This window comes from Pseudomonas sp. MD195_PC81_125 (assembly GCF_014060985.1).
Classification (GTDB): domain Bacteria; phylum Pseudomonadota; class Gammaproteobacteria; order Pseudomonadales; family Pseudomonadaceae; genus Aquipseudomonas; species Aquipseudomonas parakoreensis.
This window is the reverse complement of record NZ_JABULD010000001.1, coordinates 1-54232: the sequence shown is the minus strand read 5'-3', so window position 1 is coordinate 54232 and position 54232 is coordinate 1. Positions and strand designations below refer to the sequence as shown.

Sequence of the window (54232 nt, the reverse complement as noted above, 5' to 3'; positions counted from 1 at the left end):
GAGCATTCGATAACGCACCACGTCTGCACCCCGCTCCACCGTCAGCCATGACTTGGCAGCCAGGCGTTCAATCACCGATCGCAGATGCCCACCGTCGATGACCCGCAGCGCAGCCTCTTCGGTGAAGGCCATCTTGAATACCGACAGGCGCTGCAAGACCCGGCGTTCGCAGGGCCGCAGATCCTGATAGCTCCAGTCCAACGCTGCGCTCATGGATTGATGTCTTGGCTTCGCGGTGCGGCGGCCATGCCTGAGCAGGTGCAGGGCGTTGTCCAGTTGCGCTTGCAGCCCTACCAACGCCAGCGCATCGATCTGCGCGGCCGCCAGCTCAATGGCCAATGGCAAACCGTCGAGACGGCGACAGAGACTGCACACGGTTTGCAGATCCTGCTCGCGCAAGCTGAAATCGTGCTGCCGGGCACGCGCGCGACTGACCAGCAATTGCACCGCCGAATAGCCCATGAGCTCATCGACACTGGCCGGTGTCGAGGCCTTGGGAAAGGTCAATGGCGCAATCGGTTGCAGGGTTTCCAGATTGGCCTGCAACGGTTCGCGACTGGTGACCAGCAGCGCCAGCCGCGGAGCCGCCATTTGCAGTCGCTCCACCAATGCCCGGCATGAGTCACGACACCGCTCGCTGTTATCCAGCAGCAGCAAGGCATGACGCGACGCTAACGCATCGAACGAAAGGTCGAGGGTGCGCAACAGATGTTCAAGCAGTGACGGCGCATCACCGAGCATGGACAGGTCGATATACCAGACGCCGTCGCGGTAATGCTGCAACAGCAATTCGGCCACCCGCAGCGCCACCGTGGATTTGCCGATGCCGGCCGGCCCGGTCAGTGTCATCAAGCGGCACAGGGGCATTTGCCGGACCAGACGGCCCACCAGCGAATCGCGGCCGATGACCGGAGTCAAGCGGGCGGGCAGATTCTGTTGCGGCGTCTGCAAGCTGTCGAACACGATCTGCGCGACGCTGTCGCCGTGCACCGGCGCGATAAAGCTGTAACCACATTGCGGCACGTTGACGATGTAGCGCTGGCCCTTCTCGCCATCGCCCAGCGCCCGGCGCAACGCGGCGATGTGCACCCGCAGGTTGATCTCTTCGACCACACTGTCCGGCCACACGCGGGCGATCAACTGTTCCTTGCGGACGACGCGACCGGCGTGCTCGACCAGCACCTGCAAAATATCGAGGGCGCGGCCGCCCATGCGCAATGGTCGATCCCCGTCGAGGATCAGCCGTTGGCGCAGATGAAAGGCGTATGGCCCGAAATACAACACCGATGCAGCGGGTAAGTCTTTGTGGCTGTTCATGCCGTTTTCCAGCGCCAGCGCGCGCGGGCAGCATGCCCTCGGCGCTCAGCGCGTCTCCCTTCCAAGCGTTACCGTTTATCTTGGCAGGCGCAGGTGACGGTACAACCTCCATACAGGGCGCAACACGGACATCCGGATGCACCGGACGGACACAACCGCTCTAGCTGAACTGTTCGCGGTATTGCGCCGGGGTCAGGCCGAGCTTTTCAGCAAACAGAAAACGCATATGGCGCACACTGCCGAAACCACTTTTGTAGGCCACGGTCTTCAAGGGCAGCTCAGTGGTTTCCAGCAGATTACGCGCGCAATCGATCCGGGCGTTTTGCAAAAACTCCATCGGCGTCATGTTCACATCCCGCGCAAACAGCCGCGCAAAATGCCGGGTACTCATGTTCGCCAGCCCCGCCATGCGCTCGACGGTAAAGGCTTCGTCGAGATGCTCCAGCACATGGTTCTGCACGCGGGTGATCGCGGTTTCCTGTGGCGCCACTGCGGCCATCAACGGACTGAACTGCGCTTGCCCGCCCTGACGTTTCATCACCACCAGCAGCACCTTGGCCACGTCCTGAGCGAGCTTTTTCCCGTGATCCCGGGCGACTACGGCCAATGCCAGATCGATGCCGGCGGTCACGCCTCCCGAAGTAATCAGATTGCGGTCTTCGGTGTAAATCTGGTCGGTTTCCACCTGCGCCTTGGGGAACGCCTTGATCAGACGTTCGGTGTAGTTCCAGTGAGTGGTCACGCGATAACCGTCGAGCAGACCGGCATGCCCGAGCACAAACGCCCCTGTGCAGATCGAACCGTAGCAACCGGACTGCCCCACCGAGCCTTGCAACCACGCAAGCAGCGCCGGGTGTTTTTCGTTATAGGCACCCGGTCCACCCGGTACCAGCAGCAGGTCGAAGGCCTGGGCCGGGTCGTCAATATGGCGGTCGGTCTGCACCTGCACACCATTGGAAGCTCGCAGCATCCCGTGCTCAGTGCCCAGGGTGATCAATTGGTAGTGATCTTCGGGTTTCAAGTAGCGATTGGCGACCGAAAACACCTCCATGGGGCCGGCCATGTCGAGCAGGAGAAAGTCGGGGAACAGCACCATTGCCACGGTTTTCATGGGTGAACATCACTGAAATCAAGGGAAGGAACAGACCCGCATTATCGCCAAGTGCGTGACATCCGGCGAAAAGAATGCGTGATCGACTCCACAAAACTGTCAACCTGAGCAGGACAGTATTTCAATTTCGATCTACTTATTGCCTCAGCCGATTAACAGTAACCTTCTCCTCACTCGGACGAATCAACGTCCTGCAAGGAGAATTCATCATGCTGACCCTTCGCAAAGCTTCCGAACGCGGCCTCGCCAATCATGGCTGGTTGAAGTCCTTCCACACCTTTTCCTTCGCCAGCTACCGCGACCCGCGCGAACAGGGTTTTTCCGACCTGCTGGTGATCAACGATGACCGCGTGGCGGCTGGCAAGGGTTTCGGCCAGCACCCGCACCGCGACATGGAGATCTTTTCCTACGTGCTTGAAGGTGCGCTGGAGCATAAGGACACCTTGGGCACCGGCTCGGTGATCCGCCCCGGTGACGTGCAACTGATGAGCGCAGGCAGTGGCGTGGCCCACAGCGAATTCAACCATTCGGCCACCCGTCCAGTGCACTTTCTGCAGATCTGGATCGTGCCGGAAATGGCGGGTGCCAAGCCGCGCTACCAGCAGGAGCACTTCAGCGCGCAGAAAAAAACGCGGTCGCCTGCAACTGATTATCTCGCCGGACGGTAGCGATGGTTCGCTGACAGTGCGCCAGGATGCGCGGGTTTACGCCGGGTTGTTCGATGGCAAGGAAAGCGCGACGCTGGAACTGCCCGCCAACCGTTACGCCTACGTGCATGTGGCGCGTGGCAGCGTTGAACTCAACGGCCAGTCGTTGCAGGAAGGTGACGGCGTGCGGGTTCGCGAGGAACAGGCGCTGACCCTGAGCAATGGCGTGAATGCCGAAGTACTGGTGTTTGACTTGCGTCCGCAAGAGCTGCCGCAAATGCCATGAGGCAGGGGTTTTCAATGGCAACAAAAACGGCCTTCGATTGAAGGCCGTTTTTATTTTGGCGACACCGATGATGGCAGCTCGGCTGGCTTCGCTGCACCGACATCCTTGCCCGCCTGAACCGCCGCCAACGTTGTTTGTACCGCTACATAAAGGTTGGCCTGGCTGGCGAAATACCCACCCACGACAATGCTGACCACGCCAAACAAATACACAGCCGTTGCCATCCAGACATTGGCATTGACGGTGCCGGCCTTTTTGAGCGCCTCTCTGGATTCAATGGCAATGCCTTGAATCATTGACTCGTACCGTTTATCCCGCTCGAACTGGATGCGCTCAATAGCCTTGTCTCGCTCTGTCTGAGAGCCAAGGAACTCTCGGATATCTGCGTGCACTCGCTCTACGCGAGCATCCATTCTTGCCTCGATGGTCTCGATCCTCGCGTTGAATTCTTCACGGCTGATTGCGTTCATGGCTGGTGTGTTACGACCTCTGCTCAATGTGTCAGTGCTTTGATATTGCTCGAATTCCCTGGCTTTCAATCCGATCCCTTCCCTGGGTTACCGATACCTGTTCTGGCGCATCACTCACACCGATTTCCTGGCGCTGCAAGTTGCATCAACAGTAGGGCTGGCGCTTCAAGCCCACAAGCCGGCAGATTCTGCTGTGGGTGTAGGGCGTTTCGTCAGACGATGTAGCTTCTCCAAAGCGCTTTGAGCCGTCACTCATTCTCCAGTGCAAACGCCTCGACAATCTGCTCAATCACCGCCCTGACCCGTGCGGTGTGGCGCAAGTCCGCGTGGGTCACCAGCCAGACCTCATACGGTTGCGGGCGATTGCGCTCCGGCCAAAGCCTGATCAGGCCATCGCGCTCGCCCATGTACACCGGAATTTCTCCTAAGCCCAGGCCAGCCGCAATCGAGCGCCGTACCAGCAGACTGGAGCTCAGGCTGGCGACGATACGCCCGCGCTGCAGCGGTTCGCACACCAGTGTCATGTCCTTGTGCGTCTGCAAATACGGTTGGTAGACCACGAGGTCATGGCCTTCGAACGCCGTACCCTGCGGCGGGATGCCATGAGCGTCGATATACGTCTGTGATGCGAACAATCCCACGGGCCAGCGCGCAATCCGCCGCGCGATCAGATCGGGATTGTCAGGCCGGGTATTGCGCACGGCGATGTCGGCCTCGCGCTTGGCCAGGCTGAGGATCTGCGTGGAGGCGTCCAGTTGCACACGCACGTCCGGGTGCTGCGCGTGCAGGCGGCTAATGGCCGGGATCAGGAAGTCGATGGCCAGCGAGTCGGTGGTGCTGACGCGTACGGTGCCGGTCAGACGATCATCCAGGCCCTGAATCTGCCGCTCAAGTTCCAGCGCCGACTGCTCCATTTTTTCCACGCTTTTGAGCGCGGCTTCGCCGACTGCGGTCAGTGCGTAGCCGTCGGAGGTGCGCAGGAACAAGGTGGCGCTCAGGGATTTTTCCAGCGCCGTGATCCGTCGCCCGACAGTCGCCTGATCCACCCCCAGAACCCGCGCTGCGCCGCGTAAGGTCGACTCTCTGCATACCGCGAGAAATACCCGCGCATCATCCCAGTTCATGCTGTCCCGCCCGATGCAAATTTGCATCACTATAAAGCCAATTCGCTGCATTACCGCAGCAAAGATAGCCGATATTCTGAGTGCCTTAGAACTTCCTCAGGATGGCTGTCATGCGTACATCGACCTCAGCGTTACCGATTTTCTCGGGACTCTGCGCCAGCCTGGTCGGCATTGGTCTGGCGCGTTTTGCCTATACACCGCTTATTCCCTCGCTGATTCAGGCGCAGTGGTTTTCTGCCAACGACGTGGTCTACCTTGGCGCAGCCAATCTGGTCGGCTATCTGATCGGCGCCCTGCTCGGCCGGCCGCTAGCGCGGCAACTGGGCAATAAAAACGCCCTGCGACTGATGATGCTCCTGGTCACCGCAGCGTTTTTTGCCTGTGCATTTCCGTTGTCGGTGAGCTGGTTCTTTGGCTGGCGGTTGCTGTCGGGGATTACCGGCGGTGCAATTATGGTGCTGGTGGCGGCGACTGTACTGCCCCATGTGCCGGCATCCCGCAAAGGACTGGCCAGCGGTGCGATTTTTCTCGGTATCGGCCTGGGGATTGCCGCCTCCGGGACCATCGTCCCGCCCTTGTTGAATATGGGCCTGCACGCCACCTGGTTGGGACTGGGCGGATTGTCGTTGTTGCTGACCGTAACAAGCTGGTTTGGCTGGCCTGCTGATCTACCACACCCGACCGCCATTCACGCAGGCGCGACGGTTGAGCCAACCCCCTCCGCCGTCTATTTACTGTTCGGACAATACGCATTCATGGCCGCAGGACTGGTGCCGGCCATGGTGTTTCTGGTGGATTACGTCGCTCGTGGGCTCGGTGCCGGGGCGCAAATTGGCGCACTGGTTTGGGTGATGTATGGCCTGGGCGCAATTGTCGGCCCGGTAAGTTATGGCTTTCTCGCGGATCGGCTTGGCGCGCGGATGGGGATTCGGCTGGTATTGCTGGTACAGGCGATTGCACTGGGACTGCTGGCGGTTTCCCAGTCCTTCATGGCGTTGGCCGTGCTGGCAGTGATCATCGGCTCATTCCCGCCCGGGATCGTCCCGCTGGCCCTGGCTCGCGTGCATGAACTGGTGCCTGATCACCATCGCCAGCAAATCGCCTGGAGCCGCGCCACCGTATCGTTTGCCACGTTTCAGGCGCTGGCCGGATTCGCCTATTCGGCACTGTTCAATGCCACGGGCGGTCATCACGCAATGCTCTTCGTGATCGCCGCAGGGGCGATTGCCGTGGCGATCTTGTTGGAGCATGCCCTGAAATGGCTGCCCTCAGCGACTGAACCACGCGTCTGTGAAAATTGAAGGGAATCATTGCCTGCGGGCTGTGCTCCCATCTTCAGAACCTCAAGCAACAGGAATCGACATGACCTTGCCCAGCGAAATGACCCGTATCGAAATCACTCAACCTGGTGGCCCCGAAGTGTTGCAAGCCAAGCGTGTGCCCCTGCCCGTCGCCGCAGCCGGCGAAGTGCTGATTCGCGTGCATGCCGCCGGGATCAACCGCCCCGACGCCCTGCAACGGGCAGGCAAGTACCCGATGAAGCCGGGCATGAATCCGATTCCCGGTCTGGAAGTGGCCGGCGAAGTGGTGGCGCTGGGTGCGGGGGTCAGTCAGTTTGCCGTGGGGGACAAGGTTTGCGCGCTGACCAACGGCGGCGGTTACGCTGAATACTGCACGGTGCCGGCCGGGCAAACCTTGCCGATCCCCGAAGGTCTGGACTGGGTGCAGGCCGCCGCGATTCCCGAAACGTTCTTTACCGTATGGGCCAACCTGTTCGGTCTCGGCAACGCCCAACGTGGTCAGCGCGTGCTGGTCCACGGTGGCACCAGCGGCATCGGTACCACCGCACTGATGCTGTGCCGTGAATTCGGCATCGAAGCCTTCGCCACCGCCGGCAGTGCCGATAAATGCGCGGCAATCAGCAAACTGGGTGGGCAACCGATCAATTATCGCGAGCAGGATTTCGCCACGGTCATCGCCGAAAAAACTGCAGGCCAAGGGGTGAACGCGATTCTCGACATCATGGGCGCCTCGTACCTCAACGGTAATGTCAGCGCACTGGCGATGGATGGCCGATTGGTGATGCTCGGCTTTCTCGGCGGCGGCAAGGCCAACGACATCGACCTGCTGGCGATCATGGCCAAACGGGCAGTGATCACCGGTTCGCTGCTGCGTGCGCGAACCACAGAGGAAAAGGCCGAGATTGCCGGGCAACTGCGCGAACATGTTTGGCCAGCGCTGGCCGCCGGGCGCTGCCTGCCGATCATCGACAAGGTCTACTCGCTGCACGAGGCGGCCCAGGCGCATACACGCATGGAAGGTGGCGACCATATCGGCAAAATCGTCCTGCGGGTGGACTGAGCTGCAGCATCTTGTAATTGTTGCGAGGAGACGGTGGTCGAAAAACTCACGCGCAGATCAAGGCATCTGGTAAAAAGCCTTCTTTGTCTGCGCCGTGGTGAACCGTTTAATGTTTCTGTCCTTCATGACGCGTTTGCGTCGTCGCCGTCTGGCGTTCGCCTGCATGGCTGCGCTGATCATTGGCGTACCGACGAGTTGTGCGGTGCTCGAGCACACCGAGCGCAAGCTGCTGTTTCGGCATCGAACCGGGCACGGCCGGCTGGTATCACGGCTTGCCGGGCAGCGTGCAGGAACTCGACCTGCAGCCCAGGAGCTTCAAGGCCGGGGAGAATATTCATGCCTGGTGGTGGCCGGCGGAAAAAGCCAATGCACCGGCCATTCTTTATCTGCATGGCGTGCGCTGGAACCTCACCGGGCAGCTGTTCCGCATCGAACAATTGCGCGCGGCCGGCTACTCGGTACTGGCCATCGACTACCGCGGTTTCGGTCAGAGCAAGGGCGATCTGCCTTCGGAAAGCAGCGTGTACGAAGACGCCCGTGTGGCGTGGGAGCGCTTCAAACTGCTGCAGCCCGACCCGAGCAAGCGCCTGATCTACGGTCACTCGCTAGGCGGTGCCGTGGCCATTGATCTGGCGGCAGAGCTCGGCCAGGACGCCGCGCGGGACCATGCACCGCTACCGGTCAAGGGTCTGGTGATCGAGTCGACCTTCACCTCCCTCGCCGATGTGGCCGCCGCCGTGGCCAACACCTCGCTACCGGTGCGCTGGCTGCTGTCGCAGAAATTCGACTCCATCGACAAGATCGCCGAGATTCACATGCCGCTGTTGGTAGTGCACGGCATGGCCGACGCGTTCGTGCCGCCACGCTTCAGCGAGCAACTGTTCAACGCCGCCCGACAACCGAAACGACTGCTGCTGGTGCCAGGCGCGACCCACAACAACAGCATGGCACTGGGCGGACAGAATTATCGCAAGGCGATCGATGCGCTGATGCAATCAAAACCCGCGCCGCGCGTGGCCGGCCCGGCAATGGCCCGCAACGCACAGGACTCCTAACGATAGCCGCGAGCCTGCAGATCGAACAATTTGGCGTAGCGTCCATTGGCGGCAATCAGGCTGTCGTGACCGCCCTGCTCCAGTATCCGTCCGGCCTCCAGCACAATGATCTGATCGGCGTTGCGCACACTGGAAAAAGCGATGGGAAATCAGCAGGGTCATGCGACCTTCGGTGTGCTGGCTGAAATGCTCGAACACTGCCGCTTCCGCTGCCGGATCCAGGGCCGAGGTCGGCTCGTCGAGAATCAGGATATCGGCATCGCGGCGCATGTAGGCCCGGGACAAGGCAATCTTCTGCCATTGCCCACCCGACAACTCCTGACCACCAGCAAACCAGCGGCCCAACTGTGTGGCGTAGCCGCGGTCGAGCCCTTCAATGAACGGCGCGGCCATGCCTTCGGTAGCCGCAGACTTCCAGCGTGATTCTTCATTGAACGCCAGAGTATCGCCAACGCCAATGTTTTCACCCACGGTGAACTGATAGCGGATGTAGTCCTGGAAAATCACGCCGATGCGTCGGCGCAAAGTGGTTTCTTCCCAATCCTGCAAGTCACTGCCATCAAGCAGGATGCGCCCTTGATCCGGCCGATACAGGCGGGTCAGCAGTTTGATCAGGGTGGTCTTGCCTGAACCGTTCTCCCCCACCAGCGCCACGCTCCTGCCCGGCACCAGGTGCAGGTCAATGCCTTCCAGTGCCGCGCGAATGGCGCCTGGATAGCGAAAACCGACGTTTTCAAAGCGCAGGCCATCGCCCGGATGCGCGCCGACGGTGAGATGACCGGAATCGGCCAGCACCGGTTCAGCCAGGTATTCGTAAAGGTTCGACAGGTACAAACCGTCTTCATACAAGCCGCTGATTGCGCTCAGACTGCTACTGACCGCGCTTTGCCCCTGCTTGAATAACACCAGGTACATGGTCATTTGGCCGAGACTGATATTGCCGTGCACGGCATCGATCACCACCCACGCATAGGCCAGGTAGAACGCCCCGGTGCCGAGCAAGCCGAGACCAAAACCCCAGCCATCGCGACGCAAGGTCAGGCGCCGATCCTCGGCATAGAGCTTGGCGAACGTGTCCCGATAACGCTGCAGCAGCAACGGTGCAAAGCCGAACAACTTGACCTCTTTGATATAGGCCTCGTGGGACAGCAAGGTTTCGATGTAATTTTGCTGCCGACTTTCCGGGGCCCGGCGGGTAAACAAGCGGAAAGCATCGCCGGAAAAATGTGCCTCGGCAAAGAATACCGGCAACGCGCCGATCACCAGCAACAGCAGTGCCCACGGCGAAAAGTGCACCAGCAGCACACCAAAGCTGATCAGCATGATCAGGTTCTGGATCAGCCCCAGCGACTTCATCACCAACGCCAGCGGTCGAGTCGAGGCTTCGCGGCGCACGCGCACCAGCTTGTCGTAGAACTCGGAGTTCTCGAACTGCACCAGCGACAGGGTCTGGGCCTTTTCCAGAATCAGCGTGTTGACCTTCTGCCCCAGTTGCACCCGCAGCAGCGACTGCTGGACCGACAATGCCCGTTGCGTGCCGGACAACAACGCCAACACCCCCGCCTCCAGCAGGACATAACGCAACACCGGCCACAGCGGGGCAGCGCCCTGCTGCGCGTGCAACTGCATCGCCGTCACCACCGCATCGACAATACGCTGCCCCAGCCACGCGGCCAGCGCCGGCAGCACGCCGGCAATCAGGGTCGCCAGCACCAGCCCCAGAAACAATCCGCGTGATGTCGCCCAAACCAATAGCAAGGCGCGCCGGGCCTGATCGAACAGGGCGTTGAAGCGGGAAATCAAAGGCATGGCAGATCAAGCTCGACAGGTCGTACAGGGTGTCATGGTACTCCGCAGGGTTTGTCCGTGCTGAAACCCGGTGTTTTCAGAAGAAAAACATCTGGAAAAACTCCGGCCGTTGCGACGTCCAATGCTCTGCTATGTTTTTAACCGCCTTTCGCGGAACCTGGCGAAAATCGCCTCTCTCCGCGCCTACTGCCAGGAGCGCAACCATGCGAATCAATCCCTATCTGATCTTCAACGGCAACTGCCGCGAAGCCTTCACTTTTTACGAACAAGCCTTGCAGGGCAAACTCGAAGCGATGATGACTTTCGGCGAAACACCCGCTGCCGAACACGTACCGAAAGAGCACCACAACCTGGTCATCCATACCTGCCTGAAAGTCGGCGATCAGATGATCATGGCCTCCGACACCACGCCCGACCGGCCAACCGGCGGCATGAGCGGTTGCTCGATCTCCCTCAACGTCGACAGCATTGCCGAAGCCGAGCGAGTGTTTAATGCGCTGGCCAAGGACGGTCGTGTCGACATGCCGCTGGAGGCGACGTTCTGGGCCGCCCGGTTCGGCATGCTGGTCGATCGCTTTGGAGTCTCCTGGATGGTCAATTGCGAGAGCGACAAGTGACGCCGACGTTTCGTCAGGCATGAAAAAGCCCAACCGTTTCAGGTTGGGCTTTTGGGTTTATCGCTGGGCCAGTTCATGCCGCACACATTGTTCGTAATAAGTCTGCTTGACTGCCGCCGGCTTGAGCTTCGAGGTGCTGTTGTAGGTCTGCTCGGTAATGCCCATCGCCGTCATGCGCATCCACGGTTGCTGGAACTTGCGCACCTGCAACTGCTTGCGTGCGCCATACAACGAGATCCCCGACAGCTTCGACTGCTGCGCCCCGGCGGCGATGTCCGAGCCCCAGGTACAGGCAAACCGATGACTCTTGCTCAACTCCCTCGCTTCAATGGCCGAAGCAAAGGCAGCCAGGGAAAGCGTTGCAACGGTTATGACAATCGTCCGCATATAGCCAACCTAACCTTTTGAAAAAAGGCGATTTTGCCGAGGAAGCTCAGACCTGGGGGCCAGCAAATTGCCGCATGGCGCGCAAAGCCAGCCGTTCGTCCAATGAGCAGCACCTTGGCGAGCCTGGTGCCTCCAATGCGGTACACCCCCCAACAAGGCCGCAAAAATGGACAACAAGATTGCAACCCTGATGCTTGCAAGCCTGATGCTGGCTGGCTCTGCCTTGACGCTGGCAACCGAGAAAGCAGGATCAGCCGCACCGCCCACGGCCATCCCAGGCGTCAATCAATCCAGCAACACATCTGAATCAAACGAAGAAAAAGCCAACAAGAAAGGTGAAGAAGCCTCAGGCTCGAACTCGGGCGCAGAATCGAAAGAAAACCGAGAAAGACGCGGCAACCTCCAGCGACTCGGAAGATATTCAGCGCAAGCCAAAGCAGTAACCACTGGATTGACCGACAGCGAACGCCGATCATGCTGGGCATCGCCAATCCCCTGCAGATGAATGAAAGTATGCCTAGCAAAGAAGCGCAAACCCGGGCACCCGCGACCGCCGCTGACATCGAACGCTCGATCCAGGCCCTGAACAAAATGGCGGAACGTTTATGGGGCGATGGCCGAGAGTCAGAAGCAAAGGCACTTCTGGATGCACTGGATGCATTGAACCGGGCGCTGGACCGGATCAGGATTGGTGAGAGCCGTAGGGTTCTGCATTGAGGCGTGGCTTTTTGGCTGCGCACAGCATAGTCGTCCCGCAAAACTCACGCGCATGAAAAAGGCCAATGTCATTAACATTGGCCTAAGTCATTGAAATATATGGTCGGGACGGAGTGATTCGAACACTCGACCCCTAGCACCCCATGCTGGGGCCTGAAGAACCATAACATATTGATTTTAAAAGGATATACCTTATTAAACTGGTTGCAAAACATCCAGTTTTTTGTGCTTATGCAAACGGAAACACGCGGCCTCCAGAGGAGGTTTTGCGCACCATCTCCACGGCGTTCTGCCGTAAGAATAATTACCCCTGCTACGCTGGTTTCGTCTACGGAGGAAACCAAAATGCCAAATTCCGATCTGCTCCCTTCCCTGCTCTTCAAGATCAACGAAAACCAGCTCGCCCTCGAAGCCGCCATCATGGAACTGTCCAACTGGGTCGAGCAGCGCGGGTCGGCAGATGTCGCCGAGAATGTCCGCGGCGCACTCTGGACGATCGACAAGAACGAGGAGTTCATCAAGATGACCCTGGCGGTTTTGATGGCGCCCGACTGACAGCTCGTCGCCTCACCCTCGCCCGTCCGCAGCGCCTCGATTACTGTATATCCAAACAGTAAATAGCAAGGCGCCTCCCGTGGAACTCTCCGATATCGAAAACACCGACGACTGGCTCGGCTGCCCCACGCCGCTCGAAACCTGCCGGCATCAGCTCGCACTCTACGAAAATGAGTTTCAGGAACTGAACCTGCAATTGCGCCAAGCCAGGGAACGGATATTCAAGCTGGTCGAGATGCACGCTGAGATCAGCAAGGAGTGCGACACCCTACGGTCACAGCTGACCGCAGCCAAGGCTGAAGCCGCGGAAGCGAACAGTCGTGCCAGCGACATCGAAACTCGCAGCAACTGGGAACTGATGGCGAAGAATAGGCACATCAGCGAACTGAACGCGGAGGTCTTGGCTTTACAGGGTAAGAGCGTATTTCAAAAATCACCTGCCCCAATACCGCGTGACTGAGCGCGTTTATTCGACACGCGGCAGAGTTAACGTCCGGATATAGGCTTGGCACGCCTGCAGCGCGATCAGCCCCCGGTCGCCGGTATCGGTGATGGCGATAATTCGTTGAGCATGCGCTGGGTCAAGTCGGGCTCGTACGGCTGCATGATCCACGCCGCCGGCGCCGGCGGTGGCTTGCACACCGCAGCCTTTGGCAGCATCGGTTGCGTCGAGGAGGACTGACAGCCGCAGATCAGAAGTGGCAAGGCGATCGCGCAGGCGATCTTGGTCACGTTGGGCATCGGTCATTTTCCTGAAGTGGGTTTGCTCGCTGGCCGCCAGCCGCTGCTCGAGCGCCAGACGCTTGTCCTGCTCGGCCTGCTGTGCAGTGGCCGCGGCCTGGGTCAGTTGATTGAGGGTTTCGGCGTGCTGCTGGGACTGCTCGGCCAACTGGTTGCCGTAGCGCCAGTCCTGAAACTGCCAGGCGCTGCCGGCGCCGAGCAGCACCAGCGCCACCACGCCCACCGTTTTCCACGGAACGACCATCACGGCACATCCTTGAAGAAGACGTGTCCGCCCAACTTGAGCGTCTGCTTGGCCTTCGCCGCCCAGGCCGGGGCCTTGATGCTGGTGGCGTAGTAATGCGTGGCCCCTCCGGTAGGATCAGGCACCTTCCCGTCGATCACCTGGTCTGCCGCAATCCGACATTGCGCCAGTTCGCGGAACGGGATTTCCTTCACGCCGATCAGGAACTGATAGTTCGGGTCGGTCTTGTTCCAACAGCTGAACTGGTACGCTTCTGGCAGACGCCGGCGTAGCCCTCGCCCCACCACGAATTGGTCTTGCCGTCGAACACGCGGTTGCGGATCGTCCACGCCACGGCGATCTGGCCGGCGGTTCCCTCGCCGCGGGCTTCGCCCCACAGCGTGCGGGCGAGGATGTCGCGGTCTTTCTCAGTTACAGGCATCAGTTTTCTCCAGACAAAAAAATACCCGCTCGATGGCGGGCTCTTCGGGGTGACTACCTAAAACGGCTCGGTCTAAGCGCGAGCGACCGTTGTTTCATCGTTATAGAGCGCCGGCTGTTCTGGCCAAGTCGGCGCCGTCGGCCAGATCGGTTGACCGGTCACGCGGCCGAGAAACACCCGGTACTTTTTCCACTCGGCCAGCATTGCCACTCGATGGGGCTTCTCTTCAACCTCCTCCGGCAAAGCGTAATCGCCGTCAATGGCGTCGTTGATTGCATCGACTCGACCCTGCAGGGCAGTGACCTGGGCAGTCGCAAGGCGTGTCCGCGCATTGAGATCGGCCGTCGTTTCGCGCAGCAGATCTTGAGCGGCAATTGCGGCTATCAACGACTGGGGAATTTCCTCGACAAGGCTTTCACCTTCAGCCAAGTCGGCATCAGTAAACCCCTCTCCGACCGCGCGCCAGCCGTAGCTTGTGATTGCGTAAGGCATCATCTGTCCATCCCATAGCCGGTAATATCGATTGAAAGCGATCCGCCGGTACCAGAGTTGAAGTACCAGAGGTTCCCCGAGTCGTCCAGGGTTGTGTCACAGGACACTTTCCCACCCGGCTCCGCCCCAACCATGGTTACGTTGAAGTTTCCGGGCGCGAGGTTCGCCACGGGGGTGCCGTTGTTGTTCATGCTCAAGCGGACGCTTTTTGTAACGTTGATTGGAACGATGGCCGAGGTAACAACTATGGTTGGAGCAGTTGCCGCTCCATTGGAAAGAACCCGGTACGGCGCTGCGATCAGGTTGTCTCGATAGTTGATCATCCCGTCGTTGCCAGCAGTAAATCCAAGAACCCCGCCATTGGTGCTCGAACGAAAAGCCCCGATGAAGCGGCGGGTTGTATCTCCCGCTTTCGTTCTGGCGGAGCCCATATACGGCGCCGCCGGAGCGGTCGTGACCAGTTCAATAGCAGCAGCGCCAGAGTTCTCATACAGATACGCGTAATACCAAACCGATGCAGGAAGTGCCAATCCGCTCAGGGTGATATCTGCGGAAACCGTAACTCGTCGGCCGAGGCCCGGGATGTAGGCGGTACCGCTGGAGAAGGTGAGAGAGGTCGGGGCCGGCCTTGAGGGAATCAATCCAGCGATCAACGCGGTGAGGCTCGACGTATCTTCTTTGGAGGCCTGCAATTTACCGAGGGCCGCCAGCACGCTGTCGGTCGCGACAACCGGTGTCCTCACTGTCAAATCAAGTCCGGTCAGCGTTGTTCCGCGAACACCTGCAGCGGTCATGTATTTGTTGGTCAGCCCCTCTGGCAGTCCGTCGGTATTGGTCAGATTCAGCGAGTTGCGCACGCCAGCCTGCGTAGGAATTTCTCCCAGTACAGCCATCACCCCGCCGAATTGATTGACCAGCGCCCGCAGTGCATCTGCCGAGTCTTTGACATAGCCCTGCATCGGAGCCAAAGCATAAGCGCCGGATGAATTGGTTGCCCCCAGATAGTTTGGCGAGATAGCGAGCGAGGTCTCGCTCGGGATGTTGATGACTTCGTACCAACCGCCATCAGGCCCGCGGAAGGCGTCACCGACCCGGCCGTTAGAAAAGAACGCCGTATTGGTACCGGTCACGACGTTGGAGTTTTGGACGACAGAAACCGTCCCGGCTTTGTACCAGGGCATTGAATTTCTCCAGAAGAAGTTGAGGCTCAGGCCAGCAATTTGGCGCAGAGAAATGGGCGATGGCCCTGATCGGTCCAGGCTGTAAAGGCGAGGCTGTACATCATGATGCGGCCGCCAGCGTAATCGACTCCAAGAGCGCAACCGCCACCGGTACCGTCGTTGTGGCAGTTCATCGTGAAAGGATTGAGGGATACGTACTCACCTACCCCGAGGCTCTTGTTGATACCCCATAAATACCGGCGCCCCACACTGAGCTGCTCGGTTCCGAGATAGGTCCAGTTGCCGGCGGCGAATGTCACAACCACCGCCGGAGCGCCACTGTCGTAAACGAGCGCGCCAGCGCCATCCCACAGCCGCATCCCGTACGCAGCGGTGCCCATCGAAGCCCAAGCCGCCACGAAGTACTGCCCGCTGAGGGTTTCATTCACCCGAGAGGCGTTCATGGCAAAACCCGTCCAGTTTCCTGGCCCTCCCGTGAACCATACCGAAATGGGAACCTGAATCGCGCCGCCCTGATCGGGACGAATGAACACCATTGGCGGGTCTTGGCTGGTCACCGCCCTAGCAAACGTTCCTGATGCGGTTGCAACGCCGGAATAGGTGCCTTTGGTGAGAAGACAAAGCCTTGGTGCCTCCGAATCAATTTGAACAAACGAGTTGTCATTGATGCTCTGAAAGCCGTAACTCATGTCCCGTACCTGATTGCGTAGCCTTTGGCGACGATCCTCGTCTGAATTGTTGAAGCGCCGGCTGAAGGGTTTTTGGGCCGTACCACTACTTGCCCCACCGCCGTCGTGACGTATGGATAGGACTTTGCGTTGCCTGACCCATCTGTTTCAGATGACTGCACATCCTGCGCCCTCGTCGGGATGATCATGAACACGCAATTGGCAGGGTTGAAACCGGGAATGTTCAGCGTGTAGCTGGGCGTGGTACCGCTGAAATCAATCACGCCCTGCCACAGCACCTGATAGGTGAAGCTGTTGGTGTCCATGGCGAGCTGACCGCTCTCGTCAAACACACGAAGGCCAAATAGAGCCATTGATCACCCCAAATAGCCGAGACGAACGCGCAGCACGTTGTTGGCGTCATAAACCGAGACGTTCAGTGAATTGATCACCAGTCGCCCCTGTCCCGGGACAATGCCATTGATCTCAAGCGTTCCGTCTTTATTGAGAATCCAGCCTTGCTGGCCGGCGATGTAGTTGGTTGAGCTGATATAACTGCCGATCTTGGCGTTGGTGATCGTTCCGTCGGCGATAAACGCCGAGTTCATGAACACCTGGCCGCCCTGCACTGCAAAAGGCACCGAGATTGCGCCACCGGCAATCGTGTTGACGATGGCGAACCGGTCAGCACTCACCAGGAACTGGCTTTGCAGGCCGGCCCCCGTGTTTTCGATGCCAAGGCCAATACCCGCCGCGACATACTTGCCGTCCTGTGTGACCTGCATCTTCACCGACCACATCGTCGACAGCTTGCCACTGGTATCCGCGTACGCGGTCGAGGTTTCCTGAATGGCAGCAGTGTTCTCGCCGACCTTCACGTTCACCTGTGTAATCGCCTGCGCAGTGGCTTCCTTGTCAGTGGCAACCGTTTTCCGGAGATCAATGACACTGGCTTCGTTCTCGCCAACCTTGGAATCAAGAGTGGTGAGCTTTTGTGCGCTGGCCAGGTTCTCCGATGCCCTCACCCGTTCTTCGGTTGCAATGGATGCGGTACTGCTCCAGCCCTTCAACGCATCAGCCAGTTCGCCCTCACCATTATCATCACGAAAAGATGCGCGCAGCGCCTGAAAGGCAGTCGCCTGTGCCGTAACAACGCCGTCGAGTTCGGTGATTTCGGCAGTATTGGTCGCGACCTGCTGGGCAAGTCCGTTGGCGGTTTCCACGGTTTGACCCACGTCGAGCCAGTAGAGCGGATTCGGTGGCGGCATATTGACTGGTACCGGGCCGGTGGCCTGATAGATGCGTTTGCCCTGCACCACCAGGTCGTACTCTTCGTAGGTATCGTCGGGGTTGTAACCCTTCAGCCCGTCGAGTGCGTCGATCTGAGCCTGTAGCCCGGGAATCTTGTCGATTTCGTCGAGTAGATCCTGGCCCAGTTCCGTGCGGCCGATCTCGCCGGCGATCATCTCCAAAATTGCCGCCGCGTCCGCGCTCGACTGCCCCTGCACACCCATGCCGATCGGGTACCACGGCCCGATGTTGCCAATTTTGTCGACGATCCGGCCCCAGAAGTAGAACGTCACGCCAGCGCGTAGGCCGAGCATGGAGAAGTCACTCTGCGGATAAGCCAGGTCTGTCAGCTTCGTGGCCGCATCAAGCTGCGTCGTGGGTCCATACCAGATCTCTGTCCGCTGGCTGTCCTCAGCGCCAGCAGGGAAGCCCCATTTCAGATAGATGCCGAACAGTAGCGGCGTGGCCGTCAGATAACTCAGTGCCGGCGGCAGTCCCTGCTTACCCTTCAGGTTGGTCAGGATCGAGTTGCGCCATTGAGACGAAATATCGAACGCACTCACCGCGCGGACCCGCGCCACGTAGGCACCGGCGTAGATGCCGACCACGTCAATGTTGGTCATGCCGGTTCGCTGCAGCTTGATCCAGTTGCCGCTGTCCTTGCGCCACTCCACGTCATAGCCGACGGCGCCGTCCACAGCAGGCCAACTGATGGTCATGGTGGCCACGGCCAAACCCTGCACCACCGACGACGTCGACGTGAGGGAAACGCTTGCCGGCGCCGGAACCACGGTGATCGGGATCACGCTGATCGGCCGTTCTTCCAGACGAGCGCCCGTGTCGATGTGCGCGAACTTGCTCGGCTCGAACTGCAGCGCACTGATTTCGAAGTCGCCCTCGGTGGTGCGCTTGGTGCGCAGCACGCGATACAGCGGGATCGCCAGATCATCGGCGTCGAGCGCCCATTGCAGTTGCGCGACTGGTGGCTCGCTGTAAGCGACAGTCACCGTTACCGCGCGGCCGTTGACGCTCTGCACGGTGCGGCCCTCGGCGCGGCCGCCCGGCAGGTTGATGATCAACCGGTCGCCGGCCTTGGCCTGGGTATCGCGATCGAGCGTGACGACGCGGCCAGTAGCTGACGAGATCCGGCCGCCGACTTCGCGGCCCGCGAGCAAAGAATCAGCCACCGGGATGATGTGCCCCGGCAGCGGAATCACGCCCTCCATGCCGGTTTTGAACGACACGGTGCGGTCTTGGTTGTTGCTCAAGATCGCCCATTTGCCGCGGCGCTGGGCCTCGGAGGCGCGGGTACAGCCAATGGCACTCAGCTCGGTCGGCCGGTCGCCGTAGCGGCGCTGAAGGTCCAGGTCAGCGAACGGAATGACGTCGGTGTCGTAGTTGTTCGCCGGGTTGTCGTAGCTGACCAGCGCCCGCGTGTACCGGGTTTTCGCCGAGGCGCTACCGTACGAGAATTTGCCGTCGATGACGTTGGCCCGGGTGAAGACGTAGTCGAAATCCTGCGCGCGCGGCATGTCAGCCTGCATCACCAGCTGGCCCTGCGCCCAGTACGTCATGCCCCGGTAAATCGCCGAGATATCGCGCAGCAGCGACCAGGCGTCAGCCTTGCCCTGCAGGTTCATGTCGCAGAGGAACCGCGGTTCCTGACCGCCGAGGCCGTTCGGCACCAACTGGTCGCAATACTGAGCGATTCGGTACAGCTCCCACTTGTCGACCATGAACGGTTTGATGCGCTTGCCCAGGCCGAAACGGTCTTCGGTGCAGACGCCGTAGGTGATCCAAACCGGGTTATTGGTCCAGGCCGATTTCATCGAGCGTCCCACGTCCCGGTGTAGGTGCGCAGAATCGGGTCGTAGTTGCTCGGCACCATCCAGCGCCGGGCCTTGCACTTCACGGTCACCGCCGGAATGTTGGTGAACTGCTCGGCGTCGAACTCGATGTACAGCAGCGCGGTGTTTGGGTACCGCAACTTGGCGTCGATCACTTCGGTGTAACCGGCCACCAGCATGGTGTCGGCGACCTTGTTGCTGTTCTGGTTCGGCGTCAGGCGGCGCACGCGGATCTGCCAGCCCGTGGTGGCGGTCGGCAAATCGATGCGGCGCGAGCGCTCGTAGCGTGTGGTGGTCTTGCCGTCGACAGCGTCCACCAGCACCTGCTGATACGCGCCGCCGTCGGGTGGCCACATCGATGGCGTACTCGATCCGGTAACCGCCGACATTGCTTTCATCGTCCGACCGTTGCAGTGCCGGCCAAGCCAGGCGCATGCGCACCGCCGACAACTGGGTATTGCTGATCGAGCGAACCCACGGTGCCTCGCTGCGCAGCTCAATGTTCAGCGAGGTCTCGTTCTCCACGGACGGGATGCCGGGGATATAGGTCTGGTCCACCGAGCCAGGGCGCCAGTCCCACTTTACGTTAGGGAAGTTGTAGTTGCCGCTGGCATCGCGGATCGGCGTGTTGTCCAAGTAGATGTCGTAGTCGGTCGGGATGCTGTCGAACTCCCCCTCGCCCACAGCGATCAGCAGTTTCGCCAGGTTGGTCGAGCGCAGGCTGTCGCTGGCTTCTACCGGCGATTTCGGCTTACTGCTGCCGCCCTTCTCGCCGTGGATCTCGATCTGTTGCGCTGCGCCCATGCTTTCCTCCAGGCATAAAAAAACCGCCTCATGGGCGGTCGGTCTGTTGCTGTCCTGCTTAGACTTTGTCTTCAGCCAGGATCGAGGCCGAGATGATCATTCCACCCCACCGGCGCTCGCCGATGCAGATCGGTACCGGGTTGCCGCTGGCCGTGGTGTTCTTGGCGCTGCCGAAGGCGTAGGACGGGGAGTTTTCTGGGGATGCGCTTTGCTTCAGGCCTGAGGCTTGGGGGCTGAGCATTTGGATGACGCCGCCGATCGCCATCGACGCGCCGGCCGCATACAAAAACGGCGATGCGGCTGCAAACGGAGTAAACGACAGTACGTAGGCAGCGGCGATCATCACCGTGCCGATGATGGTCTGCAGTCCACCGGCGCGCTTGCTCCCAGCAATCACCGGAACAATGCGAATTTCGCGTGTACCGCCGAGATCGAATCCATCCATCCCGATGTTTGCGCGATTTCGAAAGATCGCAAACTTCAGCCCAAGGCGCTCCAGCCGTTTAATTTCTTCAGCGAAACCGTCGATGGTTGCATTGAGCGCGCGGAACACTTCCACGGCGGATCCGCCGTCGAGAAGGAATTGCTTGCTTCGAAAAAACTTCTTGGCGAGCGAACCGGACAGCATCACTTTCGTCATCGGCGTGTAGGTAATTGCTGAGCACATGCCATTCTCCAGGCAATAAAAAACCGCCCGGAGGCGGTCTGTTCAGAGGGTCGTGGGCAGCATGTCGATCTGCCCATCGCCCCCGGTGAAAACTCGGTATTTCTTGACCGCTCCGTTTTTCACGATCGCTTCCCGCTCCACTCGCGCAGCCCCCATCGAGCAGATGCCAGAGCCGGTGTAAGCCGCGCCGACTGAAACCGAATCCGGCGGCAGGTAGAACGATGCTTTCTGACCCGGCTCGAGCTTGGCGGCCTGTTTGCCGTCGATAAAAACCGCCATCGCGCAAAGGCTCCCGGTCTGCCCAGAGTCACGGATCACTTGCAGTGTCCCATATGCCCCTGTTGGCTTGGCCTGGTATGCCGAAAGCTGACTAGCCGGCGCCTGCTTGGCCTCACTGGAAGGCGTTGGCGAAGTCGCACATCCCGCCAACAGCGCTAACGCCAGCGCTCCTACGATCAATTTCATGAAGGTCACTCCTATTTAAAGCTGGCTGGGATGGTTGGCACTTCGACAACCTTACCGTCGACCATTCTGAATGAGATCACACGACTCGCCCCGGTCATGCCGTTCGCATGACTCCAGACCCACATTTGACCATCGGCCCGAGAAACCACGGAGTACGGTGGCCCCATAATCTGAGTTACCTCTTCCTCGGTCATTCCGACCTTCACTTTTCTGGCTTCGTCGTACGAAAAATTCGTCCCGGCGCAGCCTGAAATCGAAAACGCCAATACAGCAGCGGCGGCGAACTTGATCATCCTCATGGCTCGTCCTCATCCTGAAAGCACGGACTTTAACACCGGATCCAGGCTGTACGAATCCCCAGTAACGCCCCGCCGACCTCCGATAGTAGCCTCTTGCCCCCACGCAACGGATTCCCCAGTCCTTTGCCTGCAAGCCCAAGGACTGGGATTGCGCCAATTTCGGCGCGTTTATGACCTGGAGGTCAGTGTGACAAACGAACAAAGACTCATCGACGTAATCAATTCTCATGGTGGCGATATAACGACGATCAGCTGCATTTTGGCCGGTTTAATCAGCCAGCTTCGAGCAGCTCAGGGGCCAGAAGGTATTGAAGCGGCACGCGTATTCGCGCTGGAAGTCGCGAAAACGATGCCGAGCACTGGGCCATCTCGTCCCGATACAAACCGAATTTCCGCAGTTTTTAATCAGCACAAATAGGGTCAAGGCTAAGCTGTTTTTCCAATCGAGCAAGCCGGCGCTCCAGCAGGTCGGCTTTCTCTTGCGCCTTTCCCGCAAAATCAGCCGGTAAAGAAATTCCGGCGGCAGAGACAATCATCTGACCTTTCAAGACTTCCGTTTCGTTAATGTAAGTTCGCCCTTCTTCATCGAATGCAAACGGCTGACTCATAAATCCCTCCTGCGGCTGCGCCGCGTTATGTGGTTGGTTGTGCATCTCTGTGCCTGAGAATCAGGCTTGTCCGGTCGAGCCAAGGCCCGCCGAAGACGATGACTTCGGATGGCCTTCCGTACAGGTGGTGCAGCAGAAACGGGCCAGGGCCGAACGTTGCCGCGTCTTCACCGGGTAGTGCCGGATCGGCGCCTAGGAAAATTCCGGCATGGTTTGGGTAAACCGTCCGCCCCACTTCCATCACGACCATGTCGCCGCGCTGCGGCTGGTCGACCCGATAGAAGCCGGCGGCCTCGTAGTTCGCCTCGTACAAGCTGGTGTTGTCCTTGCTTTCCCACCAGCCGTCAGCGCGCTTGAACGCTTCGAACTCAAGCCCCCACTCGCGCTTGTACCAGTCGGCACAGACCTGCCAGCAATCCCAGGCACCGTGGACGAATGGGCGCTTGAGCAGTGGTACTTCGCCGGATGGCATGACCGTTCTCAAATCCCCTTCCGGCCAGCTGATGATGTGCCATGGCATGGCTGTTGCCTCGCACATGGCCAGGTCACGCGGTGACGGCCGGCTGGTGGCGTCCGGATGCGAGTGCACCACGCCGATTACTTCACCGATGTCCTCAGCCTGGGCGTATTCCTCTGGATCGATCCGGAACTCTTCGCTCGGCTCGGTCGAAACGTTGCGGCACGGGTAGTACTGCTGCTTGCGACCGAAGCCCAGCAGCAGCCCGCAGCACTCTTTCGGATACTCGGCCGCCGCGTGTGCCTGGATCGCGTTGAGAATGTGTTTGCGCATATCAGCTCCGTGCAATCAGCGAAACAGCCGGGAAGCCACCGAACGGCAGTGGGTTGCCCTCGCCGAAGCGCGGGATGCAGCCCTTGCCCAGGGTGGCGTCGCACTCGTCCAGCTCAGGGTTGTCGGTGACGACGCCGTCCTTGGTCACGTACGGGCCGGTGTAGCCGCAGTTCGGTCCTCGGTAGCCGCCGGTAAGGCACCAGTGGCACAGGGTCGTGGCCTGCCGGCCGATGGACTCGTTACCGACGTCGCCCGGGCTGGCCAACTCCCAACTGACATTCTCCCCGTCCTCGTTCGTTTTCTGGTCGATGTACCAGACCTCGATCGTCTCCTGGGTCGGATCTGCCGATGGGTTGCCGGCCGGGAAATTCGCCGCGTCCAGGTACGTGCCCAGCGTGTGGCGCATCGTCAGCTTGAACTCGAGCAGATCTTCGAACGCCAGACAGAGCGCAGTGATTCGACCGTTGACGTTACCGACCGACAGCGTGGGCCGAACCGCCGTGCCGTCACCGTTCGCCTCGATGCCGTCGATCTGCATCGGCCAAGCGCTGTACTCGTTGCCTTGCCAGTAGATCGCCTTCGCCGGCAGCTGGTCCGCGTTGTCGCCAGCGGCGATCAACTCTGCCGGCGTATGCGGTATCGCGTGCCCATGGAAGCGCAGAACATCCGCTCCGTAGTCCGTGCCGTCCAATTCAAAGAGCAGCACTTCGCTGCCAGGTTCAAGCACCTGGATGTCACTGATCAGCGGCATGATTGCCCCTTATGGTTGGAATGCCCGCTCGAAAGTGGCAGTGAGTTTGAAGACCCCGCCGCCCATTGGTGTGGGAGCGGGATTTTTGCAGGTGAACAGCCCGAGCTCGCCGAGCGGTGTTGTCCAGAGAAACGCTTTCGCACCGGCGTGCCGGTCGAGAAACGCCATGATTTCCAAGACCTTGGCCTTCTGGCCGGCAAAAGTGATCGGGTAGGAGTCCTCCTTGTTGTTCGGGCCGTCGCCGACGTTCTGTGCATAGCCATTGCCGAACTTCGAGGTACGAACCCGATAGTTGATATCGGGTGTTTCCCCGCGCTCGGTTGGCCAGGTGAATCTTTCGATGGCCATCAGCCCCTCCCATTTGTAAGGCGCCAGATAGAACCGCCCGGCTGCAGCGCTCTGGCAATAGCAGTTTCAGCCTCGGTTTTCGCAGCCTGCTGGATGCTCTTGCCAAGCTGGTTGGTTGTCTCTTGCGAAACACCCGCCCCGTCGCTCCCGGATGTCTGCACCGAGACCGCTACCGGAAAGTTGTACGTGTTGCCGCCACCGCCGGACATTGCGGCCAGAGCAGGCCCGCCGCCGGTGGTCAACGGCGTGACGCTACCGCCGTTGGCACCAGTCATCAGAAACGACCGGCCGCCCTCGTTGTAGAGCTCCGGCCCCAGTTCGTTGACTTCGTACAGAGAGTTCGGCGCAACAGGCCCGCCAGCAGCCCGATATCCGGAGAGATCAAACCCTGTGTAGCCGGCCTGCGATGCTCCGAGATCTGAAGACACGGCACCGGCAGAACCAGCGGCCAATCCATTCCCGCCGCCGCCGAAGTAGGAGCCAGCTGCTGATGCAGCAATACCGAACAGAGCGCTGAGTCCTTGAGAAGTAGCCTGTCGAGTGGCGATCTTCGCCATATCCGCCAACACCGATTTGGTGAAGTCAGAAAACGAGAATTTGCCGTTGATGGCGAAACTGGCTACTGCGTCCTCTGCCGAGCTGAATGCATTAGTGAGCAGGCTTTTCGTCTGCCCCGCCGCATTCTGTGCGGACTCCAGATAGTTCTGCCATGCCGACGAGGCTCCGGCACTCCAGTCGCTCTGGGCTGCCGTCATCTCGTCGTAGTTGGCTTGAACCGTGTCGTGCAGGTCCTGCTGGGTTGCCCTCAGCGCCGCCAGCTTCTGCGTGTACTCGTCAAGGCTCATGCCGCGCGAGCCATCGCCGTACTGGTTCGCCAGATCCAGCTTCTGCTGATTGAAGCGATCGTCGATGCCGTTCTGCTGGCTCATCAGATCGCGCTGGCGATCTCCCAGGCCGATGCCCGCCGCCGCACGCTGTCCCTGCTCACGCAGAGTTTTGACTTGTTGCTGCAGCGCGCCGCTGTAGGTATTGACGGCCTCGGTCTGCTTCTTCAGCCGGCCTTCTTCGTTCTTCGCCAGCACGCTCAGTTCGGTGTCAGCGTCCTGCTGTACCTTGACCATGGCGGCCCGGGCGTCGGCTATTTTCTGGTCAAGCTGAATGCGCTGCGCAGCTGATGTACCTGCCTTGCCCTTCGCCGCTTCAAGCGCGGCGATCTCAGCCTCATATGCAGCAGTGACCTCATCACGCTCGTTGCCGATCATGGCCTCGCGCGCTTGCAGATAATCTGCCTGCGAGATCAGCCCGGCCTTCTGCGAAGCCTCCAAATCCTTTTGCGCATTTTTGTACTCGGCGAGCACGGCATTGAGCGCGTTTTTCGAATCGTTGAACCCGGATAGATTGACGCTGCCAGCGCCCGCCTTGGCATCTTTGTTTTGGTCGTCGATTGCCTTGCGCAACTGGTCGTAGGCGCCACCGGAAAACTTCTTCCCGTCAAACTGAACGCCATCCAGCAGCGCTGACTTCTGACCTGTCTTTTCCGCGTTCTGATAGAGCTTGGTGAACTGGTCGTCGAGCTTCTTGTACGCGTCCCGACGCTTCGCGAGCGGATTCAGGTTGTCCATCTGCTTATCCAGTTCCTTCTGGACAGCGATCAATTCCTTGTTCGCCCGCGTCTCCTCGCCGGTCGCGGCAGCATTGCTTTCGCTCGCCGATAGACGAGCCTTCAGCCCCGCAAGCTTGGCCTCCAGCGCCGGCGTCGAGTCGTCGTTCTCACCGTCGTTCAACCCCAGAAAGGAATTGAGCGAGCTCAGCCCGTTTGATATTGCACCTGTGACCCCGCCCCCTTTCCGGGTATCCAGCACGCGCTGGGTGATCTCAATTTGCTTTGCCAGATCAGGGAAAATCTCTGACCTGACTTCAGCATAGGCGCCCTTGATGGCCACCTTCACCCGATCCCAATCGCGTTCGATATCGGACAGGGATTCGCGGTAATGCTTCAAGCGCTCCTGGGCCGACTGATTGAGATTTTCACTCAGTGTGTCCAGCGCTCGCTGATGGTCTCCCTGATCATCAATCGCCTTGATCGTCTGGTACTGCTCGTAGGTGAGCAGCCCATACTGGTCGCTGATTTTCTCTGCGGCTTCTGTAGCGGTGTCACCGGCATTCGCGAGCGACTTGGCGATGTCTCCAGCGCCCTTCCCTGTCACCTCACCAATTGCTGCGGCGGCCTGAGCCAGGTTCTGCATTTGGACGCCGCTGGTGGCAGCGCCGGAAGCCAGTGCAATCACAGCCTCGCGAGCGCCCGCAAAGTTCTCAGTGATCGCCCCGGCGGTATCGGCCATAACCTTGAGGCTGGCAATGCTCTGACCGGCATCGTTCGATCCGCCGTTGATGGCGACGTTGAACTCGCGGGCCTGCTTCTGTGCGTCGATGTAAGCATAACCCAGCGCGCCGAGGACACCGGCCAGCAAGCCGGCGGGAATCAGTGCCGCGGCCAGGCTCTTGGCAGACGCGCCCGCACCGGCGCCCAACTGAGCAACAGCCCGCGCACCACTCCCCCAATCCCCGGACTGCAGGGCATTGGTCAGCTGCATCACGTTTTCTTGCGCCTGGCGGGTGCCGAGCTTCAGCTTGTCGAATGCAGTTTCTGTCGCGGTCAGGCCGTCACGGTCTTTGCCGATCTTCGCCAGCGCCTCACCGTAACGAGTCGCGTCGATCTGGCCGGCCTTGTACAGCTCGTTGAGCGCTTTCTCCTGCGCCTCCAGCTTTGCCAACTTCGCAGTGACCGGGTCGATGCCGTTGACCGTGCGCTTCAACGCTTCGATCTGACGGTTTTCAGCGTCGATCAGCCGCTGCTTCTGCGCCATCTCCTTGGCTTCGGCTTTCTCGATCCGCTCATACGCCTTGCCAAGCCGATCCTGATAGGACTCCTGCTGCTCGATGGTGACGAGACCAACCTTCCTGGCTCGCTCCAGCAAACCTTCAGCCTGGATCAGTTGCTCCATGCTGCCGATGTTGCCGGACATCGCCTTGTCGAGCTGGCTGATGATCGCGATTTCACTGGCCGCACTGGCGCCTGCTTTGCGGCTGGCATCGACCTGGCGCTCTTTGGCGCCCGTGGCCTTGTCGATGCCCTGAGCAGCCTCATTCTCGGCCTGACTGATCTTCTTGCCAGTGTTGGCCAGGCCTTCGCCCGACTTGCCGAGATCATCAATCGCTTTTTCAGCATCGCCCGCCGAATCAACCAGCTTGTCGAGATCGGCAGCGGCCTTGGATGCCGACGAGGAGTTCACCTCGATACCGAGGGACGCGAAGGTGGTGCTCATTTACTGTCCCTCTGTTCCGCCATCACCCGCAGGGCTTCGGCTTCCATGACGCGGATGTCTGGAAAGACGCCGGCGACCTCCGACCGGGTAAGCCCGAGGAAGCCGGCGACATGGCGAATTGACGTGTAATCGAGTCCGGTAGCGCCGCACGCGCCTGTACGCCACTGGGTGCCCATGGCCTCGAAGACCTTGAAGGCCTGCCAGACATCAGGCCAGACCTCACAGATCTCATCGGGTATGTCACGAAGAGAAAGGCCGAAGGCCGCCAGCGATTCGGCTGACGGCCCCGGCTCGTACAGCTTGCGGGAGACGCTTAGGAGTTTCCCAGGCGCGCCTTGCTGAACGCATCGGAATAAGCGGCCAGCACCGCGCCCGGCGTGGCGGCGATGGATTTGACCAGGATGCGCAGGTTTTCGTCGGTGAACTCTTCAGCGATGTCCCAGCCGGCGACAATCGCCTTCAGCTGCTCGACCTGCAGATCAATCAGCAAAGCCGTGAACTGCTCAATGCCGGCCTCTTCCGCTTTCTCCTTGAGCGCCTTGTGACGCTCACCCCACTCCGCGTAGAGCCCGGCCAGTTCGGTGCGATCGCGATATTTGAATTCGAACTCAACGCTGACCGGGTCACCACCAACCGTTGGCAGCATGACGACGTGGTTGAAGGTTGGATTCCGGGCGAGTGTGAACTTTGCCATGTGCGTTCCTTACGCCGAGGCGCTATAGCGGGTTGGACGGCCGGTCAGCGCGATGCTGATAACGCGGGTCATCAGGTTGTTGCGCGACATGGTCGGGGTCGAAGTGATCGAGACGTAGCCGTTGTAGATGATGCGGCTACCGCCCGGCAGGTTCAGGCGCAGAACGCGGGCCTGTTTGTCGTCGTCCGCGGCCTCGCAGACATCGACATAGGGCTGCGACGGATCGTCGGCGACCGTGATGGTCAGGGTGATCGGATTCTTGGTGGTCGGCATCTGGCGGTCATCATCGTCAGCCAGGAAGCCGAACGTCAGAAACTGCTGGTCGCCGCCGCTCGACCCGAGCTCGGTGATTTTCGAGATCTCGGTGAAGGTCGTTACCTCGCGGGCGGCACCGACGCCCGAGCCGGCCGGATACTGCTGAATGTTCGTGGTATTCACGCCATCGAGCGCAAAGGTGCCGCTGGCAATCTCGCCGACTTGCACGGCGCGGCCGTCCAGGCGGGTCCAGCCAGAGCTGAGGGCGATGATGTCGCCCTCGGCCAGGCCGTGCGCTGCGGCGGTGGCCACTGCCGGGTTGGCATTGGTCAGGGCGGTGAATGGGATTGCAGTGCCATAGGCGGAAGCAATTTCGAACGTTGCGCCGTTGGGCATTTGAATGCCGGCCATGAGGTTTTCCTCTCTTCAGAAATGACAAAACCCGCTCAATAGCGGGTTCTGGTTTTGCCCAATGGGCGGATTAGTTGGTGTCGGCGCGGTACGAGAACGAAACCGGAACGGTGTAGGTCGTGTCGTCGGGAATTCCAGGCCCCTGGTCAACCGGTGTCATGGTCACCACGGTCAACAAATTCTTCGTGTTGCGCTCGTACAGCGGAAACAGCGCGGCGATCTGGTCAGCCAGCGCGCCGGCCCCGCCGCGATACTTGCCCGCCGGCGTCACGATGCTGACTTGAAACACACCAGTGAACAGCTTGTGATCACCGCCGAGCGTGCCGCTTGCGGTGTCGCCCGGCAGAGTGAAAGCTCGCAGATAGGTGACGCCATTAGCGGGTTCATAGACCTCATTCTCGACGACGACCTTGATGGGTGTCGGCAAAGCCTTCGCCCAAGCGATCAGCCGGGCTTCGTAGATCGAAGCGATGATGTTATGGCTCATACCTGATTGTTCCTGATGGCTTCGTCGACGATCTGCTGGAATCGCGCGAGCGTGATACGCACCATGCCGCCCGGTGCCTGTTTGGAATGGCCGTACTCGAGCGGTACCGCGTATGGCAGGTTGTTGACGATGTACGCCGTCTGCCCGATGGTCAGTTGCTCGACCTGAAGCCTGAGCTTCGCCAGCGTGACGCCGCCGGCCGGATCGACCTGATCAAGTTCACCTTCAGCCGGCGTACCAATCGAGAATTGCCAGTTACCGCGGAATCGGCCGCCGACGTAATCCTTGCCAGCAACCAGTCCATTCACGCTGAAGTTCTGGTCGCGCTCGGTCTTTGTCAGCGGCTTGGCGTACTTCACGCCGCGCTTCAGCTTCCCGGCCTTGGTGAAATTGCTCTCATCGAGATTGATGAGTGTGTTGCGCACGGCGACTTTGAAATCGTAGTCATCGGCAGCGCGGGTGTTGGTCGCGCGATGCGCCACGTTCGCGGCCCAGATCTCGGGGTTGCCCACCGGTGACATGCGGATGACGCTGCTGCCGATCTCGATCACGATTTCGCGGAAGGTGGCGTCGAACCCGGCCTGGGCCTGCTCGGCGAACTGGCGAATGTTCTCGGCGAAACTGCCGTTGAGGCCAGAGTATTTGCTCACGACCGCACCTGCAGCTCATAAAGGATCGGTATTCCGGCGGGATTCACCTCTTTCAGCGGCGGCACGATGGACCAAGTACGCCCCTGAATGATCACCTTGTTCAGCAGGTCCGGTACCCAATCCAGCCCCTGCGCGGCGATTTTCAGTTTCTTGTCGCCCTGCTTGATGAGGCTGTTGCTCTGGAATTCCTGACCGGTGAAGTCAAGCAGGATGCCTTGGGCGGTCTGCTCGATGGTAGCGCCTAGCGATTCGCCGCCCGTCTCCGGGTCATACTCGCCCGGCTCCGTCTTGCTGATGGTCACGGGCTGGCCAAACTCTGTGATCATATCCAGAGCCATCACGGCCATTTCGTCGTAGAAGGCCATGTGGGCTCCGTTTCAGCTATGCGCGCACCGCGAACAGTCCGCGCTTCTGTAGGTAGTCAGCAAACTGCGTGGCACTTGGCCGATCCGGCGCCGCCGGCAACAGTCGGCCACTGGTGTTCGGGATCGCCGCGTACTCGCGTGTGACAGCGCCTTCGACACGCTCCAGCGTTACCGCGCCTTTGCGCTTCTCGATCGGGTCGACGTCGTCAGTGTGGATCTCGGCGGCCAAAGCCATCTGGCCGTACTGGATCCGCGCCGGCAGATAGTTGTCGGGCTTGATCTCGCGATCCAACTCAACACCGCGGCGTGGCCAGGATAGTGCCTGCTCGCTGTTGGACTTTCGCCCTTTCCACGTCATGCCGTCCATTGCCAGCGCGGCCCGGCGCAGCAGCGCTTCCTGCGCTGGCACCTCCGCCGGAATGGTCACGCCGAACTTCACGGCGTACATAGCCAGGTCTTCGGCGGATGCATAGCTTTCGGCGTCAGGTTTGCCAGTACCGTCCTCGATGATGAGAGTCATGAATCAGCTCGCTGTGGGGTTCTGGATCGAGTGCCACGTTACCGGGCACCCGGTTATTACGCCTGCTGCAGGTCAGCAACTGCTTTTTCCAGCGATTCTACCGAAGCATTCGCCCGATACGTCACGTTGGCGGCGTCGAGTTGCGCTTTGAGGTTCGCAATCTTCTCGGCATTGTCGACCGGCTCGGCTGCTGCCTTGAGGCGTGCGACTTCAGCGCGGAGTGATTCAACCTCACCCGCCAAGTTGTCACGTTCACCAGAGAGGGTTTCGAAACCCTCGTGAATCGCTTTCAGCGCACCGAACAAGCGGATTGGCAGTTCGCCGGCGCCCGGGTGTTCCAATTCAGTCAGACCTTCGGCGGCGTCGATCAGCGGCTCGATGCCATCGCGCTCCGCATTCAACTTATCGATCAGCTCCTGCAGCGCAGCGTGATCACCACTATCGGCGATAAGCAACACCGGTGCCGGCTCAACCTGCCGTACCGTAACCTCCGGCACATCATCAGCCTCACCCTCGCGACTTTCGGTGATGCTCGCGTCGATGATGCGCAGGCCGTGTTCCTTCGCTAGCGTCTTCACGTCTTCCCGGTACTGGTGAAACGGTCCGGGCAGATACCAGATTTTGTTGCTCATGATTGCATCTCCGCCAAGCCGGGCACACGTCCCGGCTTGGACATCGCTGTGTTATTTGGAGGCGTCACCGATCAGAGCCACACCGGCGGTGTGCTTGATGCTGGTGGCGGTCTTGTCCCAGTTGGTACCGGTCGCCAGCTCAGCGTCGGTTGGCGATTTGCCGCCGGTGGTGGTATCCCAGGTGTAGCCCTTCAGGCCCAAGCCGAAGGTGTAATCGGTTTGCAGCGTGGTCTCGATGCGCTCCTTGCCGTTGGTGGTCTGGACGTTGCTGATGATGTCGCGGCCGTCGTGGACCAGTGCAGCGCCCTGCACCAAGGACAGAATGATTTCCTTGTTCGGGGTGCCGGTCTGCATCAGCGCAGGGGCATCCGTCACAACGGAGATCTTGCCGAGGATGTCCACCACGCGAACGTTGCCTGCCTGGAACAGCTGCTGCTGGTTCGCCAGGTTCTGGCCGACCAACTTGTGGTAGCTGGTTCCCTGCATCACTTGGGTGACCAAGTTCTGACTGGCGTCGCCGAATTTCGCATGCGCGTTGTTCAGGCCGGCGTAGCTGATACCTGCGGTAGCCGACACATCGTTGACTGCTGCCGCTTGGGCGGTGATCGCTGCAACCAATGCCGCAATCGCAGTGTTCAACTGGTCCTTCAGCAGGATTTCAGCGAACGCGCGGCTCGCGACTTCGATACCTTGTGCGGTTGGGCGCTCCAGCCAGGTCATTTGCGATGGCTCATAGCGGATCGGACCAAAGCCGCCGGCGACCTTCACCGAAGTGTTCTTCAGTTCGGTCAGGTCGGTTGCAGCAACGGCGGCGTTGGCGCTGTAGCGGTCCACGCGGCGCTGAGCAGCAGCCAGGGTCTGGAAGAACGACTCTTGGAGGAAGTCGCCAGTGAAGCCGTCTGGTGACAGCACGATAGCGCCGCGGCTCGCAGCGTTGAAAGCGGCCAGGTACTGATCCAGCGTCTCGAGAGTCGCAGGCATGATGTACTGGTTGAAGACCTGCATTTGCGACAGGGACATGAGTTATTTCCTTACGATTGAGGGAGATCTGGGAACCGGCTTGCGATCGCAGCCGTGCGTTCCTCTTTGGTACCGCCGATTTTTCCTTTCGGGGCCCCGCCCCCACCACCTGCACCGCCGGCCCCGCCGCCCCGATGCTTTACTGCCCGCGATCAGCGGCGCGAACGCCGCGTCATTCGCGATTTCTGCTTTCAGCTCGTCCAGCGTTGCCGCCGAGAGCTTGCCTTGTGCGTCGAGGACGACCACAACAGGCTTCCCGTCGCGCTGCTCGACGCTCAGACGACGTTCGATGTGCGGCAACAGGGCTTTGGCGCTGCCTTGAACAGCCAGGGCAGACGCGATATCAGTAGCGGTACGGCCGACAGTCAGATCCCGGATCTGACCGCTCAGCGTTGCCCGCTCCTGTTCCAGCGTGCCGGTCAGCTCAGCTTCGCGGCGAGTGAATTTCTCTGTCCAGGAACGCTCGAGTTCTTCGACGTTGCCGGACTTGCGAGCGAGTTCTTCCCGCTCCAGACGTGCAGCCTCTTCGGCTTCGCGCACCTTCTTCTCGGCGGCTTTCTTCTCGCCGAGCAGCTCATCAACCTTGGCCTTCAGGCCGGATACATCTTCTTGCTGCGGCAGACCTTCAATGCCGAGTACGAACTTGCCGTCCTTCTCGGTGTAAAGAGCGCGCACGGCTTCATCTACCCCTTCTAGGGTATCCAGTTGGAATTTCAGCATTGGTTGTCTCCCAGAGACGTAGGTGCAGGCCCTGCCTGCGGGCATAAAAAAACCCCGGCGATTCCCTCCGGGGTTTGATGTAGTTTTGGCGCCTTTAGCGTTCGCTATTACTCTTCGAGTTCTGCACGACTAAAGCCCATATCATGATTTGATAGAGACACCGAAGTGGATAGACCATCAGTCAGCTGAGCAGCCTTCCCAAGCTTGACCACTTCATCCTCTGTGACAGGAGTTGGCTCCTCCTTTTCATCCTGTCCGAAAACGTTTCCGGTTCGAGCTATCGGAGCCCCCTCTTCGTGAAGAATCATAATTTCTTGACCGGAATCAGACTTGAGCAAAAATCGCTGATCCGCACCGAAACTACGATCTGTACCCTTAATATCGATCAGTTCATAACCTTTGATACTAGAAAGCTTCTCTAGTAGATCGATTTCAGTTTCTGCTTCGAAAGTAGCATTTCGCATGAAGTCTTCTTTTTGAAACTTAGTCACAAGCATTCCCTCCTTAGATGAGGGCGCATTTATACAGCGTGCTTGACACTGCAACAATACGACTAAATTCCGGCCTTCTCGAATGCCAATGGTTCAAGAGCCTTCATCTGGACGAGGGTCAGAGGTGAAAAATTTCGATCAAGCTGCAGCTCGGCGAAACGCTCGACACTCAGGCCTCCTTCGCGGAACAGCTTCGCCCGCATCGGGCCAATGGCCTTGTCCTGAAATGCTGCCGGCTGCTGCTTGAGCCAGTCGTAATAGCTGAGGTCTGCCCTCACTTGCTGCGGGCCATCGTCACCGACGGATGCCCGCGTGGCGCCCTCCGCGAACAAATCACTGAAGCGCGTCACCGCCACCACCGTCGACCGGCAGTTGATGTGGATCGGCGGCCTTGGCCCTTCGGCCAGCTTGAACCGGCGCTTATCGAGCGTCCGGCACTGACTGGTCGTCTTCGAATCCAGCGTGCTGACCCACTCCACCGACTGCACGACATCAGAGTTCGCTTTCAGCGTCTCCATGCGCGCCTGGGTAGCGACGTGCTGCACCGCCGTCCGCACGATCGAACCGGCATTCCGGTTGGTCGTGGCCAGGATGCCGTCGTTGTACTTCAGCGCCTTGGTGCCGCGAATGTTCTTGATGATCTGGAAGTTGGTTTGGCCTTCGAAGAAGCCCTGCCGGATCGCACCTGTGAGGCGTTGTCGCTCGGTGGCGGTGAAGCCATCAATGAACGACTTGAGCAGCTTGCCGCCGTCCGCGCCGCGCACGCTGAGCGGGTTGGTGAGGATTGCCGCTCTGACTGCCGCCGCACCTGGCACCGCTGCATCGAACGAAACACCAACCGGCGCCGCCCGAGTGAGGCTGGTTGCTTCAAACTCGGCCTCGTAGTTGGCGATATCCACTAGATCAAGGTTCAGCTTCTCGCTGTACCGGTCGAAGATGCCCAGCAGCAGGCTGTCGACCTCGCTGAGCAGCCGCTCCAGACGTGCAACGGTGTAATCCGTCAGATCCGCCCGGGTCAGCCGCTCGCGAATCGAGCGATCAATCTCCTTGAGGAATGGTGCGAACTTCGCCACCTCTCCCGACTTCAGTTGCTCGAGGAAGACGGCGTGCCGGATCGTGGCATCAAGGATTGCTTGGTTTTCCGCCATTCGGTATCACCTCGTCATCATCCAGGTCGGGGCCGGTTCCTTGCGCCTCCAGCTCATCCCGGATTTCGTCATCCGTCTTCTCTGGGTTGATCACGCCGCGATCGCGCAGGTACTGCCAGAAGTCGCCCTCAGGCAGCTTGCCGCCCTGCACCGCATTGAACAGTGCAGTCAGGATCGTCGCGTCCAGAGTGATCTGGCTGAAGTCTTGGTTAAGCTTGTAGACCACCTCGCCGTCGGCATTCACGAACTCAGCCATCCACGCCAGGCACTGGCTGTATGCCTCGCTGACGTTGCTGACCACCAGCGACAGGACGCTGTGTTCGGCGGCGCTGTCGTTGTCGGCCTGGGTTGCCGTCTTCACCGCGCTACCACGTTCAATCAACCGGGCGCCGAGCGAAACCATGTCCTGTTTCTTGGCGTCCATGGCCTCCTTGGCAACCGTGTTGGGCTGGGCCTGCCAGACGCCGCAAGTACCGCTGACAGGAAGCAGCCAAGGCGCGCGGGACCCAAGGAAAATTCCGTTCGCCTCCATATGATCGCGCCACTGCTCGTCGAGACCCGCCATCCACGGCTGAGGCTGCCCCACCAGGTAGGCGGCTTCCTCATAGTCCGCGCTGTTCCGGTAATGACCGATGTTCACTTCGGCCATGTCGTACAGCGGAGCGTCGTCGATGGTAGTGTCGTTGTTTTCGCTTCCAACAAACTGGAACGGAATCACCTGCCATGGTCGACCAACCCCATTCAGCGGAGTAAACGGGGCGACAACCTGCGAAGTCTTGCTCGATCCCTCCTCCCACACCTCCTGCGTGTACATCCCGGTCGAATCCAGACGCAATACGCGGTACTGAACAACCTGCTCACTGCCGAAGCCGTCATCAGTATCGACATCAACCGCCTCGCGCAACACAACAAGGCTCAGCAGGTGCTGACCGCCGACCTGGCGAGTCTTCCAGTTGATGATCGATTCGGCTGTGTAGCTGGCAATGCTCGCCCTCGCCCGACCAGAAATCTCGTCAGCCCTGCTGACCGTGCCTGCCTCGACTGCAGCGTAATCCACCAGCAGTCCGTGGCGGCCCACTTCGAGCAGGTGCCCGATCACCGACTGGGACTGTTGGTAGACACTCACGCCCTGTCCGTCGACGTCCTTGGCCACGTAATCAAGCGCGCCGGGAACGGTCAGCGTGGGCCAGGTGCGGAACACCGCTCCGACAAGGCTGTGCTTCGTTCGGCCAGTGGCGTTGTAGAACACGGATCGCTTCTTGTACGCCTCGTAGCGCTGCTTGTTGTCTTCGCTGGTGTCGGCTGCATTCGGCCTTGGCAGGTAACGGTCGCCGGCAGCCTTGATGGTCTCGGAGCCTTTGCAGACGTCGCGCACCAAGCGCCAGCGGTACTGCGCCGCCGTGTACTCGGGACGAGTAAATGTGACGTCCGTCATCGGGCGACTCCCATTTTCATTGAGGTGACCGGTTTAACGATCGGGTACTCGCGGTGAATGAAGTAACCGCCGCCGTCGTTGGCGTGGTCGTTTCCTTGACTCTTGTCTGGCTCGCCGTTTGGCGCCCAGATCTGTTGCTCCAGGCCGTCAGCGTATGTCGGGCAGGTAAACGGGTTGACCAGGTAACGCCGCTCGCCCTGCGCGTTGCAGAACATGGCGTTCATGGCGTTGATCCGATCCTTAACCGGTGGGTTGGCCGCCGGCGCGATGACTGTGAAGCCTGCCTGCTTGAGCATGGCGATATCGGTGAGGCTGGCGTTGACCGACTTGCGTGAATCACCGGAGGCATCCGGGTAGATACGGATCTCGCAGGTCTTCCTGAAGTCGTTGCCGGTGTGTTCCCAGTAGCGTTCCTTGATGCGGCGGATCATATCCGGCGTATCGTAGCCATCCATCAACTCATCCACGGCGCGAGGCAGCCCCTGATCACGCTTGACGTGTGTGATCGCCGCCATCTTGCCGACGTTAAAGTCCATACCGATGAACAGCGGCTCGCCAGGCTGCACAGTGTCGAAGCACTGGTTCAGCTTGCGGTCGTAGGCGTGGTAGATCGAGCCAGAGGTCAGGTTGACGAATTGGCCATTCAGGTAGGCCCGGATCAGTTGCTCCGGATACGACTCCATCAGCGATGGGATGTAGTCGTCCGGCAGGTTCAGCTCGTTGTCGAAGGTACTTGCCTGGACCAGCCCGTACATCTCGGCCAGCGCTGGCTTCTCGCGGATTTGCTTCACGAACTGCTGGAAGACGAACTTGAACCCTTCAGGGGTCGTGGTCACGTCTACGCCGTTCTTCAGCCCGGGCACGTTGTAGCGCATCCGGGCAATGATCTTGCGCCAGGCGTGCTGCGCCTTCAGCGAGGGCAGCACGTCAAGCTCATCCACCAGTGCGTGGCCAATCTTAAAGCCGACAATGGTCTGCGGCTTCTCCATCGAGCGGCAGATCGTGGTGCTGCGGTACTGCCGGCCGCTGTAGAAGTCGACCTCTTTGTCGCTCTCCTTCGTCTTGACCTTCAGGCCCCAGTCGTAGGCAACTTCCTCGATGGTCGGGAAGAAGATGTCGCGAATCTGCGGGTATGTCGGAGCGAAGTAGCCGGAGTTGATCCCCGGCCATTCCCACACGTGTTTGCACAGCGCCGCGCAGCCGACCCAGGTCTTGCCCGAACCGAACCCGGCAACGAAACCTCGGAATTTGTGTGGAAGCTGGAGGAAATCAGCCTGCGGAACATTCAGGCTCGGCATCCGGCTTCCTCGCGTTGATCACTTGAACCGTCACCGACGTCGGCACGGCTGGTTCACTCTCGTCGTCGACCTTCTTCTGCCGGTTGACGTAGACGTCTCCGACTTCCTTCGCGGCCTGCTCGAGGATCTGCATAGCCAAGCTGATGTTCTTCATCGTCTCGGCCTTCTCGACGAACCGGTTCATGGCTCGCAGTCGATAGGCGCGGTTAGCGATCGGGATTTCTGCCGTCTCTTCGCGGAAACGCTGGCGGGTGTCGTTGAATAGGGTTTGCCACTTCACCGCCAGCCCCTTGCTACAAGCCTTGGTCGGGTCATGACTTTCCACTTGTTGGCGGGTCAGTACCACGCCGAATTCGTTCTTGACGGCCTCAGCTACCTGAGATGGTGTGTCAAAGCACGCCAAGGCCTGAACGATGAAGCTCTTCACCTCATTTTTCAGGGCTGCCATAAATTCGTTATCCGTCTAGGGCCTGTCTAGAATCAGGCCGACTTGAGCAGACAGGTTCCGCAGGCCCTCGCAATGTTCATTTTTCCTACCTCAGCAGGCTTGTTTGCAGCATCCACCAACGCTTGCACGTCAGGGCTTGCACCGTATCGACGGACCACTCCGACGAACTCCTCGACGTCATGGCCTTGGAGTTTCAGTTTGGGGGCGCCTGTCTTGGTGAAGGCTGGCTGGCCGTATCGGTCGTACGCCTGAGCCAGGTGATAAAGTTCGTGTTCAACCAGAGCGCAGAAGTCGATATCGCTGCATCGTGAGCAGTAATCGGCCGCCAGAGTGATGATGAAGTCCGGAACTTCGCCGAACCAATCGCACATCTGCTGCTCCATCCGAGCCTTCTGCCAACCACCAGCGCGGAACGCTACCTGCTCGGCCTGGCCCAGGACTGTTCTGCCTTGTTTCTCGAAGCTCGAAGACGCCCACATCACTCGAATGTCCGCATCGATCAGATGGGCATGTTCTTCGTTGTGGATGCTGCCGGTGTCAGCGAGGATTTCGGCTTGGAGCCACTCCCAGACCTCAGGCGCCGGGCTCAGGCGGATGCCGAAGTCGGATAGATCGGACAGCTCAAGCAGTGACGCCGGGGGCATTGGTCTTTGCATCAGCCATCCCCTCATTGATGATCAGTGTGCGGATCGTGCCACCGGTGTAGATGTCACGCTTCATGGCGGCACGCACTGCATCTTCTGCACTTGCGCCCATATCCATCGCCGCCAGTGCGTAGGCCGAACCGCTGCCAATGGCGTCAGGGTTGGCAGGGTCGAGCTCCTGCTTCCAGATACCCGTCTTGTCGTCGTGGCCGACCATCAGCAGCTTGCCGCCATCAACGACATAGCCCGAGCATTCCACTGGGACTGGCGAGGGAGTTCCGAAGTAGGCAGCGATCAGGGCCTTCTCGTCACACACAGCACCCGCCAGCAAGAAGCTGACCCCATCAACGACCGCACACTTCGAGCAATCATCTGAAACGATTGCCCCTGACCTGGTCTGTCGTGAGTCATAGGCGATAACGCCATCCTTGTAAGCAATGGTCGTCATGCGCTACCTCAGAGAGCGATACGCTCGGCCAGGATTTCGGAAAGCTCACCCATGGCGCCGGCTTGAGTCGTCAGCAACTCTTGCGACTTTGCGCTCAGCTCGCGGAAGCCAGGGGTTTTGATGAAGGCGGTCAGCTTGGCCAAGCGATCATCGTTCTGCGCCTTTTCACCGATCATCCGCTGGACGTGCGGCGGAAGCTGCTTAACTTGGCCGATTCCGATGTAGGCCTTCTCGAAGACATCCTTCGGGCTCCAACTGGTATAGCCGTTCTCATACTGGACTTTGTAGCCCTCACGCCCATCTTGATGCTGGAATGGGAAAGCCGTTACTTGCTTGGTGCCAACATATTCCTGGGACATAGCCTCTCCTCGTCGCGTGTCGCGACACAATTTGCTGATTCGCGAAACGTGTCGCGACTTATGATTGCCCGACACGCTGGCCGGATATCACTTCGCCGAGACTCAACCCGTGGCGACTCCGGTGCGATTCAATGCCTGCCGCAAGATCCTTGGCGACCATCGCATCGGCGACAGTGTCGGCCTGCTGAGCATTGCTGAACTCACCGACGGCGATAGACGAGGCGCCACCCCCACCCCCAGCACTCGGCGCCTCCTGCGTGTAACAAGTGACGATGTAACGGGTCACAGGGCGAACTTGGTATTCGGTCTTCATACTGCCTCCGGCCTGCGCACAGGCTGATTCTGAGCGAAACGATTTGGTCATTTACCCCGACGCTCGATACCGCCCGGCGCCTTGTCACAGCGCAGGCAATGCTCACAGTTCAGCGTCCGACACAGCCAGGCCTTCACTCGCTGCCACCAGATGACCATGAAGATGTAGCGCATTCCGGCCAGGGCCAGCGAGACGTGCAATGTGATCCCAGCGGTGGTCGGACCCATCATGAAGATGGTCTGCTCCCGGCTCATCACCACAAACCCGCTGATGGCGATCGCCGAATAGATCAGCTTGCCGATGACTCCGTCACGAACTTTCCCGCTCAGAACGCACCAGGTCGCCCACCAGGCAATCAAGCCGCAGGCAATGGAGTTCGTCAGTTCGATGTTCATGGTGGGTTGCCTCCCCCGAACCTCTGGCGAATGAGCGCCCAGAGATCAGCGGCTTTGATGGCTCGGTTAATGGCTGCGAGCAGCGATCCGCCGAAGGTGCCGAGCAGAAAGCCGACACCGGTAGCGATATTCGGCTCGGTCACGCCGAGGTATGCGCTGACCATGCCGGTCAGGTACACGGAACAGGCCAGGCCTGTGGTGAGGAAAATCAGCCAGGCGCGCCAATCGGTCAGATCGTCTTTATGCCACCAACTGGCCACGATGACGCCGAACAGGCCGGCGATCAGAAGATCCAATCTGTCGAGCAGGCGGTGCAAAGAATCCATGCGCTCGACTCCGTGGGCATGAAGAAACGAAAAGGCCCCTGCGAATGCAGAGGCCCTGAATAGGTGCGCTCGTCTTTCCGAGCTGTCTGCCAAAGGCCTTCTCAACGTCGACGCCCCTTTGCATCGATCTCGCTGATCCAGTCTCGCGCCACCCCGAAAGCAAGTTGAGGTCAGGGTGCGTGGGCTGCCGGTGTTGTTTCCGTGCGTCGCACTATCCGGCTATCGACGTCCAGGCTATCCCGAAGGCTGTCCTGGCTACAGGTATATTCGAGGCGAAAAAAAGCCCAGCGCGATGGCTGGGCTCATGCTAGGACGACTATGCAACTCGTTTGCGCTTGCGCAACGCCCGCAGGTGCATCCACCCAGATCGAGTGACGTCATGCCTTAGAGAGTGCGAAAGCGAGCATGTAAAGGCTTTGAGAAGTCCGCGCTGAACCAAATCGCTCAAGCAAGATTTCAGCCTATGCCAGTGCGCTTTATCTTTTGGTGCAGGGTTACGCTCAATAGCAATGCCCACAGGGCCATGCTCAGTAGAACGACTGATCGCCAAGAGCAATTGGTTTTCGTAATCTGCAGCGGTCTCCATAGACAACTCCATGCGTTTTCTGTGTCAGGTTCGACCTAGCGGACATTAGCACCGTTTGACGTTGAGATCTTCTGCCAAAATGCACGAATTATCTAGTGAAGGTCGCCTTCAAGTTATCATGGCTGCCTTGAAGCTCTATCTCCCACTCTGGGTATTTGGCGCTCAAATCAAATAGCACTGCTTCAAACGCTTTATAGGAGACTTCGGCACTGACCTCGGCCTGGACCGATGCTTTGAGTTCAAAATGACGGAATCCGCCACCGACTAGCGGCCTGGACGGCAACTGCCTGATGATCTGATGCTTCAATTCGGCGGCTAGAGTAGATGCGGTGTATTCCACGAGCTGAATCCTTTCGAGCAAGAAGAATGCCCGACAGTCGGGCTGCGCCTGTTGTGTCGCGCTTGATAAGCTGAACACCGTGCCATGAAAACAGGTGTTTATCCGCGTGGAAAGCTTTTTCTCTCACGACACCGGCGGACGATAATTGGGATGCCCCTCGGTGCGTTCTCCGCGCGCAGCAGCCCAAAAGAACTTCGCATGGTGCTTGTAGACGCTAGAGGCATCCGAGAAGTCTAAGCCCATACCTTGAACCAAGCTCAAAACCAAGCTCACGATTTCCAAGCTGTCTTGATAGAGCGTCTCGACCTCGTCATCTGTAGCCCAAACAGACGGTTCGCCGCTCTCCACTTCTGGTGCGTTTGGAATTTGTCGGTGCGCCAAATGCTCGTCACGCAAAGTCTTTAGTTTCTCCCGAACTTTAGAAGCTTTGCCACCTTCGCTGTATTTATCAATCAAGTTCAAAATTTGAACCCGTTTTTCCGTGAGCGCCTTGCTTAAGGCCGCGGGCGCAAACTTGGAGCCATGGCGAAAGCGCTGGGCCCTGGACTGGACTAGAGCGTCAAAAAGTTTCGGGTCACGCAGATTTGCCGCGATAAGACTCATCCTCGCAGCAGCTGGGTTTTTGTCCCATAGTCGGGACAGCGCCAATAACATTTCACGACGAAGCGAAAACCGAATGATCTGAAAGGCATGAGCAGCAAATGAAGTGCCGATACGGTCATGAAGGTCAACGTCATACGCTGTAGGGCGCCACGTCTCATGGACCATAACTGCCAGCTCGCATTCCTGTAAGAGCGCGTCGACCGTGCGGTTCAGTTTTCCGAGCTTTTTTTGGATATCGTCCATCTACATCATCCCCTGACCATATTTTTGATTATACCGACCGGGTTCAACGGAAAGCGGTCAGTGGAATGCGATTGATACGCCCAAGCGGCGCAACTGTCTTCAATCGCACTCCTCCAGGTTCTATGCAGCCTTGCGAATTATCTCCAGCGCGCAGTCAACCCATGCCACGCCGGCTTTGATCACCTCCCGGGCTTTGGCCTCGCCGATGCCCGCCGCCCGAGCAATTCGCAGGGCGGGCCACTTGGCGCCGAAGTACAACCAGATGAAGTCCCCCATCTGCGTGTCACGGCTGATCAGCCTGGATACCGCGCCATCGATTACAAGCGCCAGGTCGTCAGTGAGGCTGTATTCCTTCACCCCACCAACGCATGGCGTGTTATCGCGGATCAGCGCGTAAAGAGGCGACACGTAGCTCGGCACACCCATTCCATCCATGCGCCAGAAGCCCCACTGCTCCAGCAACCACTCGGTATCCCCTAGAACCTTGCCAACGTAAGTTCGTTTCTTCATGCCGCCTTCCTCGGGTCTGGATCACGCAGGCCGAACAGGTTTCGCAGCAACCGGTCAGCAGGTTTGTTTTTGGCATTCCCCTCGATCAACCACCGCTGCCCAAAGTCATGGAAGCCGATTTGTGCTCGGTTGCCATGCCAACTGGCGACCATGTCCAGCAGATACGCGAGCGCGGTCGGCCCTCCTATCTTGATCTTGGCCAGCTCTTCGCCGGCGACCTTTAGAAACTGCCGCTCCAAATCACTCATACTCTTGCGCGGAGGCATCGCAGCAACTTGACCACTCATTGACCACTCCCCCTGTACTTGCTAGCGAATGGGCGATTCATCTCGACCTCTTCGTCCGATGGTTCCCTACTCCCAGCGAAGTTGACGAATCGAGCGTACTCGCCCTGCTGCTGGACAAGGCAGGAGCCGACCCGAGCGTGCCTGCACTTGGGCATGATCAGTTCGGTGACGCCGTTCTGGCCTTCCTCCGAGTCGTTATCCCGGTGAACGAGAATGATGCAGTGGGCATCCGCCTCGATCTGACCGGAGTCACGCAGGTCGGAAGCGATTGGCTTTTTGCCCGGGCGCTTCGTCGAGTCGCGGTTAAGCTGCGCCAGCAGGATCACCGGCACCTCCAGCTCCTTGGCGATGTTCACGATCCCGGTCGAGATCTTGCCCAGCTCCGAAGTGCGGTTGAACGCCTTACCGTCTGAGCCAATCAGACCGATGTAATCGATCACCACCACATCGAGTCCATGGGTGCGCTGAACCTGGCGGGCAATGCTGCGGATGCGCGCCACCGTCAGTCCGGACTTGTCACAAACGAAAAGCGGTTTATCGATTATCTTGCTGACCGCCGAGGTCAGCCGCGGCCAGTCATCATCCTGCAACTGGCCGTCGTCGAGTTTTCGCAGGTCGATACCGCCGATGGACGCCAGCGCACGATTGCCAAGTTCCTCCTCCGGCATTTCCAACGAGAACACCATGCCGACACCAGCACCGCTGCACGCAATGTGCTGGGCGATCTGCAGGCCGAGAGTGGTTTTGCCGCTCCCTGGCAGGCCGGCCACGATGGTGACAGTCTTTTTACGCAGGCCTCTGATCAGCTTGTCTAGGTCCACCAAGCCGGTCGACAGGCCCGACTGCAGAGTTCCAGTGAACTTGGAGTCAATGATATCGATGTTCCGCGTCACGACCTCATCCATGCGCTTGTAATCCGGCTCCCCCGTTTGTAGGTCGCGCAGATCTGCCATTGCCTGCTGAGCATTGGCGATGATCTCGGCGACAGGCCGGTTCTCCGTGGCCAGCTCGCGCACCGCGTCGGCAGCGTCCACTAGGCGGCGCAGCACGGCGCGCTCTTTCACCACCTTGGCGTAGGCCTTCCAGTTGGCGGTGCTGGGCGTGTTGCGCGCCAGCTCGGCGGCGTAAGCATCGTACGGGCGCCGCTCGGCAAGTACTCGGCGAAGTCATGCAGCGTTACAGGGTCAACGGGACAACCAGCTGAGTGACAGCCGATCATCGTTTGGAACAGTGCCGCATTTTCTGGATCATGGAAGTCCGAGACCTGCACGTGGGCTGTGATGGCATCGAATAAGTCGGAGTCCAACAACATGGCGCCCAACAGAGCGTGCTCCGCCTCATCGCTAAACAGTTCTCGCGTCATACAGCACCTCGCGCGGATGCCCAGTTGAAACCAATGGCCTTCCCGCCAGCCTGACGCAGGCGATCGAGCGCTCGGTCTCCGATGTAACGAGCCAGATCTGCAGCAGCAAGATTGGAGACCACAACAGTCGGCAGGACGAGCTGGTAGCGTCGATCGATCACTTCATGAAGAACACCGAGTTCGTACGCGCTGCCACTTTGAGCACCGACTTCGTCGATTACCAACAAGTCGAAGGCAGCCAACTCGTCGAGAACTTCTCTGTCCGAATATTCGGCACTGCGATCCATCGCTCCCTTGAAGACGCGGATGATCTCAGCTGCAGTGACGATTACCGCTTGAGCTCCATGCTTACGAATGACTGCATGGACGATCGAGCAGGCAAGGTGCGTCTTGCCATTGCCAACGTTGCCGGTAAGGACCAGTGATCGGCCGGCGGCGTAGTTGTCGGGAAACTGATCGACGTAGTCCATGCAGGCATTCAGGGCCTTGGACATTCCCTCACCTCCACCTGTAGTCCTGTAAGTTTCGAACGTGCATCCGTTAAAGCGTGGAGTGATACCAGAGCCTAAGAGCAGCTTATTCAGGTCCTCAGCCTGCTTCCTGCCTCGAGCGAGGATGTGAGCCTCGGACGTCTTTGGCGCAGTGTGTAATGCCTCCCAGTGGCAATGCTTGCAGCCACGAGGCAATACCGAGCCGTCGAACTGCTCAATTTCAGAACTGCTCACCGAGCCATGCACCGGACATTCGAGAGCAAAGAAGCGAACACAAGGCTGCCGGCAAAAATTAGAAGTTCGCGCCATTCTTCACCTCCGGGTATAGATCCTGCGTATGGCTTGGCAGACCGTGATAAGCCGAAATTGAGCTCGTGCCTGCGGTTTTCAGCACGTCGTTCCACTTCTCTCCGTTAATCCAACGGGCCCCATGGGGAATGTACTGACCGTCATCCTTCAACCAATCTCGGGAAAGTCGATGCTGGGCCAATGCGGTCAACATGGTTTGCTGAAGCTCGGCATTTGGCTTCAATCTCTCCCAAGCCTTACGAGCGTCCTTCTTGCTTGCCTTGTTTGGGTACAGCTTCCAGAACTGCTCGAAGGCCTCCATCAGATTCGGTTCGCCGGCAGATTTTTCAGTCTTTACTGCTTCATTCAGTCCTTGCTTACCTTCAATACTTACTAGTGTCGGATTTGCCGTATGCGGTCGAGCCGTATGCGGTTCAGCCGGATACGGTAAATCCGGAAGCGGTGTTTCCGAGACCAAATAGTTCACTTCACCGAGCACGCCGGCCTCGCTCCGTGACTGCTCTCGACGCACGTAACCGGCGTTAATCAACTCGTCCAGGAGCCCGTAGATCCCATCCCGGCCAGTGGGTTTTGCAGATGCCGCTGTCTCGCCGCGCAGATGTGCCGGAGAGACTTTCCAGTGGTCAGGCTTACCCAGCAGAAACACCAACATGCCGCGAGCGCCCCAACTCAATCGTCGGTCCTCACTGATGCTTTTGCTCAACAGGTAGAAGTTCCCCTCAGGGCGAGGGGCGCGAATGATGCTCATAGTTCAGAGCTCCAACTCGTTGGTCACACGCTTGATGAAAGCGTCGTAAGACTCAGCCATGATGAACCCCTGATCTTCCAAGGCCTGTCTATACGCCTTGGCACTTCCGTAAAGCACCCAGCGATCACGCTCAGGGAGATTTCGGAAGCTGGTATAGACAGGCCAAGGCCCAGCTATCTTGCAGGGCGTGGTGGGCTCCGCAGGCGACTTAAGGAGAGACCTCATTTAGTTTTCTCCCGGCCTACGATGTATACCGAACCTGGTGAATCGGCTTTCAGTGTCATGGGAATATTTGGCAGGCTCATGCGTCGAACTCCACACTGCAATAACCACCCGCGGCGTGCACTCGCCGGGTTCCGTAGAGCTCCAGGTTTACAGCCTCGCAATCGATCCGGTAACGCTCGTACTCTGGGCCGGTACCGACACCTTGATTCTTGACCCAATCTGGTAAGGAGCCGCGCGCGCGCATTTCATTGAGGAAGGTCCACCATCTAACCGCATTCTTCCGCTCGGCCTGGATGAGTTCCGCGACCGCGATGCGTTGCTCTTCGCTCAAACCATGCAGAGCACTTCCTTTTTTGGCTTCATACAACGTAACTTCAGAGTCCCGTACCTGAGGACGAGGGAATGCATGTACATTCGAACTGACTTGTTCACTACGGATTGCGTGTGCCATGATTAGTACCTCATTGAGATGTGTTGTCCTGGTTGCACAGGACGATTGATAGGCCCGGTTCCCGCCGGGCTTGTTGCTTTCTGCCCCGGGTGAATCTCATCATCCACTTGTTTGAAATAATGCAAGCCCTGCTCTGATCAACGTCTCCGCCTGGATGGACGCATCATCCACGCCTACACGCTCGGGAGTAATTTCTCGGCCGTTTAAGCTTTTCGCTGGCCCGATCAAGCGGCCTTTACCGACTCCTCCAACACCAGCAGGCACTGCCGTACATGGCCGATCTCTTTCTGGATCCCAGCCTTCTCAATCTGCGAAACGCGCCCATCCGCCAGGGCGTCATGAACGGCGCGAGAGACATCACCTGACTCTGCCGCCAGATGCACCAAGGCTTGAGTCAGGCTGACCCCTTCAGGTCTCACCCGTGGCACCAGTTCGTATCCCAAGGCGTTTGCCAATTGCTGTAACGGCTCCGGGTTGTTGCTGTGCACCAGGATCTGTAGGAACTGCTCCAGGTTCAGCCGGTGCGAGTCATCATTTGGATTGCTGCGATTCAGAAGAGCGGTGTGGCTCATGCCCATCAGATGAGCCAACTGCTTTGGCCCCGCATCCAGCACTGCCTCATGAATTGCTCGATGTACCTGTTCCATTCGGGAAACCTCTTGGCGGTTGTCGTGGCAGCACGTTTTGTCGATGAGCGAAACTTTGCTCATCGACTCAGGCGGCAGATTGCTCGGAGCTGGTAGGTGAATTGCGCAGATAAGCCCAGTCGATATCAGGACGCAGTTCTTCACATGTCACCGCCCTCCCCGACTCGCGATCAAGATTGATTGCCAGGCCAGGTCCTGCGAGTCGGTATCCGTAAGCAATCTGTTTGAGGTTGCCAACGCTTGTACCGCTTCGCTCCGCTAGAGCATCGAGTTGCGCCGGCTCCAAGGAGCGGATGAGTTCGAGTAGCGTCATGGTGATCTCCGAAAGAGCTTCAGATTACACTTTGCTAATTTACATGGCAATAGCATTTTATAATTTACTGTTTGCTAACGCAGGATCACTATTCACCTATGGATATGAAAACTCTTCGGGTCGAAGCGCTGCGGCGTGTAATCGGCCAACTCAGTCAGAAAGAATTCGCAGAGCAACACGATCTGGACGCGTCGTATCTGTCCCAGATCCTCAATGGCCATCGAGGCCTTGGCGAAAAAGCGGCACTCAACCTCGAGCAGAAAATCGGATTGGCCCCTGGCGTTCTTGTTAACCCTGCTGGCTACGGTTCGAACGTTATCGAGGGTGAGTTCGGCCGCGTTGAAATCATCCGGGAACAATCCCCCGTGTATCAGGCGATGATCGGAAACGCCTCGCCTAAATCGATCGCAATCCTCGACAAGCTTGCCCGCGCCGCGGCGAAGGGAAAACTCAAGGAGTCGGATCTGGTGCTGCTGGAAGGCATTGCGGGACTGCTCGAGAAAGCCAATACCGAAAAGCTCTGAGCCTAGGTGGCAAAAAGCCCAGCACATGGCCGGGCTCTCTCCCCTACTCCTTCAGCAAGTCCTCTTCGCGGTTTTGCCACATCGCCTGAAGCTTGGTCAGCCCCTTGCCAGTGATCAGCGTCGAGCACGTCGGGATCGTGCCTTCGATTGGATGCTCGAACGAACCCAGCTTCACATCAAGCAGACCGGCTTCGATTTTCGCTTGATATGGCTCGTTAGACCTCGTCACCCAGCCCTTCTGCCGCATGAACTGCAGCAGCCTGGTGCGGCCCGTGCCGATGATCTTCGCAGCCTGCGCAGCGTTATAGGTTTGATGCGAAACCGTGACCATATCGTGGAATGCAACCTTCGGCGCATCCTGCTCAACCTTCACTTCCAGTAGATGGTTCTCTTTGGTCAACTCGGTGTTGTCCGCCTCCAGCGCAACGACCTTCGTCACGTTTTCGGTGAGCAGCGCCAGTAGAGTTCGGGGATCGCTCAGTGCGGCAGCGTAGTCAAAAACTGGCTTCGCAATCTGCTCTTCCAACTCCTGCCAGCGGTCAACCAAGCGAGCGGTGAACTCTGGACAGAGTTGGGCAACGACGATGAAGCTATCGCGCTTGTTTACCAAGTACTCCTTAACAACCACTCCATTCCCTGATTTGGGCCCATCCACCAACGGTGGTCGGGAAATGATGCTCTTCTCTACCAAGCGCTCGATGGTGCGTTTCACGCTATCGTGCCGAGCGCTGACCAGATCCGCGATTTCTTGTGAGGACATAGTCCGCGGCACGTGCTGGTGAATCTGAAAATGTGTCGCTACCCCGGCTGGATGCCCATGTTGGCTCAAAGCGTTGTTCATGCGAGCTTCTCCAGGCCTTCACCCACAGAGTCAATAACCGCTTTGGCTGACTCGACGGCCATGTGGAGCAACCATGCTTGGCTTGGAGATATGACCAGAGTTTGCATCCCGGCTTCACACAGCGACTCTCTCACACTGTAGAGAATGCAGGACGCCTGGTTAAGCGCATCCACGGCAGGAATTCCTGGGCGCACCGCCAACAACTCCTGTCTCTCGACATTGCAGCTAACGAATGAGCTCTCAACGGTAAGCGGCACCTTGATGGCGCCAGCATTGAGTTTTTCCTGTGATGCCGTATCCTGTTTCATGTGAATGTCCTCAGAAATGTTCACTGCTTCATAGGCCTCAAGCGTTGGCGCGCTTGGGGCTTTTTTCTGCCTTCCGTTTTTCATGCTCCATCTCCTGCTCTAACGATCTCCTCAGCCGATAGACAATTTCTCCGCTAAGGCTACGGCCATTTTCTGCAGCTCTACTTTCAAGCAATGCTCGCATCTCCAAAAGCATGCGGACAGCAGTGGTTATTTTGGGATTACTCATTTCCGCTTCCTTTGTGTCGTTTCCTTTTGTGCAGTTTTGCTTCCTTTGTTTCACTTGTCAACACGCATGTGTCTTTTGTTGCATCCTACCTAGGGTGGGACGTAGGCTTTGTACATTGATATCGGTGTACAAAGGCCTCAATGAACAGCTCGTTTGCAAAGAAACTCGCCCTCCTAAGAGCCGAAAAAGGGCTGACCCAGCGTGACCTCGCCGCCGCAGCGGGGATAGCTTGGTCGATGATTTCTAAATACGAATCAGGAAAATCTCATCCCAGATTGAAGGTTCTCCTCCGACTAGCTGAAGCTCTCGACGTTCCTGTCGAGCAGTTAAAGGAAAATGAAGAGGCAGATGATGTCGAACTCATGTTTGAGGTTACGTTTGAAAAACTCGGACCTGTCAGATGCTCTCTGCATTTCACTAGAGGTCAGCATAAAAAACTTGCAGAGGAATACTCATCCCTCGGTCAAAACGAGAAAAACAAACTATTAAGCGACTACATGTTGGAAGCTATGGTCGGGGCAGCACAGATAGAAGGAAGTCCTCTACAACTGAATCATTCAGAGGATGAGATCACCAAGGTGTCAGCCCAGTTCTTCGCACCCAAGGAATACATTGATGAAATTCGAGGAACTCCAGTTCACGACCTGTTCGGAGGTAACTCGAAAACCAAAAATGAGTAAGTTGCTCAGATCCTGAGTGAAGGCTTCGTGCTACCTAAATCTCAACCATCACGGCCTGTCTGCCTGTGTCCCGCATAATCCCCTGATAGGCGATACGGCCTTATGGCTGATGGGCAGGTTAAGTGATTCGAGTGAAACCAAACAGTACGGTTTGCTCGTAGAATGTACGGTGTGCGCGCAAACCGTACTCCAGCTACTTTTTTAACTGCTCATGCTTACCGATCCATTCGTAAAGAGTGCGTTCTTTTACTCCATGAAGCCGTGCGACGATCCTAACAAAATCTGCGCGACTCTCGTATTCGCCCCTTGATCTTTCCCACTCTTCAACAAGCTTAGCCTTCAGTAAATTCATAGATTCGTGCCGGCTCTTACTCGCCTTCTTCGCTCTGGCTCCCAAGGCAAGGCTGACCGAGTTTATGCATTCACGATATAAATTCGCCGAAGCTAAATTTGTTTGAACAATATCAATTGCCTCATCCAACCCCCGACCATCTATGTGCCTAGCAATCACACAGCTATCCACATACATTACAGCTATTGAGGCAAGCAGCCCCTCAAAATCCGGAAACTTATCTGCGGATATTTCCCCGCTAACGACCGAGCCCTTTGCCGCACGCATGAATACTTCTATGAGCCAGCCAAATGGCACGTCTTGTATTTCTGAAGCGAGGTCTTTTATAGGTGGTTCATCCGCGCTTGAATGTAGAACCAGAACACCTTCATCAATCCAACTCTGCGCTACTGGGGCAAACTCTTCTTCAATAGCAATAATTTCTTGATAGGTATTCTTAAAATCTTGAAGTGTTGGATTTCGCCCCATTTTTTTTGCAACAATAACGTATGCTTCGCGGCCAAGCCGCCAAACAGACGGAAGCAACTGCATCCCGCCCCACTCCTCGCCATACCAGGACTTATCGCTAGGCACACCATCCAGTCCTACGAATAACTTCTCCTTAAACCCTAGCTCGCCTTCTGCGAAGGTTAGGTAAGGATCCACAGCCAGAAACCCGTTAAAGCTCATGACGCACCCTTTTATATGTCGTGGAAGCATCCAATACATTGTTGCTCTGCGAGAGCAGTCTCATTCAAACCCCGTAAACAGGAGAGATTTCAAGGAGACGCAATATCCCACCTGGGCAGCAATAGCATCCAGTCTATCGTCAGTTAGCACAATGTAATAGGCAGCAGCGCACATCGTCGAGATAAGACTCGAGGGCTAGAGACGGTGCTGGTTCTCAGCTCTAACAATCAGAGGGGAGTTCGTAACAGGATGCATCGTTGAGGATGCAGTGCGGCGACTCATCGGGACGGCCCTATACGACTCACGAGCTATGCGCTGACACCTAAACGTTGTTCACTTGGGTCGCGACAGTCCCACGTAAACAACAGAGAAACGCTCTCCCCCTCCCGCAAGAAACCAGCTTGCAAATCAAAAGCAGAAGCCTACCTTCAGCTGCTTAAAGGTCCACAAAGAAAGGCCGATATGCTGACAATGATTCTCCGGCAGCAGCCAGCAGCCAGCAGCCAGCAGCTAAAATATCTAAACGCCGTTCGGTCTTAGCAACTTTCCAGTGATGGATAAAGCCAAATCACTGCTCATAGAAAATCAAAACCCGTTCAATGTCACCAATACAGGACACTAAAATTGGCAAGGTTCAACTTCAAAGAAATCGCTTCGGCAAAAGATGGCACGGGAGACATAGATCAATTTGAAAAATTCGGCAAACAGTTTTTCGAATCAGTTCTGGGCCACAAGATTGTAAAAGACCCGGGCCGCGGCGCTGATGGTGGTATCGATATTCGCGTAAAAGTTAAGATAAATAATGGCTTTGAGTACTGGCTGGTCAGCTGCAAGCATTATGCTCACTCGGGCAACTCCGTGGGACGAGGCGATGAGGAAGACATACTCGACAGGCTGGCAGAACATAACTGTGATGTTTTCGTAGGGTTCTATTCCACGATCGCATCAGAAGGGTTATTTCAGAAACTCGAAAGACTCCGCATAAACAAAAAAATAAAATATAAAATCTACAACTCCGAAGACATTGAAAAACTACTACTTCATAGCGTTCAAGGATTCCGTGTGGCGAAACAGTTTTTCTCCAAATCGCTAGTGAATATGTGGCCGCAAATTATCTCTTTAAACCCAACCTACTCTAAAAGCGATGCTGTAGAAGCCTCTCCTAATCAGTGGATTGTAGAAGAGGCTTTTCCAGATGGGTCATGGAGGGCATATTCAAACACAGCCGAAAACGCAGCTTTGATAGCAAATGAAATAGTCATGCTAGAAATTCATGAACCAATGTATCTAGCTGCTTGGAAAGATGCTGTACGTTTATTTCCAGACTTTTTTGAAATCCCAGATACTGGAATTGATGCCGCATTGAGCTGGAGCAAGCTCCCGCCTAAATGGTCCGCAGATATATTACTGGAAACGTTGTCGCCGAATCCACGATGGTCATTACTTGCCATTTGGAGCCTCGTGGATTCTAACAAAGTTCGCTCCATTCTTAAAAAACTGGGTCAGGATGCCTCACAGCGATCTGTAGATTTGATGAGCTTTGAATTTTTATCAGGCGACACAGGCACTGATCGCCGAGACATATTGACAAGGCTATTTGCGTATCGCTGCTGATGCTGCCCTAATTATGCCTTGACTATTGGGCAGAAGACGTAAGAGGCGCTTGCTGACCTCCCTAGGTTGCGCATCAACATGGTGTGCAATCTAGGTCGACTTGAAATGGATATACAAGGAATTAAGTTTCAGAGCCGCAGGGGGATAGCGTTCTAGAAAATTTAGCTGCGCAATCAATTCAGTGTTCAGCATGGTCCACACACACCCGAACCTGAAGCTACTGCCTCAGCACCGATGCCCGGCTGATACGTCATCAACCAGTTCTCTAAGCGAGCAATGACATCGGGAGAGTCGGTGCACTTGTAGCCCCGTCCATTCTGGACAATCTGTTGCAAATCTTCAGGTAGATCACAAGCCTGGCTTCCGAAATACCAGAATTTTTTAGCTATGAGGACATTCTCCCCACTCAAATCACGATCCATGTGATAACAATCATGATGAACGCTTTCGCGTTGAAACCAGTCGCCCTTCTCGTCCTTGAAATAAAGGTTATCCCCCTGGCGGTCAGTGCCATCCCCATTCACTGAGGGCCGCTTGAACATGTACCGCGGATCTTTACCGTACTCCTCAAGCGTCAGCACCTCTACGATCTTGGCTGCGTATACAAGTTTACCTCTCAGGCCGAGAGAGGCCGATCCCGTGCCCACCAGCCAGCTCCCCACTTCTGCTGTACGTCGAATTATAGGTTTACACGTAGCCAGGGTTAGAACGCCGCCAAAGGGGTTTGGGGCAAAGCCCGTATCATGAGTGATGACGTAGCAATAGATTCGAGTCATGAGGCACGCTTCCTACAGACAAACCCAATAAAAAGCCCGGCACTAGGCCAGGCAAGGACTAAGCACAGCCGCGCTCACTGGACTTTCTGCACCTTGGTAAATTTGAAGAGAAAATCAGGATCAGTCATCGTCCCATTCTCTGTCATGTTCTTTGGCTTGCCGATGGCGCCGGAGAAAACCACTAGGTCGCCTTCCTCCAACTCTGCTATCGCGTCATACAAAGGCGATCCGCTTTTGATAAGAGTCTTCGAACCGGCATCAGAAAAACCGTTGTTCCAAGTACCCAAAGTCATATCGTCTGTCATAGGGTGAATGATCAAATACGCGTCACCGTCACCGGTGGTGCCCATTTTTTCAACCGTCCCATACCAACCATCCACCTTGCTAGACTTCCCTGGCAGCTTCGAGATGGAATCCAACCGCTTCTTCACCAACGCTGACTTCTTTAGTTCGTTGGGCGCTTGCTCGTATTGTGCTGCGTAGTCCTTGACCACGTTAATAAACCCTTGCTGGAATGGGCTAACCGTAACCGGCTTCGTCTCCGCGCCAGCGCTAGAACTTAGGAGGACAGCTAACAAAACACCCATAATTCTTTTCATGACAAATCCCTGTTTAATTGTTGGGTACGGTACTGGCTGAGGAGCTCAAGAAAAACGATCATGCTCT

Annotated in this window: 63 protein-coding genes, 1 tRNA gene and 8 pseudogenes (1 of these 72 cut by a window edge); 12 read left to right on the top strand and 60 right to left on the bottom strand. The window is 58.0% G+C overall.

What is annotated here, in order from left to right; translation table 11 throughout:
• A protein-coding gene (locus HT737_RS00355; protein ID WP_182400923.1) for a winged helix-turn-helix domain-containing protein crosses the window boundary here: on the bottom strand, positions 1–1317 show its 5' portion. Its footprint begins 141 nt before the window's first position; 1317 of the gene's 1458 nt are visible here — the first part of the coding sequence; its start codon is at positions 1315–1317; the stop codon falls past the left edge of the window.
• 160 nt (positions 1318–1477) lie between these two features.
• A complete protein-coding gene (locus tag HT737_RS00350) occupies positions 1478–2428 on the bottom strand; it encodes a GlxA family transcriptional regulator (RefSeq protein WP_182400921.1) in 951 nt (316 codons plus the stop codon).
• A gap of 209 nt (positions 2429–2637) precedes the next feature.
• Here HT737_RS00350 and HT737_RS00345 point away from each other — a divergent pair.
• Positions 2638–3361, top strand: a pseudogene (locus HT737_RS00345) (pirin family protein).
• Between the two features lie 50 nt (positions 3362–3411).
• Here the strand turns inward: HT737_RS00345 and HT737_RS00340 are convergent.
• Entirely contained in the window at positions 3412–3900 is a 489-nt protein-coding gene (locus HT737_RS00340; protein WP_306287121.1) for a hypothetical protein, read from the bottom strand.
• Positions 3901–4079: 179 nt separating this feature from the next.
• Positions 4080–4955, bottom strand: coding sequence for a LysR family transcriptional regulator (locus HT737_RS00335; RefSeq protein WP_182400918.1), 876 nt, complete (start codon positions 4953–4955; stop codon positions 4080–4082).
• Positions 4956–5065: 110 nt separating this feature from the next.
• On the opposite strand from HT737_RS00335, the gene HT737_RS00330 reads away from it, so the two are divergent.
• The 3 genes and pseudogenes from HT737_RS00330 (at position 5066) to HT737_RS00320 (ending at position 8371) form a co-directional block, all read left to right on the top strand.
• Positions 5066–6256 (top strand): YbfB/YjiJ family MFS transporter, encoded by a 1191-nt coding sequence (locus HT737_RS00330; RefSeq protein WP_182400916.1) that lies wholly within the window; start codon positions 5066–5068, stop codon positions 6254–6256.
• 61 nt (positions 6257–6317) lie between these two features.
• Positions 6318–7316, top strand: a complete 999-nt coding sequence (locus HT737_RS00325) for an NAD(P)H-quinone oxidoreductase (RefSeq protein WP_182400914.1) — start codon at positions 6318–6320, stop codon at positions 7314–7316.
• Positions 7317–7425: 109 nt separating this feature from the next.
• Positions 7426–8371 (top strand): annotated as a pseudogene (locus HT737_RS00320) (alpha/beta hydrolase).
• Here HT737_RS00320 and HT737_RS00315 read toward each other — a convergent pair.
• Positions 8368–10180, bottom strand: a pseudogene (locus tag HT737_RS00315) (ABC transporter ATP-binding protein). The pseudogenes HT737_RS00320 and HT737_RS00315 sit on opposite strands and share 4 nt — an antisense overlap.
• A gap of 203 nt (positions 10181–10383) precedes the next feature.
• Here HT737_RS00315 and HT737_RS00310 point away from each other — a divergent pair.
• Positions 10384–10797, top strand: a complete 414-nt coding sequence (locus tag HT737_RS00310; RefSeq protein WP_095668827.1) for a VOC family protein — start codon at positions 10384–10386, stop codon at positions 10795–10797.
• 57 nt (positions 10798–10854) lie between these two features.
• Here the strand turns inward: HT737_RS00310 and HT737_RS00305 are convergent, their stop codons facing one another.
• Positions 10855–11184 carry a hypothetical protein gene (locus HT737_RS00305; protein WP_007961262.1) on the bottom strand — a complete coding sequence of 110 codons (330 nt, stop codon included), beginning with the start codon at positions 11182–11184 and terminating at the stop codon, positions 10855–10857.
• Between the two features lie 166 nt (positions 11185–11350).
• On the opposite strand from HT737_RS00305, the pseudogene HT737_RS00300 reads away from it, so the two are divergent.
• Positions 11351–11627: pseudogene (locus HT737_RS00300) on the top strand (hypothetical protein).
• A gap of 70 nt (positions 11628–11697) precedes the next feature.
• A complete protein-coding gene (locus HT737_RS00295; RefSeq protein WP_182400935.1) occupies positions 11698–11901 on the top strand; it encodes a hypothetical protein in 204 nt (67 codons plus the stop codon).
• Positions 11902–12001: 100 nt separating this feature from the next.
• Here HT737_RS00295 and HT737_RS00290 read toward each other — a convergent pair.
• Positions 12002–12120 (bottom strand) — tRNA-Ser (locus HT737_RS00290).
• Positions 12121–12246: 126 nt separating this feature from the next.
• Between HT737_RS00290 and HT737_RS00285 the strand changes: the two genes are divergently transcribed.
• Both HT737_RS00285 and HT737_RS00280 read left to right on the top strand, forming a co-directional pair.
• Entirely contained in the window at positions 12247–12456 is a 210-nt protein-coding gene (locus HT737_RS00285) for a hypothetical protein (RefSeq protein WP_025110061.1), read from the top strand.
• A 79-nt stretch (positions 12457–12535) separates the two neighbouring features.
• Positions 12536–12916 carry a hypothetical protein gene (locus HT737_RS00280; protein ID WP_182400912.1) on the top strand — a complete coding sequence of 127 codons (381 nt, stop codon included), beginning with the start codon at positions 12536–12538 and terminating at the stop codon, positions 12914–12916.
• 6 nt (positions 12917–12922) lie between these two features.
• Here the strand turns inward: HT737_RS00280 and HT737_RS00275 are convergent, their stop codons facing one another.
• The 47 genes and pseudogenes from HT737_RS00275 to HT737_RS00050 form a co-directional block, all read right to left on the bottom strand.
• On the bottom strand, positions 12923–13441 hold the full coding sequence (locus tag HT737_RS00275) for a lysis system i-spanin subunit Rz (protein ID WP_182400911.1): 519 nt from the start codon (positions 13439–13441) through the stop codon (positions 12923–12925).
• Positions 13441–13862, bottom strand: a pseudogene (locus tag HT737_RS00270) (cell wall hydrolase). Before HT737_RS00270 ends, HT737_RS00275 begins: the two are co-directional and overlap by 1 nt.
• A gap of 72 nt (positions 13863–13934) precedes the next feature.
• Positions 13935–14354, bottom strand: coding sequence for a tail fiber assembly protein (locus HT737_RS00265; protein WP_220459268.1), 420 nt, complete (start codon positions 14352–14354; stop codon positions 13935–13937).
• Positions 14354–15535, bottom strand: coding sequence for a hypothetical protein (locus HT737_RS31570; protein ID WP_306287120.1), 1182 nt, complete (start codon positions 15533–15535; stop codon positions 14354–14356). The genes HT737_RS00265 and HT737_RS31570 overlap by 1 nt, the downstream gene beginning before the upstream one ends.
• Positions 15536–15561: 26 nt before the next feature.
• On the bottom strand, positions 15562–16224 hold the full coding sequence (locus HT737_RS00255) for a hypothetical protein (RefSeq protein ID WP_121184008.1): 663 nt from the start codon (positions 16222–16224) through the stop codon (positions 15562–15564).
• Positions 16221–16577 (bottom strand): hypothetical protein, encoded by a 357-nt coding sequence (locus tag HT737_RS00250; protein WP_182400907.1) that lies wholly within the window; start codon positions 16575–16577, stop codon positions 16221–16223. Before HT737_RS00250 ends, HT737_RS00255 begins: the two co-directional genes overlap by 4 nt.
• A 3-nt stretch (positions 16578–16580) precedes the next feature.
• Positions 16581–20144, bottom strand: a pseudogene (locus HT737_RS00245) (host specificity protein J).
• 58 nt (positions 20145–20202) lie between these two features.
• Positions 20203–20811 (bottom strand): tail assembly protein, encoded by a 609-nt coding sequence (locus HT737_RS00240; protein WP_122843581.1) that lies wholly within the window; start codon positions 20809–20811, stop codon positions 20203–20205.
• A 42-nt stretch (positions 20812–20853) separates the two neighbouring features.
• Complete coding sequence (locus HT737_RS00235) at positions 20854–21276, bottom strand: hypothetical protein (protein ID WP_182400905.1); 423 nt, start codon at positions 21274–21276, stop codon at positions 20854–20856.
• Positions 21277–21287: 11 nt separating this feature from the next.
• The gene (bamE, locus tag HT737_RS00230) at positions 21288–21569 is read right to left on the bottom strand and encodes an outer membrane protein assembly factor BamE (RefSeq protein ID WP_306287119.1); all 282 of its coding nucleotides are present in this window, start codon (positions 21567–21569) and stop codon (positions 21288–21290) included.
• 407 nt (positions 21570–21976) lie between these two features.
• Positions 21977–22183 carry a hypothetical protein gene (locus HT737_RS00225; protein WP_182400901.1) on the bottom strand — a complete coding sequence of 69 codons (207 nt, stop codon included), beginning with the start codon at positions 22181–22183 and terminating at the stop codon, positions 21977–21979.
• Positions 22184–22208: 25 nt separating this feature from the next.
• On the bottom strand, positions 22209–22973 hold the full coding sequence (locus tag HT737_RS00220) for a C40 family peptidase (protein WP_182400899.1): 765 nt from the start codon (positions 22971–22973) through the stop codon (positions 22209–22211).
• A 1-nt stretch (position 22974) separates the two neighbouring features.
• Positions 22975–23724 carry a phage minor tail protein L gene (locus HT737_RS00215; protein ID WP_182400897.1) on the bottom strand — a complete coding sequence of 250 codons (750 nt, stop codon included), beginning with the start codon at positions 23722–23724 and terminating at the stop codon, positions 22975–22977.
• 9 nt (positions 23725–23733) lie between these two features.
• Positions 23734–24072: a phage tail protein gene (locus HT737_RS00210; protein ID WP_182400894.1), complete on the bottom strand. Its 339-nt coding sequence runs from the start codon at positions 24070–24072 to the stop codon at positions 23734–23736.
• On the bottom strand, positions 24072–27398 hold the full coding sequence (locus tag HT737_RS00205) for a phage tail tape measure protein (protein ID WP_182400892.1): 3327 nt from the start codon (positions 27396–27398) through the stop codon (positions 24072–24074). The genes HT737_RS00210 and HT737_RS00205 overlap by 1 nt, the downstream gene beginning before the upstream one ends.
• Positions 27395–27667 carry a DUF1799 domain-containing protein gene (locus HT737_RS00200; RefSeq protein WP_122607095.1) on the bottom strand — a complete coding sequence of 91 codons (273 nt, stop codon included), beginning with the start codon at positions 27665–27667 and terminating at the stop codon, positions 27395–27397. The genes HT737_RS00205 and HT737_RS00200 overlap by 4 nt, the downstream gene beginning before the upstream one ends.
• Before the next feature lie 44 nt (positions 27668–27711).
• The gene (locus tag HT737_RS00195) at positions 27712–28092 is read right to left on the bottom strand and encodes a phage tail assembly chaperone (RefSeq protein WP_182400890.1); all 381 of its coding nucleotides are present in this window, start codon (positions 28090–28092) and stop codon (positions 27712–27714) included.
• Between the two features lie 9 nt (positions 28093–28101).
• On the bottom strand, positions 28102–28758 hold the full coding sequence (locus HT737_RS00190) for a phage tail protein (RefSeq protein ID WP_182400888.1): 657 nt from the start codon (positions 28756–28758) through the stop codon (positions 28102–28104).
• Between the two features lie 70 nt (positions 28759–28828).
• The gene (locus tag HT737_RS00185) at positions 28829–29245 is read right to left on the bottom strand and encodes a phage tail terminator-like protein (protein ID WP_182400886.1); all 417 of its coding nucleotides are present in this window, start codon (positions 29243–29245) and stop codon (positions 28829–28831) included.
• Positions 29242–29895 carry a hypothetical protein gene (locus HT737_RS00180; protein WP_182400884.1) on the bottom strand — a complete coding sequence of 218 codons (654 nt, stop codon included), beginning with the start codon at positions 29893–29895 and terminating at the stop codon, positions 29242–29244. The genes HT737_RS00185 and HT737_RS00180 overlap by 4 nt, the downstream gene beginning before the upstream one ends.
• Positions 29892–30260, bottom strand: coding sequence for a hypothetical protein (locus tag HT737_RS00175; protein WP_182400882.1), 369 nt, complete (start codon positions 30258–30260; stop codon positions 29892–29894). Before HT737_RS00175 ends, HT737_RS00180 begins: the two co-directional genes overlap by 4 nt.
• 16 nt (positions 30261–30276) lie before the next feature.
• Positions 30277–30780 (bottom strand): DnaT-like ssDNA-binding protein, encoded by a 504-nt coding sequence (locus HT737_RS00170; protein WP_182400880.1) that lies wholly within the window; start codon positions 30778–30780, stop codon positions 30277–30279.
• A 56-nt stretch (positions 30781–30836) separates the two neighbouring features.
• Complete coding sequence (locus tag HT737_RS00165) at positions 30837–31412, bottom strand: hypothetical protein (protein WP_182400878.1); 576 nt, start codon at positions 31410–31412, stop codon at positions 30837–30839.
• 51 nt (positions 31413–31463) lie between these two features.
• Complete coding sequence (locus HT737_RS00160) at positions 31464–32432, bottom strand: major capsid protein (protein WP_182400876.1); 969 nt, start codon at positions 32430–32432, stop codon at positions 31464–31466.
• Positions 32433–32443: 11 nt separating this feature from the next.
• Positions 32444–33152 (bottom strand): annotated as a pseudogene (locus HT737_RS00155) (hypothetical protein).
• A 107-nt stretch (positions 33153–33259) separates the two neighbouring features.
• Positions 33260–33643 carry a hypothetical protein gene (locus HT737_RS00150; RefSeq protein WP_182400874.1) on the bottom strand — a complete coding sequence of 128 codons (384 nt, stop codon included), beginning with the start codon at positions 33641–33643 and terminating at the stop codon, positions 33260–33262.
• A gap of 62 nt (positions 33644–33705) precedes the next feature.
• Complete coding sequence (locus HT737_RS00145; RefSeq protein WP_182400872.1) at positions 33706–34791, bottom strand: minor capsid protein; 1086 nt, start codon at positions 34789–34791, stop codon at positions 33706–33708.
• A complete protein-coding gene (locus tag HT737_RS00140; protein WP_182400870.1) occupies positions 34766–36226 on the bottom strand; it encodes a DUF4055 domain-containing protein in 1461 nt (486 codons plus the stop codon). The genes HT737_RS00145 and HT737_RS00140 overlap by 26 nt, the downstream gene beginning before the upstream one ends.
• Positions 36223–37524, bottom strand: a complete 1302-nt coding sequence (locus HT737_RS00135; RefSeq protein WP_182400869.1) for a terminase large subunit domain-containing protein — start codon at positions 37522–37524, stop codon at positions 36223–36225. The genes HT737_RS00140 and HT737_RS00135 overlap by 4 nt, the downstream gene beginning before the upstream one ends.
• A complete protein-coding gene (locus tag HT737_RS00130) occupies positions 37496–37972 on the bottom strand; it encodes a DUF2280 domain-containing protein (protein WP_182400867.1) in 477 nt (158 codons plus the stop codon). Before HT737_RS00130 ends, HT737_RS00135 begins: the two co-directional genes overlap by 29 nt.
• Positions 37973–38004: 32 nt before the next feature.
• Positions 38005–38628 carry a putative metallopeptidase gene (locus tag HT737_RS00125; RefSeq protein ID WP_182400865.1) on the bottom strand — a complete coding sequence of 208 codons (624 nt, stop codon included), beginning with the start codon at positions 38626–38628 and terminating at the stop codon, positions 38005–38007.
• Positions 38594–39064, bottom strand: coding sequence for a proteasome subunit beta (locus tag HT737_RS00120; protein ID WP_182400863.1), 471 nt, complete (start codon positions 39062–39064; stop codon positions 38594–38596). The genes HT737_RS00125 and HT737_RS00120 overlap by 35 nt, the downstream gene beginning before the upstream one ends.
• Positions 39065–39072: 8 nt before the next feature.
• A complete protein-coding gene (locus HT737_RS00115) occupies positions 39073–39423 on the bottom strand; it encodes a hypothetical protein (RefSeq protein ID WP_182400861.1) in 351 nt (116 codons plus the stop codon).
• A 58-nt stretch (positions 39424–39481) separates the two neighbouring features.
• Positions 39482–39736 carry a hypothetical protein gene (locus HT737_RS00110; protein ID WP_182400859.1) on the bottom strand — a complete coding sequence of 85 codons (255 nt, stop codon included), beginning with the start codon at positions 39734–39736 and terminating at the stop codon, positions 39482–39484.
• Between the two features lie 47 nt (positions 39737–39783).
• Positions 39784–40131 (bottom strand): hypothetical protein, encoded by a 348-nt coding sequence (locus tag HT737_RS00105; RefSeq protein ID WP_182400857.1) that lies wholly within the window; start codon positions 40129–40131, stop codon positions 39784–39786.
• Complete coding sequence (locus tag HT737_RS00100; protein WP_182400855.1) at positions 40128–40457, bottom strand: MFS transporter; 330 nt, start codon at positions 40455–40457, stop codon at positions 40128–40130. The genes HT737_RS00105 and HT737_RS00100 overlap by 4 nt, the downstream gene beginning before the upstream one ends.
• A 674-nt stretch (positions 40458–41131) precedes the next feature.
• Positions 41132–41383, bottom strand: coding sequence for a hypothetical protein (locus HT737_RS00095; RefSeq protein WP_182400853.1), 252 nt, complete (start codon positions 41381–41383; stop codon positions 41132–41134).
• Positions 41384–41506: 123 nt separating this feature from the next.
• Positions 41507–42229: a hypothetical protein gene (locus tag HT737_RS00090; RefSeq protein WP_182400851.1), complete on the bottom strand. Its 723-nt coding sequence runs from the start codon at positions 42227–42229 to the stop codon at positions 41507–41509.
• Positions 42230–42349: 120 nt separating this feature from the next.
• Positions 42350–42739 carry an antiterminator Q family protein gene (locus HT737_RS00085; protein WP_182400849.1) on the bottom strand — a complete coding sequence of 130 codons (390 nt, stop codon included), beginning with the start codon at positions 42737–42739 and terminating at the stop codon, positions 42350–42352.
• Positions 42736–43026, bottom strand: a complete 291-nt coding sequence (locus HT737_RS00080) for a hypothetical protein (protein ID WP_182400847.1) — start codon at positions 43024–43026, stop codon at positions 42736–42738. The genes HT737_RS00085 and HT737_RS00080 overlap by 4 nt, the downstream gene beginning before the upstream one ends.
• A pseudogene (locus HT737_RS00075) lies at positions 43023–44389 on the bottom strand (replicative DNA helicase). Before HT737_RS00075 ends, HT737_RS00080 begins: the two are co-directional and overlap by 4 nt.
• Positions 44386–44883 carry an ATP-binding protein gene (locus HT737_RS31565; protein WP_306287118.1) on the bottom strand — a complete coding sequence of 166 codons (498 nt, stop codon included), beginning with the start codon at positions 44881–44883 and terminating at the stop codon, positions 44386–44388. Before HT737_RS31565 ends, HT737_RS00075 begins: the two are co-directional and overlap by 4 nt.
• A 289-nt stretch (positions 44884–45172) precedes the next feature.
• Positions 45173–45937 carry a hypothetical protein gene (locus HT737_RS00065; protein WP_182400843.1) on the bottom strand — a complete coding sequence of 255 codons (765 nt, stop codon included), beginning with the start codon at positions 45935–45937 and terminating at the stop codon, positions 45173–45175.
• A gap of 3 nt (positions 45938–45940) precedes the next feature.
• Positions 45941–46162 carry a hypothetical protein gene (locus HT737_RS31560; RefSeq protein ID WP_306287117.1) on the bottom strand — a complete coding sequence of 74 codons (222 nt, stop codon included), beginning with the start codon at positions 46160–46162 and terminating at the stop codon, positions 45941–45943.
• Positions 46163–46238: 76 nt separating this feature from the next.
• Positions 46239–46529, bottom strand: coding sequence for a hypothetical protein (locus HT737_RS00060; protein WP_182400841.1), 291 nt, complete (start codon positions 46527–46529; stop codon positions 46239–46241).
• Between the two features lie 308 nt (positions 46530–46837).
• The gene (locus HT737_RS00055) at positions 46838–47323 is read right to left on the bottom strand and encodes a phage regulatory CII family protein (protein ID WP_306287116.1); all 486 of its coding nucleotides are present in this window, start codon (positions 47321–47323) and stop codon (positions 46838–46840) included.
• Between the two features lie 4 nt (positions 47324–47327).
• Entirely contained in the window at positions 47328–47573 is a 246-nt protein-coding gene (locus tag HT737_RS00050; RefSeq protein WP_182400839.1) for a YdaS family helix-turn-helix protein, read from the bottom strand.
• 98 nt (positions 47574–47671) lie between these two features.
• Between HT737_RS00050 and HT737_RS00045 the strand changes: the two genes are divergently transcribed.
• Positions 47672–48097: a hypothetical protein gene (locus HT737_RS00045; protein ID WP_182400836.1), complete on the top strand. Its 426-nt coding sequence runs from the start codon at positions 47672–47674 to the stop codon at positions 48095–48097.
• A gap of 43 nt (positions 48098–48140) precedes the next feature.
• Here the strand turns inward: HT737_RS00045 and HT737_RS00040 are convergent, their stop codons facing one another.
• Genes HT737_RS00040 through HT737_RS00030 form a run of 3 tightly spaced genes read right to left on the bottom strand, consistent with a single transcriptional unit; the run spans position 48141 to position 49475 of the window.
• A complete protein-coding gene (locus HT737_RS00040; protein WP_182400834.1) occupies positions 48141–48938 on the bottom strand; it encodes a phage antirepressor KilAC domain-containing protein in 798 nt (265 codons plus the stop codon).
• A complete protein-coding gene (locus tag HT737_RS00035) occupies positions 48935–49330 on the bottom strand; it encodes a DUF3077 domain-containing protein (RefSeq protein WP_182400832.1) in 396 nt (131 codons plus the stop codon). The genes HT737_RS00040 and HT737_RS00035 overlap by 4 nt, the downstream gene beginning before the upstream one ends.
• On the bottom strand, positions 49284–49475 hold the full coding sequence (locus HT737_RS00030; protein WP_182400830.1) for an Arc family DNA-binding protein: 192 nt from the start codon (positions 49473–49475) through the stop codon (positions 49284–49286). Before HT737_RS00030 ends, HT737_RS00035 begins: the two co-directional genes overlap by 47 nt.
• Before the next feature lie 140 nt (positions 49476–49615).
• Here HT737_RS00030 and HT737_RS00025 point away from each other — a divergent pair, with 140 nt between their 5' ends.
• Positions 49616–50155, top strand: coding sequence for a helix-turn-helix domain-containing protein (locus HT737_RS00025; RefSeq protein ID WP_182400828.1), 540 nt, complete (start codon positions 49616–49618; stop codon positions 50153–50155).
• Between the two features lie 193 nt (positions 50156–50348).
• Here the strand turns inward: HT737_RS00025 and HT737_RS00020 are convergent, their stop codons facing one another.
• Positions 50349–51176, bottom strand: a complete 828-nt coding sequence (locus HT737_RS00020; protein WP_182400826.1) for a hypothetical protein — start codon at positions 51174–51176, stop codon at positions 50349–50351.
• Between the two features lie 624 nt (positions 51177–51800).
• On the opposite strand from HT737_RS00020, the gene HT737_RS00015 reads away from it, so the two are divergent.
• Positions 51801–52790, top strand: coding sequence for a restriction endonuclease (locus HT737_RS00015; protein ID WP_182400824.1), 990 nt, complete (start codon positions 51801–51803; stop codon positions 52788–52790).
• Positions 52791–52975: 185 nt separating this feature from the next.
• Here the strand turns inward: HT737_RS00015 and HT737_RS00010 are convergent, their stop codons facing one another.
• A complete protein-coding gene (locus tag HT737_RS00010; protein ID WP_306287115.1) occupies positions 52976–53566 on the bottom strand; it encodes a hypothetical protein in 591 nt (196 codons plus the stop codon).
• Between the two features lie 74 nt (positions 53567–53640).
• Positions 53641–54165 (bottom strand): hypothetical protein, encoded by a 525-nt coding sequence (locus tag HT737_RS00005; protein WP_182400822.1) that lies wholly within the window; start codon positions 54163–54165, stop codon positions 53641–53643.
• Positions 54166–54232: the final 67 nt, after the last annotated feature.

Bases quoted from the DNA above. Each gene is read 5' to 3' on its own strand.
- HT737_RS00350 (WP_182400921.1), bottom strand. From the start codon at position 2,428: ATGAAAACCGTGGCAATGGTGCTGTTCCCCGACTTTCTCCTGCTCGAC.
- HT737_RS00335 (WP_182400918.1), bottom strand. From the start codon at position 4,955: ATGAACTGGGATGATGCGCGGGTATTTCTCGCGGTATGCAGAGAGTCG.
- HT737_RS00330 (WP_182400916.1), top strand. From the start codon at position 5,066: ATGCGTACATCGACCTCAGCGTTACCGATTTTCTCGGGACTCTGCGCC.
- HT737_RS00325 (WP_182400914.1), top strand. From the start codon at position 6,318: ATGACCTTGCCCAGCGAAATGACCCGTATCGAAATCACTCAACCTGGT.
- HT737_RS00310 (WP_095668827.1), top strand. From the start codon at position 10,384: ATGCGAATCAATCCCTATCTGATCTTCAACGGCAACTGCCGCGAAGCC.
- HT737_RS00305 (WP_007961262.1), bottom strand. From the start codon at position 11,184: ATGCGGACGATTGTCATAACCGTTGCAACGCTTTCCCTGGCTGCCTTT.
- HT737_RS00295 (WP_182400935.1), top strand. From the start codon at position 11,698: ATGCCTAGCAAAGAAGCGCAAACCCGGGCACCCGCGACCGCCGCTGAC.
- HT737_RS00285 (WP_025110061.1), top strand. From the start codon at position 12,247: ATGCCAAATTCCGATCTGCTCCCTTCCCTGCTCTTCAAGATCAACGAA.
- HT737_RS00275 (WP_182400911.1), bottom strand. From the start codon at position 13,441: ATGGTCGTTCCGTGGAAAACGGTGGGCGTGGTGGCGCTGGTGCTGCTC.
- HT737_RS00265 (WP_220459268.1), bottom strand. From the start codon at position 14,354: ATGCCTTACGCAATCACAAGCTACGGCTGGCGCGCGGTCGGAGAGGGG.
- HT737_RS31570 (WP_306287120.1), bottom strand. From the start codon at position 15,535: ATGCCCTGGTACAAAGCCGGGACGGTTTCTGTCGTCCAAAACTCCAAC.
- HT737_RS00255 (WP_121184008.1), bottom strand. From the start codon at position 16,224: ATGAGTTACGGCTTTCAGAGCATCAATGACAACTCGTTTGTTCAAATT.
- HT737_RS00250 (WP_182400907.1), bottom strand. From the start codon at position 16,577: ATGGCTCTATTTGGCCTTCGTGTGTTTGACGAGAGCGGTCAGCTCGCC.
- HT737_RS00240 (WP_122843581.1), bottom strand. From the start codon at position 20,811: ATGTGCTCAGCAATTACCTACACGCCGATGACGAAAGTGATGCTGTCC.
- HT737_RS00235 (WP_182400905.1), bottom strand. From the start codon at position 21,276: ATGAAATTGATCGTAGGAGCGCTGGCGTTAGCGCTGTTGGCGGGATGT.
- bamE (WP_306287119.1), bottom strand. From the start codon at position 21,569: ATGATCAAGTTCGCCGCCGCTGCTGTATTGGCGTTTTCGATTTCAGGC.
- HT737_RS00225 (WP_182400901.1), bottom strand. From the start codon at position 22,183: ATGAGTCAGCCGTTTGCATTCGATGAAGAAGGGCGAACTTACATTAAC.
- HT737_RS00220 (WP_182400899.1), bottom strand. From the start codon at position 22,973: ATGCGCAAACACATTCTCAACGCGATCCAGGCACACGCGGCGGCCGAG.
- HT737_RS00215 (WP_182400897.1), bottom strand. From the start codon at position 23,724: ATGCCGCTGATCAGTGACATCCAGGTGCTTGAACCTGGCAGCGAAGTG.
- HT737_RS00210 (WP_182400894.1), bottom strand. From the start codon at position 24,072: ATGGCCATCGAAAGATTCACCTGGCCAACCGAGCGCGGGGAAACACCC.
- HT737_RS00205 (WP_182400892.1), bottom strand. From the start codon at position 27,398: ATGAGCACCACCTTCGCGTCCCTCGGTATCGAGGTGAACTCCTCGTCG.
- HT737_RS00195 (WP_182400890.1), bottom strand. From the start codon at position 28,092: ATGGCAAAGTTCACACTCGCCCGGAATCCAACCTTCAACCACGTCGTC.
- HT737_RS00190 (WP_182400888.1), bottom strand. From the start codon at position 28,758: ATGGCCGGCATTCAAATGCCCAACGGCGCAACGTTCGAAATTGCTTCC.
- HT737_RS00185 (WP_182400886.1), bottom strand. From the start codon at position 29,245: ATGAGCCATAACATCATCGCTTCGATCTACGAAGCCCGGCTGATCGCT.
- HT737_RS00175 (WP_182400882.1), bottom strand. From the start codon at position 30,260: ATGGCCTTCTACGACGAAATGGCCGTGATGGCTCTGGATATGATCACA.
- HT737_RS00170 (WP_182400880.1), bottom strand. From the start codon at position 30,780: ATGACTCTCATCATCGAGGACGGTACTGGCAAACCTGACGCCGAAAGC.
- HT737_RS00165 (WP_182400878.1), bottom strand. From the start codon at position 31,412: ATGAGCAACAAAATCTGGTATCTGCCCGGACCGTTTCACCAGTACCGG.
- HT737_RS00160 (WP_182400876.1), bottom strand. From the start codon at position 32,432: ATGTCCCTGTCGCAAATGCAGGTCTTCAACCAGTACATCATGCCTGCG.
- HT737_RS00145 (WP_182400872.1), bottom strand. From the start codon at position 34,791: ATGGCGGAAAACCAAGCAATCCTTGATGCCACGATCCGGCACGCCGTC.
- HT737_RS00140 (WP_182400870.1), bottom strand. From the start codon at position 36,226: ATGACGGACGTCACATTTACTCGTCCCGAGTACACGGCGGCGCAGTAC.
- HT737_RS00135 (WP_182400869.1), bottom strand. From the start codon at position 37,524: ATGCCGAGCCTGAATGTTCCGCAGGCTGATTTCCTCCAGCTTCCACAC.
- HT737_RS00130 (WP_182400867.1), bottom strand. From the start codon at position 37,972: ATGGCAGCCCTGAAAAATGAGGTGAAGAGCTTCATCGTTCAGGCCTTG.
- HT737_RS00125 (WP_182400865.1), bottom strand. From the start codon at position 38,628: ATGCAAAGACCAATGCCCCCGGCGTCACTGCTTGAGCTGTCCGATCTA.
- HT737_RS00120 (WP_182400863.1), bottom strand. From the start codon at position 39,064: ATGACGACCATTGCTTACAAGGATGGCGTTATCGCCTATGACTCACGA.
- HT737_RS00115 (WP_182400861.1), bottom strand. From the start codon at position 39,423: ATGTCCCAGGAATATGTTGGCACCAAGCAAGTAACGGCTTTCCCATTC.
- HT737_RS00110 (WP_182400859.1), bottom strand. From the start codon at position 39,736: ATGAAGACCGAATACCAAGTTCGCCCTGTGACCCGTTACATCGTCACT.
- HT737_RS00105 (WP_182400857.1), bottom strand. From the start codon at position 40,131: ATGAACATCGAACTGACGAACTCCATTGCCTGCGGCTTGATTGCCTGG.
- HT737_RS00100 (WP_182400855.1), bottom strand. From the start codon at position 40,457: ATGGATTCTTTGCACCGCCTGCTCGACAGATTGGATCTTCTGATCGCC.
- HT737_RS00090 (WP_182400851.1), bottom strand. From the start codon at position 42,229: ATGGACGATATCCAAAAAAAGCTCGGAAAACTGAACCGCACGGTCGAC.
- HT737_RS00085 (WP_182400849.1), bottom strand. From the start codon at position 42,739: ATGAAGAAACGAACTTACGTTGGCAAGGTTCTAGGGGATACCGAGTGG.
- HT737_RS00080 (WP_182400847.1), bottom strand. From the start codon at position 43,026: ATGAGTGGTCAAGTTGCTGCGATGCCTCCGCGCAAGAGTATGAGTGAT.
- HT737_RS31565 (WP_306287118.1), bottom strand. From the start codon at position 44,883: ATGTCCAAGGCCCTGAATGCCTGCATGGACTACGTCGATCAGTTTCCC.
- HT737_RS00065 (WP_182400843.1), bottom strand. From the start codon at position 45,937: ATGAGCATCATTCGCGCCCCTCGCCCTGAGGGGAACTTCTACCTGTTG.
- HT737_RS31560 (WP_306287117.1), bottom strand. From the start codon at position 46,162: ATGAGGTCTCTCCTTAAGTCGCCTGCGGAGCCCACCACGCCCTGCAAG.
- HT737_RS00055 (WP_306287116.1), bottom strand. From the start codon at position 47,323: ATGAGCAAAGTTTCGCTCATCGACAAAACGTGCTGCCACGACAACCGC.
- HT737_RS00050 (WP_182400839.1), bottom strand. From the start codon at position 47,573: ATGACGCTACTCGAACTCATCCGCTCCTTGGAGCCGGCGCAACTCGAT.
- HT737_RS00045 (WP_182400836.1), top strand. From the start codon at position 47,672: ATGGATATGAAAACTCTTCGGGTCGAAGCGCTGCGGCGTGTAATCGGC.
- HT737_RS00040 (WP_182400834.1), bottom strand. From the start codon at position 48,938: ATGAACAACGCTTTGAGCCAACATGGGCATCCAGCCGGGGTAGCGACA.
- HT737_RS00035 (WP_182400832.1), bottom strand. From the start codon at position 49,330: ATGAAAAACGGAAGGCAGAAAAAAGCCCCAAGCGCGCCAACGCTTGAG.
- HT737_RS00030 (WP_182400830.1), bottom strand. From the start codon at position 49,475: ATGAGTAATCCCAAAATAACCACTGCTGTCCGCATGCTTTTGGAGATG.
- HT737_RS00025 (WP_182400828.1), top strand. From the start codon at position 49,616: ATGAACAGCTCGTTTGCAAAGAAACTCGCCCTCCTAAGAGCCGAAAAA.
- HT737_RS00020 (WP_182400826.1), bottom strand. From the start codon at position 51,176: ATGAGCTTTAACGGGTTTCTGGCTGTGGATCCTTACCTAACCTTCGCA.
- HT737_RS00010 (WP_306287115.1), bottom strand. From the start codon at position 53,566: ATGACTCGAATCTATTGCTACGTCATCACTCATGATACGGGCTTTGCC.
- HT737_RS00005 (WP_182400822.1), bottom strand. From the start codon at position 54,165: ATGAAAAGAATTATGGGTGTTTTGTTAGCTGTCCTCCTAAGTTCTAGC.